Annotated in this window: 67 protein-coding genes (1 of these 67 running past the window's edge); 37 read left to right on the top strand and 30 right to left on the bottom strand. The window is 50.7% G+C overall.

Features of this window, described 5'->3' with window-relative positions:
* A protein-coding gene (locus GKC03_02730) for a hypothetical protein (GenBank protein NYT11451.1) crosses the window boundary here: on the bottom strand, positions 1–9 show its 5' portion. 351 nt of this gene lie to the left of the window's left edge; only the first 9 of its 360 coding nucleotides appear in the window; the start codon lies at positions 7–9; its stop codon lies beyond the left edge, outside the window.
* 269 nt (positions 10–278) lie between these two features.
* Here GKC03_02730 and GKC03_02725 point away from each other — a divergent pair, with 269 nt between their 5' ends.
* A complete protein-coding gene (locus GKC03_02725; protein ID NYT11450.1) occupies positions 279–1,436 on the top strand; it encodes a hypothetical protein in 1,158 nt (385 codons plus the stop codon).
* 58 nt (positions 1,437–1,494) lie between these two features.
* Positions 1,495–2,745, top strand: coding sequence for a cell division protein FtsZ (ftsZ, locus tag GKC03_02720; GenBank protein NYT11449.1), 1,251 nt, complete (start codon positions 1,495–1,497; stop codon positions 2,743–2,745).
* 35 nt (positions 2,746–2,780) lie between these two features.
* Here ftsZ and GKC03_02715 read toward each other — a convergent pair whose 3' ends face one another.
* Complete coding sequence (locus tag GKC03_02715) at positions 2,781–4,679, bottom strand: phosphoadenosine phosphosulfate reductase family protein (protein NYT11448.1); 1,899 nt, start codon at positions 4,677–4,679, stop codon at positions 2,781–2,783.
* Positions 4,680–4,796: 117 nt separating this feature from the next.
* Between GKC03_02715 and GKC03_02710 the strand changes: the two genes are divergently transcribed.
* Both GKC03_02710 and GKC03_02705 read left to right on the top strand, forming a co-directional pair.
* Positions 4,797–5,993, top strand: coding sequence for an aminotransferase class I/II-fold pyridoxal phosphate-dependent enzyme (locus GKC03_02710; protein NYT11447.1), 1,197 nt, complete (start codon positions 4,797–4,799; stop codon positions 5,991–5,993).
* A 40-nt stretch (positions 5,994–6,033) separates the two neighbouring features.
* Entirely contained in the window at positions 6,034–6,270 is a 237-nt protein-coding gene (locus GKC03_02705) for a DUF3795 domain-containing protein (protein ID NYT11446.1), read from the top strand.
* Between the two features lie 31 nt (positions 6,271–6,301).
* Here GKC03_02705 and GKC03_02700 read toward each other — a convergent pair whose 3' ends face one another.
* The 4 genes from GKC03_02700 to ribB are packed head-to-tail and all read right to left on the bottom strand — an operon-like array spanning position 6,302 to position 8,345.
* The gene (locus tag GKC03_02700) at positions 6,302–6,712 is read right to left on the bottom strand and encodes a 6,7-dimethyl-8-ribityllumazine synthase (protein NYT11445.1); all 411 of its coding nucleotides are present in this window, start codon (positions 6,710–6,712) and stop codon (positions 6,302–6,304) included.
* Positions 6,705–7,187, bottom strand: a complete 483-nt coding sequence (locus GKC03_02695) for a riboflavin synthase (protein ID NYT11444.1) — start codon at positions 7,185–7,187, stop codon at positions 6,705–6,707. Before GKC03_02695 ends, GKC03_02700 begins: the two co-directional genes overlap by 8 nt.
* Positions 7,184–7,639, bottom strand: a complete 456-nt coding sequence (locus GKC03_02690) for an FAD synthase (protein NYT11443.1) — start codon at positions 7,637–7,639, stop codon at positions 7,184–7,186. The genes GKC03_02695 and GKC03_02690 overlap by 4 nt, the downstream gene beginning before the upstream one ends.
* A gap of 1 nt (position 7,640) precedes the next feature.
* On the bottom strand, positions 7,641–8,345 hold the full coding sequence (ribB, locus tag GKC03_02685) for a 3,4-dihydroxy-2-butanone-4-phosphate synthase (GenBank protein NYT11442.1): 705 nt from the start codon (positions 8,343–8,345) through the stop codon (positions 7,641–7,643).
* A 176-nt stretch (positions 8,346–8,521) separates the two neighbouring features.
* Between ribB and GKC03_02680 the strand changes: the two genes are divergently transcribed.
* Entirely contained in the window at positions 8,522–9,568 is a 1,047-nt protein-coding gene (locus GKC03_02680) for a bifunctional phosphoglucose/phosphomannose isomerase (protein NYT11441.1), read from the top strand.
* A gap of 106 nt (positions 9,569–9,674) precedes the next feature.
* Positions 9,675–10,949 carry a serine hydroxymethyltransferase gene (locus tag GKC03_02675; protein NYT11440.1) on the top strand — a complete coding sequence of 425 codons (1,275 nt, stop codon included), beginning with the start codon at positions 9,675–9,677 and terminating at the stop codon, positions 10,947–10,949.
* Here the strand turns inward: GKC03_02675 and GKC03_02670 are convergent.
* Positions 10,934–11,863, bottom strand: coding sequence for a TIGR00269 family protein (locus GKC03_02670; protein NYT11439.1), 930 nt, complete (start codon positions 11,861–11,863; stop codon positions 10,934–10,936). The two genes, GKC03_02675 and GKC03_02670, sit on opposite strands and share 16 nt — an antisense overlap.
* A gap of 151 nt (positions 11,864–12,014) precedes the next feature.
* Between GKC03_02670 and GKC03_02665 the strand changes: the two genes are divergently transcribed.
* The 7 genes from GKC03_02665 (at position 12,015) to GKC03_02635 (ending at position 17,917) form a co-directional block, all read left to right on the top strand.
* The gene (locus GKC03_02665; protein NYT11438.1) at positions 12,015–12,980 is read left to right on the top strand and encodes a replication factor C small subunit; all 966 of its coding nucleotides are present in this window, start codon (positions 12,015–12,017) and stop codon (positions 12,978–12,980) included.
* 61 nt (positions 12,981–13,041) lie between these two features.
* Entirely contained in the window at positions 13,042–13,191 is a 150-nt protein-coding gene (locus GKC03_02660; GenBank protein NYT11437.1) for a 50S ribosomal protein L40e, read from the top strand.
* A gap of 141 nt (positions 13,192–13,332) precedes the next feature.
* A complete protein-coding gene (locus GKC03_02655; protein NYT11436.1) occupies positions 13,333–14,334 on the top strand; it encodes a DUF835 domain-containing protein in 1,002 nt (333 codons plus the stop codon).
* Between the two features lie 31 nt (positions 14,335–14,365).
* A complete protein-coding gene (gene eno / locus GKC03_02650) occupies positions 14,366–15,655 on the top strand; it encodes a phosphopyruvate hydratase (protein ID NYT11435.1) in 1,290 nt (429 codons plus the stop codon).
* Positions 15,656–15,732: 77 nt separating this feature from the next.
* Entirely contained in the window at positions 15,733–16,263 is a 531-nt protein-coding gene (locus GKC03_02645; GenBank protein NYT11434.1) for a cysteine hydrolase, read from the top strand.
* On the top strand, positions 16,260–17,450 hold the full coding sequence (locus GKC03_02640) for a nicotinate phosphoribosyltransferase (GenBank protein ID NYT11433.1): 1,191 nt from the start codon (positions 16,260–16,262) through the stop codon (positions 17,448–17,450). Before GKC03_02645 ends, GKC03_02640 begins: the two co-directional genes overlap by 4 nt.
* Positions 17,451–17,479: 29 nt before the next feature.
* Positions 17,480–17,917: an OsmC family protein gene (locus GKC03_02635; GenBank protein NYT11432.1), complete on the top strand. Its 438-nt coding sequence runs from the start codon at positions 17,480–17,482 to the stop codon at positions 17,915–17,917.
* Here the strand turns inward: GKC03_02635 and GKC03_02630 are convergent.
* On the bottom strand, positions 17,889–18,344 hold the full coding sequence (locus GKC03_02630; protein NYT11431.1) for a hypothetical protein: 456 nt from the start codon (positions 18,342–18,344) through the stop codon (positions 17,889–17,891). The genes GKC03_02635 and GKC03_02630 overlap by 29 nt on opposite strands.
* Positions 18,345–18,469: 125 nt before the next feature.
* Here GKC03_02630 and GKC03_02625 point away from each other — a divergent pair, with 125 nt between their 5' ends.
* Positions 18,470–18,913 carry an Lrp/AsnC family transcriptional regulator gene (locus GKC03_02625; protein ID NYT11430.1) on the top strand — a complete coding sequence of 148 codons (444 nt, stop codon included), beginning with the start codon at positions 18,470–18,472 and terminating at the stop codon, positions 18,911–18,913.
* A gap of 1 nt (position 18,914) precedes the next feature.
* Here the strand turns inward: GKC03_02625 and GKC03_02620 are convergent, their stop codons facing one another.
* Entirely contained in the window at positions 18,915–20,261 is a 1,347-nt protein-coding gene (locus tag GKC03_02620; protein NYT11429.1) for an MATE family efflux transporter, read from the bottom strand.
* Between the two features lie 393 nt (positions 20,262–20,654).
* Between GKC03_02620 and GKC03_02615 the strand changes: the two genes are divergently transcribed.
* A complete protein-coding gene (locus tag GKC03_02615) occupies positions 20,655–20,957 on the top strand; it encodes a hypothetical protein (protein ID NYT11428.1) in 303 nt (100 codons plus the stop codon).
* A 113-nt stretch (positions 20,958–21,070) separates the two neighbouring features.
* The gene (locus tag GKC03_02610; protein ID NYT11427.1) at positions 21,071–21,670 is read left to right on the top strand and encodes a GTP-binding protein; all 600 of its coding nucleotides are present in this window, start codon (positions 21,071–21,073) and stop codon (positions 21,668–21,670) included.
* 185 nt (positions 21,671–21,855) lie between these two features.
* Here GKC03_02610 and GKC03_02605 read toward each other — a convergent pair whose 3' ends face one another.
* Positions 21,856–22,233 carry a hypothetical protein gene (locus GKC03_02605; protein NYT11426.1) on the bottom strand — a complete coding sequence of 126 codons (378 nt, stop codon included), beginning with the start codon at positions 22,231–22,233 and terminating at the stop codon, positions 21,856–21,858.
* A 249-nt stretch (positions 22,234–22,482) separates the two neighbouring features.
* Between GKC03_02605 and GKC03_02600 the strand changes: the two genes are divergently transcribed.
* Positions 22,483–23,931 carry a radical SAM protein gene (locus GKC03_02600; GenBank protein NYT11425.1) on the top strand — a complete coding sequence of 483 codons (1,449 nt, stop codon included), beginning with the start codon at positions 22,483–22,485 and terminating at the stop codon, positions 23,929–23,931.
* Here the strand turns inward: GKC03_02600 and GKC03_02595 are convergent.
* The 3 genes from GKC03_02595 to GKC03_02585 all read right to left on the bottom strand — a co-directional run bounded on the left by GKC03_02595 (position 23,925) and on the right by GKC03_02585 (position 28,182).
* Positions 23,925–26,201 (bottom strand): DNA topoisomerase I, encoded by a 2,277-nt coding sequence (locus GKC03_02595; protein NYT11424.1) that lies wholly within the window; start codon positions 26,199–26,201, stop codon positions 23,925–23,927. The genes GKC03_02600 and GKC03_02595 overlap by 7 nt on opposite strands.
* An 84-nt stretch (positions 26,202–26,285) precedes the next feature.
* The gene (gene nikR / locus GKC03_02590) at positions 26,286–26,735 is read right to left on the bottom strand and encodes a nickel-responsive transcriptional regulator NikR (protein NYT11423.1); all 450 of its coding nucleotides are present in this window, start codon (positions 26,733–26,735) and stop codon (positions 26,286–26,288) included.
* A 49-nt stretch (positions 26,736–26,784) separates the two neighbouring features.
* Positions 26,785–28,182 carry a CoA-binding protein gene (locus tag GKC03_02585; protein NYT11422.1) on the bottom strand — a complete coding sequence of 466 codons (1,398 nt, stop codon included), beginning with the start codon at positions 28,180–28,182 and terminating at the stop codon, positions 26,785–26,787.
* Positions 28,183–28,301: 119 nt separating this feature from the next.
* On the opposite strand from GKC03_02585, the gene GKC03_02580 reads away from it, so the two are divergent.
* Genes GKC03_02580 through GKC03_02570 form a run of 3 tightly spaced genes read left to right on the top strand, consistent with a single transcriptional unit; the run spans position 28,302 to position 31,073 of the window.
* The gene (locus tag GKC03_02580; GenBank protein ID NYT11421.1) at positions 28,302–29,105 is read left to right on the top strand and encodes a hypothetical protein; all 804 of its coding nucleotides are present in this window, start codon (positions 28,302–28,304) and stop codon (positions 29,103–29,105) included.
* 26 nt (positions 29,106–29,131) lie between these two features.
* The gene (locus GKC03_02575; GenBank protein NYT11420.1) at positions 29,132–30,415 is read left to right on the top strand and encodes a bifunctional folylpolyglutamate synthase/dihydrofolate synthase; all 1,284 of its coding nucleotides are present in this window, start codon (positions 29,132–29,134) and stop codon (positions 30,413–30,415) included.
* Positions 30,396–31,073 carry an endonuclease III gene (locus GKC03_02570; protein ID NYT11419.1) on the top strand — a complete coding sequence of 226 codons (678 nt, stop codon included), beginning with the start codon at positions 30,396–30,398 and terminating at the stop codon, positions 31,071–31,073. Before GKC03_02575 ends, GKC03_02570 begins: the two co-directional genes overlap by 20 nt.
* On the opposite strand, the gene GKC03_02565 is transcribed toward GKC03_02570, so the two are convergent.
* Positions 31,063–31,320 (bottom strand): hypothetical protein, encoded by a 258-nt coding sequence (locus tag GKC03_02565; GenBank protein NYT11418.1) that lies wholly within the window; start codon positions 31,318–31,320, stop codon positions 31,063–31,065. The genes GKC03_02570 and GKC03_02565 overlap by 11 nt on opposite strands.
* A 200-nt stretch (positions 31,321–31,520) precedes the next feature.
* On the opposite strand from GKC03_02565, the gene hypA reads away from it, so the two are divergent.
* Both hypA and hypD read left to right on the top strand, forming a co-directional pair.
* On the top strand, positions 31,521–31,895 hold the full coding sequence (gene hypA, locus GKC03_02560; protein NYT11417.1) for a hydrogenase maturation nickel metallochaperone HypA: 375 nt from the start codon (positions 31,521–31,523) through the stop codon (positions 31,893–31,895).
* Complete coding sequence (gene hypD / locus GKC03_02555; GenBank protein ID NYT11416.1) at positions 31,892–32,965, top strand: hydrogenase formation protein HypD; 1,074 nt, start codon at positions 31,892–31,894, stop codon at positions 32,963–32,965. The genes hypA and hypD overlap by 4 nt, the downstream gene beginning before the upstream one ends.
* Before the next feature lie 11 nt (positions 32,966–32,976).
* On the opposite strand, the gene GKC03_02550 is transcribed toward hypD, so the two are convergent.
* Positions 32,977–33,576, bottom strand: a complete 600-nt coding sequence (locus GKC03_02550; protein ID NYT11415.1) for a DUF998 domain-containing protein — start codon at positions 33,574–33,576, stop codon at positions 32,977–32,979.
* 98 nt (positions 33,577–33,674) lie between these two features.
* Here GKC03_02550 and GKC03_02545 point away from each other — a divergent pair, with 98 nt between their 5' ends.
* The 3 genes from GKC03_02545 to GKC03_02535 all read left to right on the top strand — a co-directional run bounded on the left by GKC03_02545 (position 33,675) and on the right by GKC03_02535 (position 34,928).
* Positions 33,675–34,157: a hypothetical protein gene (locus GKC03_02545; GenBank protein ID NYT11414.1), complete on the top strand. Its 483-nt coding sequence runs from the start codon at positions 33,675–33,677 to the stop codon at positions 34,155–34,157.
* A gap of 72 nt (positions 34,158–34,229) precedes the next feature.
* Positions 34,230–34,436 carry a hypothetical protein gene (locus GKC03_02540; GenBank protein ID NYT11413.1) on the top strand — a complete coding sequence of 69 codons (207 nt, stop codon included), beginning with the start codon at positions 34,230–34,232 and terminating at the stop codon, positions 34,434–34,436.
* Positions 34,437–34,505: 69 nt separating this feature from the next.
* Complete coding sequence (locus GKC03_02535; protein NYT11412.1) at positions 34,506–34,928, top strand: hypothetical protein; 423 nt, start codon at positions 34,506–34,508, stop codon at positions 34,926–34,928.
* Positions 34,929–34,936: 8 nt separating this feature from the next.
* On the opposite strand, the gene GKC03_02530 is transcribed toward GKC03_02535, so the two are convergent.
* The 3 genes from GKC03_02530 to GKC03_02520 form a co-directional block, all read right to left on the bottom strand.
* Positions 34,937–35,569 (bottom strand): DUF1211 domain-containing protein, encoded by a 633-nt coding sequence (locus GKC03_02530; protein NYT11411.1) that lies wholly within the window; start codon positions 35,567–35,569, stop codon positions 34,937–34,939.
* Between the two features lie 109 nt (positions 35,570–35,678).
* The gene (locus GKC03_02525; GenBank protein ID NYT11410.1) at positions 35,679–35,888 is read right to left on the bottom strand and encodes a hypothetical protein; all 210 of its coding nucleotides are present in this window, start codon (positions 35,886–35,888) and stop codon (positions 35,679–35,681) included.
* A gap of 108 nt (positions 35,889–35,996) precedes the next feature.
* A complete protein-coding gene (locus tag GKC03_02520; GenBank protein ID NYT11409.1) occupies positions 35,997–36,380 on the bottom strand; it encodes a winged helix-turn-helix transcriptional regulator in 384 nt (127 codons plus the stop codon).
* Positions 36,381–36,505: 125 nt separating this feature from the next.
* On the opposite strand from GKC03_02520, the gene GKC03_02515 reads away from it, so the two are divergent.
* From GKC03_02515 to GKC03_02500, 4 genes are read left to right on the top strand one after another with little or no spacing between them, the layout of a single operon-like run.
* Positions 36,506–37,579, top strand: coding sequence for a permease (locus GKC03_02515; GenBank protein ID NYT11408.1), 1,074 nt, complete (start codon positions 36,506–36,508; stop codon positions 37,577–37,579).
* Between the two features lie 4 nt (positions 37,580–37,583).
* Positions 37,584–37,838 carry a hypothetical protein gene (locus GKC03_02510; GenBank protein NYT11407.1) on the top strand — a complete coding sequence of 85 codons (255 nt, stop codon included), beginning with the start codon at positions 37,584–37,586 and terminating at the stop codon, positions 37,836–37,838.
* Positions 37,835–38,074, top strand: coding sequence for a thioredoxin family protein (locus tag GKC03_02505; protein ID NYT11406.1), 240 nt, complete (start codon positions 37,835–37,837; stop codon positions 38,072–38,074). Before GKC03_02510 ends, GKC03_02505 begins: the two co-directional genes overlap by 4 nt.
* Positions 38,075–38,095: 21 nt before the next feature.
* Positions 38,096–38,425, top strand: coding sequence for a hypothetical protein (locus GKC03_02500; GenBank protein NYT11405.1), 330 nt, complete (start codon positions 38,096–38,098; stop codon positions 38,423–38,425).
* 103 nt (positions 38,426–38,528) lie between these two features.
* On the opposite strand, the gene GKC03_02495 is transcribed toward GKC03_02500, so the two are convergent.
* Complete coding sequence (locus GKC03_02495; GenBank protein NYT11404.1) at positions 38,529–38,759, bottom strand: hypothetical protein; 231 nt, start codon at positions 38,757–38,759, stop codon at positions 38,529–38,531.
* A 17-nt stretch (positions 38,760–38,776) separates the two neighbouring features.
* Entirely contained in the window at positions 38,777–39,655 is an 879-nt protein-coding gene (locus GKC03_02490) for a hypothetical protein (protein ID NYT11403.1), read from the bottom strand.
* 305 nt (positions 39,656–39,960) lie between these two features.
* Between GKC03_02490 and GKC03_02485 the strand changes: the two genes are divergently transcribed.
* The 4 genes from GKC03_02485 (at position 39,961) to GKC03_02470 (ending at position 41,748) form a co-directional block, all read left to right on the top strand.
* Positions 39,961–40,422 (top strand): AraC family transcriptional regulator, encoded by a 462-nt coding sequence (locus tag GKC03_02485; GenBank protein NYT11402.1) that lies wholly within the window; start codon positions 39,961–39,963, stop codon positions 40,420–40,422.
* 26 nt (positions 40,423–40,448) lie between these two features.
* The gene (locus GKC03_02480; protein NYT11401.1) at positions 40,449–41,261 is read left to right on the top strand and encodes an alpha/beta hydrolase; all 813 of its coding nucleotides are present in this window, start codon (positions 40,449–40,451) and stop codon (positions 41,259–41,261) included.
* A gap of 90 nt (positions 41,262–41,351) precedes the next feature.
* Positions 41,352–41,540 carry a hypothetical protein gene (locus GKC03_02475; protein ID NYT11400.1) on the top strand — a complete coding sequence of 63 codons (189 nt, stop codon included), beginning with the start codon at positions 41,352–41,354 and terminating at the stop codon, positions 41,538–41,540.
* Positions 41,541–41,544: 4 nt separating this feature from the next.
* Positions 41,545–41,748 (top strand): hypothetical protein, encoded by a 204-nt coding sequence (locus tag GKC03_02470; GenBank protein NYT11399.1) that lies wholly within the window; start codon positions 41,545–41,547, stop codon positions 41,746–41,748.
* Here GKC03_02470 and GKC03_02465 read toward each other — a convergent pair.
* From GKC03_02465 to GKC03_02430, 8 genes are all read right to left on the bottom strand, one after another.
* A complete protein-coding gene (locus GKC03_02465) occupies positions 41,736–43,682 on the bottom strand; it encodes a hypothetical protein (GenBank protein NYT11398.1) in 1,947 nt (648 codons plus the stop codon). The two genes, GKC03_02470 and GKC03_02465, sit on opposite strands and share 13 nt — an antisense overlap.
* Positions 43,679–46,162 carry a hydrogenase iron-sulfur subunit gene (locus tag GKC03_02460; protein ID NYT11397.1) on the bottom strand — a complete coding sequence of 828 codons (2,484 nt, stop codon included), beginning with the start codon at positions 46,160–46,162 and terminating at the stop codon, positions 43,679–43,681. Before GKC03_02460 ends, GKC03_02465 begins: the two co-directional genes overlap by 4 nt.
* 69 nt (positions 46,163–46,231) lie before the next feature.
* Positions 46,232–47,887, bottom strand: coding sequence for an FAD-binding protein (locus GKC03_02455; GenBank protein ID NYT11396.1), 1,656 nt, complete (start codon positions 47,885–47,887; stop codon positions 46,232–46,234).
* Complete coding sequence (locus GKC03_02450) at positions 47,887–48,570, bottom strand: 4Fe-4S dicluster domain-containing protein (GenBank protein NYT11395.1); 684 nt, start codon at positions 48,568–48,570, stop codon at positions 47,887–47,889. The genes GKC03_02455 and GKC03_02450 overlap by 1 nt, the downstream gene beginning before the upstream one ends.
* A complete protein-coding gene (locus GKC03_02445) occupies positions 48,557–49,438 on the bottom strand; it encodes a heterodisulfide reductase, subunit B (protein ID NYT11394.1) in 882 nt (293 codons plus the stop codon). Before GKC03_02445 ends, GKC03_02450 begins: the two co-directional genes overlap by 14 nt.
* Positions 49,435–49,821: a 4Fe-4S dicluster domain-containing protein gene (locus tag GKC03_02440; GenBank protein ID NYT11393.1), complete on the bottom strand. Its 387-nt coding sequence runs from the start codon at positions 49,819–49,821 to the stop codon at positions 49,435–49,437. The genes GKC03_02445 and GKC03_02440 overlap by 4 nt, the downstream gene beginning before the upstream one ends.
* A 196-nt stretch (positions 49,822–50,017) precedes the next feature.
* Positions 50,018–50,266: a hypothetical protein gene (locus GKC03_02435; GenBank protein NYT11392.1), complete on the bottom strand. Its 249-nt coding sequence runs from the start codon at positions 50,264–50,266 to the stop codon at positions 50,018–50,020.
* A gap of 210 nt (positions 50,267–50,476) precedes the next feature.
* Complete coding sequence (locus GKC03_02430; protein NYT11391.1) at positions 50,477–51,661, bottom strand: MFS transporter; 1,185 nt, start codon at positions 51,659–51,661, stop codon at positions 50,477–50,479.
* Positions 51,662–51,874: 213 nt separating this feature from the next.
* On the opposite strand from GKC03_02430, the gene GKC03_02425 reads away from it, so the two are divergent.
* Positions 51,875–52,063 carry a hypothetical protein gene (locus GKC03_02425; GenBank protein ID NYT11390.1) on the top strand — a complete coding sequence of 63 codons (189 nt, stop codon included), beginning with the start codon at positions 51,875–51,877 and terminating at the stop codon, positions 52,061–52,063.
* 141 nt (positions 52,064–52,204) lie between these two features.
* The gene (locus GKC03_02420) at positions 52,205–53,008 is read left to right on the top strand and encodes an alpha/beta hydrolase (GenBank protein ID NYT11389.1); all 804 of its coding nucleotides are present in this window, start codon (positions 52,205–52,207) and stop codon (positions 53,006–53,008) included.
* 233 nt (positions 53,009–53,241) lie between these two features.
* Here the strand turns inward: GKC03_02420 and GKC03_02415 are convergent, their stop codons facing one another.
* Positions 53,242–53,559 (bottom strand): hypothetical protein, encoded by a 318-nt coding sequence (locus GKC03_02415; protein NYT11388.1) that lies wholly within the window; start codon positions 53,557–53,559, stop codon positions 53,242–53,244.
* 127 nt (positions 53,560–53,686) lie between these two features.
* Between GKC03_02415 and GKC03_02410 the strand changes: the two genes are divergently transcribed.
* A complete protein-coding gene (locus GKC03_02410) occupies positions 53,687–54,232 on the top strand; it encodes a DUF998 domain-containing protein (GenBank protein NYT11387.1) in 546 nt (181 codons plus the stop codon).
* 162 nt (positions 54,233–54,394) lie between these two features.
* On the opposite strand, the gene GKC03_02405 is transcribed toward GKC03_02410, so the two are convergent.
* A complete protein-coding gene (locus GKC03_02405) occupies positions 54,395–55,132 on the bottom strand; it encodes a hypothetical protein (protein ID NYT11386.1) in 738 nt (245 codons plus the stop codon).
* A gap of 167 nt (positions 55,133–55,299) precedes the next feature.
* On the opposite strand from GKC03_02405, the gene GKC03_02400 reads away from it, so the two are divergent.
* Entirely contained in the window at positions 55,300–55,533 is a 234-nt protein-coding gene (locus GKC03_02400) for a hypothetical protein (protein NYT11385.1), read from the top strand.
* Positions 55,534–55,687: the final 154 nt, after the last annotated feature.

Here is a 55,687-nt window from a genome sequence, read left to right as displayed (position 1 = left end):
TTCAACCATGTTAACCCACGCTCTCCTCAGAGGATTCTAAACATGATTGAACCAAGAGAATAAAAAGCTTTTCATATAAAAATACAACACTGGATATCATGGATGAGAGGCTGATGTTGAACGATCAAAGCCTAGTCTGAACCTAGGAAATGTAAGTCGTATTCGACCTTCGATACTGCAGTATAATGTCCCCGATCAAATCGATGTCCAGGTTTCTATTATTTTTTATTCTCAGGCGGTAAAATATTTGTACTCAGTTCGGTGTAGCTGATATTCAGATGGCGGAGAGGAAGTTAAAGAGCCTTATGGGAAGTAAGAAGCGCAAGAAGGAGGCTTCGCAGATAGAGAAAGAAATGCTTCTTTCATTCAGGTCACCCATTCCCGCTAATCGACTTACTATGCAGAAGAAGATGGTCGACTACGGGGAGAGCGACCCCGAATTAACCCTCCTGGTTCTATTCTCCCACTATAACCACAAAGATACCAAAGTGGCCGACAGCGTACGTGACACCCTTGTAGAAATAACCAAGCGGAAGGAGGCCATGGTGGCTCTCCTTGAACTCATAATGCACCCGGACAGGGACATCAGACGGAACGCTTTCAAGTTCCTAGGAGATACCAAGGGCTTCCACTCCACTACCTATGTCTCGTTCCTTGAACAAACCCTAATCCTCATGGCCCTGTCAAAGAAGAAAGGCATCCCAGTGAACGACATCTCGGCACTGGTTGAGGTTTCGAGGAATGCCTACTTAGATGGAAGGACTATGGAGGCGATCAAGGATATAGCCACCTGCCTGGACCTGATCAAGCACCGCATACGCAGCGTGGAGCATCTGAAGAACTATCTGGTCGATGTGCTCAGGATGGCTCCTGAACTCACCAGGATGGGTGTCTATCCTGGAAATATCGAGGAGCCGATCAAGAGGGCCATCAGGGCCAGCAAGACCCGCGATTACAACGAAACCGGGACGATAATTGAGGGAAGGTCAAGAGAGTCCTTGATAAGGAAAGAGTTAACGAACATCGGGAAGACGATCAATAAGGTCACTGACACCAGGCCAAGCATGGAGCCAGTGGACATATCGGGAACTGATGTCTGGCTCCTTACCGCACTCCAGGAACTAATGAATATGGTAACCTCCTACACGATAGCTGGGGAGAACTCAGAGGCCATGGATACCATGGTGAACTTCCTGGGAGAGGACCTCAAGGATTTCTACCACGAAGAGATAGCCGAGAGGATCAAAGAGGGGGACCAGTCAGCCATATTTGGCCTTTATACCGTTGGCATAGTCTGCCTCAAGCTCACTGCATCATTGATTCCAGATCCGATTGAGAAGATATATCAGGATTACTTCAGACGTTACGAGGACGATCCTAGCATTCACATTGTCTTGTGGCCTGAGATCATCATGAAGATACTTGACACCGATTGAATCTAGGTGCCTAAGAAGGTTTGAAATAACCTTTTCTGAAGTATGCTGGACACACGATATGTTTATATCCAAGATATCCTCTTTGTCACAAGGGAGGGATGCACCTTTGCCTAATTCATTAGTCAGAAATGCCTTGGCAGATTACGAGGAATCGAAAGCCAAGACTGAGGAGTACGTGCCGCCACAGGACTCCGCGAATTCTAAGATTGATGCAGAGCTACGCGCCATTGCGGATCAATTGGACGTTTGCATCAAGATCGTTGGATGTGGTGGCGGCGGTTCGAACACGATCAATAGGTGTGTTGACGGTGGCATCGACGGAGCTCAGCTCTGCGCGTTGAACACTGATGCAAAGCACCTGCTTACGGTTCGCGCACCAAGGAAGATACTTATTGGCAGGACTCTCACCAGAGGACTGGGAGCGGGAGCCATACCCCAGGTTGGTGAGCAGGCCGCCAGGGAGAACGACATGGAAATCAGGGATTTCCTGAACGGCGCGAACATTGTATTCATAACCGCTGGCATGGGCGGTGGGACCGGTACCGGTTCGGCTCACTACGTGGCGAGGATAGCCAAGGAGCAGTTCCAGGCGTTGACTCTTGGAGTGGTCACATTGCCCTTCAAGGCCGAAGGCGCCCTTAGAATGGAGAACGCTCTCATGGGACTCAACAGGCTCCGCATGCTTTGCGATACCACGATCGTTATTCCTAATGACAAGCTGCTTGAGTTGGTACCCAAGCTCCCGGTGGACGCCGCCTTCAAGGTGGCTGACGAAGTGCTTATGCAGACTCTGAAGGGCCTAACCGAGATCATAACAAAGCCTGGTCTGGTGAATCTGGACTACAGCGATATCCAGACCGTAATGAAGGAGGGCGGCGTTGCCTTCGTTGGCATTGGGGAGGCCAATGACAATGAGGATGACCGCGTGAGCGTCGCCGTCAACGAGGCCCTTTCGTCACCCCTGCTCGGGGAGATTGACCTGAAGGATGCCCAAGGTGCACTCATAAGAGTGGTGGGCGGCCCTGACATGACTGTGAGCGAGGCCGAGAAAGCTGCGGACATTGTTTCCAGCAAGATGAGCGACCGCGCCAGAATCATCTGGGGATGCTCGGTGGAGCCCGAACAGCAGGGGACCATCAAGGTGCTGCTGATCATCACTGGAGCGAAGTCAAAGTACCTGGTAGGCAGCGGATACGAGGATATCACGCAACCGCTGGACACGGTCAGCATGTCCAGGCAGAGCTCATACAATCAAACCTCATCCTATGCTCAGTCGGGAGATGATACTGGCATAGACTTCGTTCGATGAAGTCGCTATGAATCTTCCGTGGATGGTGGAGAAGCTTAGAACTCGAAGTCAACGTCGATGAAGCTGAGAGCCGGACAAGGTTCAATGCATTCCCCACAGTGTACGCAACGCTCCTCCACTATCCTGAGCCTTCCACCCTCGAGGTGGAGGGCTCCTTTCTTGCATTTTCCGAGACAAACACCGCAACCTACGCATCCGTCCGCCTTTCGGACGATCTTGACCAGTTTCTCCGACTTGGTTCGTATATCTCGCTTGTCCCTGCCCTTAATAATCACTAGGTTATCTTCGATGATTGTTCCATCGACGGTGAACCGATTTCCATCTCTGGTCACCTCTCCCATCAGAGTGAGGAAATTGGACATTGTTGCAGAGTCCAGGGGTAGATTGAATTTCCCCTCCGCCTGAAGGCTGATATCGTCACCTATCGCCTCATCCAACCTCAGCTCGATCACTTCACGGGTCACGTTGTGACAGCGAAGCGGTTCCACTCCAATCCTGGACAACTCCTGCTTGATGGAACCGGGGACACGTCTCCAGCGCCACAATGCGTAACTGGACCATTCAAGGGGCAACCCTCTCTTCTCTGCGAATCCCTCCAGGTCCTCCTTGTATTGCCTGAATTCCGGGCTGTGCTCCTCCACGAAGCACTGCTCCCCCAGATCCGCGGAGGGGCACACGTAGCAGCCAATACGATCCAGACCTTTCTCGTACCAGGGGTTGTACTTCGCATCCTTGGAGAAGATGTAGATCCAGACGTGCATCGATGTCCAGTTCTGAATGGGTGCAGCTCCCACCTGTCCTGGAACCCAGGGGTTCTTCCATATCCTGGGCTTCTCAGACCTGCTCTGTGACTCGTACCTCCTCTGTCCGATGAAAGAAAGGACGCCTTCAGGAAACTCTTCTAGGATGGTTCTCACAGTAGGACCAAGTTTGTTGGTCTTGCAGCACCACCTGAAATCCCTGCCCGGAGGTCCGAAACGCTCCACGCTCTCCATGAAAATGCTCTTTGAGGCCGATCCCCTTTTCAGCTCCAACCCTTTCTCCGAAGCGTACTCCTCAACATAGCTCACGGTCTCTGGGAACTCCAGAGTGGTGTCTATGAAAAGCAGAGGAAGTTTCAAGCCAGCATCCTCGATCACGAGGGCGCATGCCAGACTGTCCTTTCCGCCTGAGAATGAGACCACAGCGGGAAGAGGGTTCCTATCCATGGTCTTTCTAACGAACTTTACCGCTTCTTCCACCCGCCGATCGATGATCCTCTGGTTCGCCCTCACCACATCATCCCAGCTTTTGGTCCTTCCCGTCTCAATATAATCAGATGGTTCAGCCGTCCATCTGGTCTTGATGGCGACACCTCTTTGAGATTCCAACATTTCTCCTGAGGACATGCGGGCATTGCCGGTACCAATGGCCCTTCCATCGGGGTCCAGGATGAGCACTTCATCCCCCGGGACAACGCCCTCGTGAACATCGATGACTCCGGGGGCCAGTAGGTTGGCTCCACTCACAATTGGCTTCACAGCACCGATATCAGCGATCACGCACCCCTTCACCGCTTTTCCCTGGAGTGTCCGGGCGGAGTTCATCCTCATGATGAACCTCCAGCTGGAATCCAGATCGTATCGCAGGGCTCCGATGACCTCACCACCCACGATGACCTCGTCCATCCGGTCCAGGGCAGGAACCTTGTTAAGAAGCACTATTCTTCCATCGGGAATCGCTACAAGCCCGCATCCTTCCCCAAACTGGTCATCGATGACCTTTCTGATCACTTCGATATCACCAGGGAACGCTGGTCTCGGATCGCCTGGAGGGGTCATCTCGACCTTCTTCGGTTCCGAACCGCATATTCCGCACACATCCTCCTCGAGAAGGGGCAGATCACAATGATCGCACCATCTGAGGAGTATCTTTCCCAGCCGTACCGCGCCCATTCGGGAGGCGAGTGGAAAAGCATCTATTTATAGGTTGCACAGCCACGAATACCTGATCCCTGTTAGAACGAACAATCTCGAGGAAAATTAATAACATTACAATATTTATGGGCGGTCATCATGAAAGCGACACGGCGGGCGTTGGACATCAACTACGCTATCGCGGATATGGTCTTTCCTATGAGGGATCTAGAGGCACAAGGCCACGAGGTCCTGAAGCTTTACATCGGGGATCCGAACAAGTTTGACTTCGAGACCCCCCAGGTGATGAAGGACGCCCTTTGCAGGGCTGCCGAGACCTGTGACCATGGATACACCGAGACGGAGGGCGTCTGGGAGCTGAGGGAAGCGATAGCCGAGAGGGAGCACAGAAAGAACAAGCTCACGATCGGTCCAGAGGATGTCTACATAACCGCGGGCGTGACCGAGTCGCTCCAGATGACGATGGCAGCCCTCCTCAACAAGGGTGATGAGATACTACTTCCCGGGCCTGGTTATCCGCCCTATAACCTCTTCATTCGATTCTATGAAGGGGTCCCAGTACACTATCGCGCCGATGAGGAGAACGGATGGCAACCGGACCTTGACGACCTAAGGAAGAAGATCAACGAAAGAACGAGGGCAATAGTGGTCATCAATCCCAACAACCCCACTGGGGCTGTGTACGACCGTAAAACGCTGCAGGAGCTGGTCAATATCGCCGGAGAGCACGATGTCGTACTCATAACCGACGAGATATACGACATGATCACCTACGAGGGGGAGCATACTTCCCCCGCGACCTTCGCCAAGGACGTACCGGTGATGGTCTTCAACGGTTTCTCCAAGGTCTACCTGGTCCCTGGATGGAGGGTGGGATACATGGCCATGGTGGACGAGACCGGCGTCTTGAATGAAGTTAGGGATGGCATCGTCCGTCAGCTGGGGCTTCGAATCTCAGCTAACGCACCTGCCCAGGTCGCCGCCGCAGAGACGCTCAGAGGAGATCTTTCTTTCTTGGAGGGATACCGCAGAACGCTTCAGGAAAGGTCGAGATACGCCTGGAAACGTCTCAACCAGATGCCCGGTATCAGTGCGGTGAGGCCCAAGGCTGCTTTCTACATATTTCCCAAGATCGAATGCGACGTTTGGAAGGACGACAAGCAGTTTGTGATGGACGCCCTGAATGAAGCCCATGTCGTCCTTGTACCGGGTTCTGGATTCGATCCCGATCACGGAAAGGGACACTTCCGATCTGTGACCTTGCCGCCCCTGGAGATTCAGGAGAAAGCCTTCAACTGGCTTGAGGACTTCATGATCAAACATTGCCTGTAGACCGGAAAAGGATATTAGGGGTCTCTTGTCATAGAATAGAATGATGTGGATAAGCGGCTGCGGATATGCCTGTTCCGAGTGCGTCCTAAGAGAGTACAACAAATGCGAGGGCTGTTCTCCCGAGAACAAGCTTACCTCCCTATGTCCCATCTACAAGTGCATTGAGAGCAAGGGTTTCGATACATGCCTGCGATGCCTCGAACGCATGAAGTGCAGGACATATTCTAGAGCATTGAAGCAGTGCCCAATCCGTAGATCGATCTGCAGCAACTGGTGATAACTAAGGCTGATCGCGTTAATTGTGATTCTCAGGATAGCATCTTCAATAGTTTGACACAGGCTTCCATAGAATCCTTCGCCTTTTCCACTCTCTCCTCTGCCTGGAGCCTTGTCATTCCCGGTCCGCTTATACCGAGTGTAACGGGCTTTCCGTACTCCACGGAGAGATCAGTTATCTTCCTAGATGCGTGCTGGATAACGATCTGGTCGTGTTCGGTCTCCCCTTCAATAACGCATCCAAGAGTCACGACCCCGTCGATGTTCTTGTCCTCAAGCAGCTTCTTGATGGCCAAGGGCATATCGAAGACCCCCGGCACCTTGATCACTTTAGGCACCTCCACGTCCAAGAACTCTGCGTGTGCTAGTGCCCTCTCCAGCATCATTGAGGTGATGTCGAAGTTGAACTCCGAGACCACGATTCCCACCTTGTACTTAGCCATGCTTTCTTCCTCCCATTGCAGGTCCAACATCCTCGAAACCCTGCCTCAGTCCCATGCCCGCGTTCTTGATGAGATCCTGAGGTCTGAACAGTAGATCGTAGACGTTGCGGGCATGTTCCCTCGCTCTTCTATCCATCAGCCATGCGAGGGTCTTCTCGTCCTCGGCCTCGTCCTCGTGGACGAAGACCTCTATGATGTGCTTATTGGTCATCAGCTGGGCTTGGATGATGCCCTGCGAGGCCTCATGGGCGCACACCTTGTCCTTGTCGGCCTTCCCTGGCATACCAAGCGCCATTGCGATATCGCATTCCTCCTCTTCGAGGAGCTTCTTCGCTGCCACCGGCAGGTCTTTGATGCCTGGAACGGTCCTCCTGATGATCTTGAATCCAGTACCCAATCCTTTCAATTCCTTCGCAGCGGCGGAGCCCATGTCGTACCGGGCGAAGGTGGTGTCCACGATCCCAATTACCTTCATCGATCACCCTCCGTCTTTTGCATCTTCTTCTTGAACGTGTACCAGTCCACGATCTTCTGTATGATCTTCCTGGTACCGTTCAGGTCGTGATCGAATTCTGAGATGCGGACGATCTTAACATCAAGCCCTCTCGATTTAAGGTCCTTTGTAAGCTGTTCTTCCTCGAAGTGCTGATCATAGCCAAGGGCGATTATGTCGGGTTTGATATCCTTGACGATATCGAAGATATCGCCTTCCCTGCCCAGGTATGCGTGGTCCACTGGCTTGAGGCTACGGACGAGCTCCAGCCTCATTCCCTCCGAAGTGATGGGCTCGTGCTTCTTCTTCCTGACCGTACTGTCGGTGGCCACCACCACGAAAAGTTCATCGCCCAGGCTCTTAGCTTCCGTCAGGTAATGAATATGTCCAGTATGAAGAATATCGAACACACCCGAGGCCATTACCCGGACCATCTCACTCCCCCTCCCAGTTCCTCCAAGCCTCTATGATCTCCTTCCCCTCGAGGAACACTAAGTTGAAATCTCGAGCATACTCCTTAGCTTTTTCCTTTGAGAGGGCTCTTCCATCGTCTCCCATCATCTCACATATCGTTGCGGAAGGGATGAGGTCCGCCATCACCAACATTGCGGTCGACAGTTCGGTATGTCCCATTCGGGTGGAGAGCAACTCCTTGGAGGTGTTGAGCAGCATAACGTGTCCGGGGGCTCTGAAGTTCTTCCCCAGTTCCCTGGATGCCCAACCGTTGGTGTGGTCCATGGCCTTGCCTGCGAGCTTGGTGAATTCAGTTATGGTCAATGCCCTATCCGTGTCGGTTATGCCTGTGAAGGTCTTCCTGTGATTGATGGTTATGGAGAACGCGGACTTGGTGTCATATGGTATGTCGTTCGGAGCAAGCAGTTCCATGACCGGGTACTTGTCGGAAACCGATGAGAACACATCTGCGAGAAAAGGCAGCCCTATCCTGTTGCTGATTTCAGCGTGAAGAGTTGTGCAGATGAGACCTCCAGCATCGCTGCGGAGTGTCCTGATGGTGTCTGGTGTAACCTTCTCAGAGGCTATGACCATGTCGGTCTCCCCCTCACGGTCATCAGCGTCGTACACCAGGACGATCTTGCCCTTTCTAAGGTCCTCCAGGGCTTTTTCAAGTTTGGCTGTCATGTTCCTCGCCTATCTGGCAATAGTAACCCATATAAAGGGTTTTGTGCAAATACAGTTAAATTGGTATATATTGTATTGAAACATCACGAAATGAAAGGGTTTTATCGCCCCATTAATTTCCCGTTCTCGAAAAAATTTGTGAAACAGATTTAATACCTGGGGACCTTTTCTCTTGCATGAGTTCTATCCTGGACAATCTCGAATGGATGTCCGAACTCGATCGTGAGAGAATGATCGATCAGATCAATGGTTTCCCTGATCACCTGTCCTCCTCCCTTTGCACCGAGGTTGATGTCGAGTTTACAGGAAAGGGCATCTGCCTCTGTGGAATGGGCGGATCTGCCATCAGCGGGGACATCCTTGCCGATTGTGTCATTCGTGAGTCTGAATATCATATGTCCGTGCTCAGAGGGATGGAACTACCGGGATGGGTTGATAAAGAGACCCTCCTGATAGCTGTCAGCTACTCGGGAAACACCAAGGAAGTACTGACTGTTCTGGACACTGCCCAAAGTAAGGGATTGAACATCGTCGCGGTAACCTCTGGGGGAAGGCTCATGGAAATCTGTGAGGAAGAAGGTATACCCTACGCCATGGTTCCCACTGGATTTCAACCCAGGGCGGCTTTGGGATACCTTCTAGGATCGACAGCATGCATCCTTGAGACTGCGGGAGTGATCCCCATCGCGAGCAACCTGACTCATTTGGTGGATCCTCTGAAGAAGTTTCAAGAAATATTGGTTCCAGAGGTTCCTATTGAAGAGAATTTGGCCAAGAGGACCGCTTTGGATCTGGAGGGCGTCGTTCCTGTCGTATACTCCGCTAGTGAGTTGAGTCCGGCTGCCCTGAGATGGCATACACAGATCAACGAGAACTCTAAAATGATGGCGTTTACCGGAGAAGTACCTGAGTGCAACCACAACCACATCGTGGGATGGATGGAGGGTAGCATGGATACCTTCTGCCGTCCGGTATTTCTAAGATCGAGAACGGACAATCCTTCGATCAAAGAGATAATGTCGGTCACAATCGATGTCTTGAAGGAAGGGGGAAAATCCCCTGTCGTACTGGATTTCAACGAGGAGACGAAGATCCACAACCTCATGGCGGCCATAATGGTTGGCGACTTCGTATCTTACTACCTGGCAATGCTGAATGGTGTGGACCCCCTTCCCGTGGAATCCATCCAGGATCTCAAGCGAAGGATGTCCAGTTCCATCTGATTGAATGAAACCCACTGTCAAATGACATCGAAGCTCCCAGTTGAACTCGGTCTCTCAATCCCAACAACTTTTATAATCAGATTGATAATGTCGTGCCCGATAACCCATGAAGGAAGACGCTTTCTGGATAAGGGAACAGGTGAAAGCCCACAATAAGTGGTTCGAGGAGTCGCTCCCCATGATCGCCTCCGAGAACGTAATGAGTCCCCTGGCCAAGGAGATGATGGTATCCGATTTCCACGACAGGTACGCGGAGGGATTGCCAGGAAAGCGCTACTACATGGGAAATGTCTACGTTGACAAGGTGGAGCTAAAGTGCTTGGAGCTTGCCCGAAAGATTTTTGATTGTCAGTTTGCCGACGTCAGACCGACTTCAGGCACAGTTGCCAATATCGCAGTTCTCTTTGCCCTAGTCAAGCCCGGTGATCTCGTTTCATGCTCAGCCCTGGCTCAAGGTGCTCATATCTCTACAGCGAAGTTCGGGGCCTTTGGAATAAGGGGGGTTCAGTCTATCAACTACCCCTTCAACGAGGAGGACATGAACATCGACATCGACGGGACCATCAAAGTACTGCTAGAGTACCGACCTAAGGTCTGCCAGTTCGGTCTGTCGGTATTCCTTTTCCCGACTCCACTCAAAGAGCTGGAGGAGACTTTCCAGGAGATCGATGCCTCGGTATGGTACGACGGCGCCCATGTCCTAGGACTCATTGCCGGAAAGAGGTTCCAGGACCCGTTCAGGGAAGGGTGCAACGTCATCTCGGCGAGCACTCACAAGACCTTCCCAGGACCCAACCACGGCATACTATTGGCCAACAATATTGATGATGAGATTGAGAAGAACCTGCAGAGAGCCGCCTTCCCAGGCGTAACCAGCAGCCACCATCTACATGCCATGGCGGCGCTCGCGATCACTCTTGCTGAGCAGGAGGTGTTCGCCGAGCAGTACGCCGATCAGGTCATCAGAAACGCTAAGGCCCTTGGCGAGGAGCTCTTCGAGCTCGGCATGGGGGTTCTCTGCCCCCACAAGGGTTTCACTGAATCTCATACTATTGCAGTCGATGTTTCAGAGCATGGTGGCGGCGAGATCGCATCCAAGGATCTTGAGGATTCGAACATCATCACGAACAAGAACCTTCTCCCCGGAGACATTAGCGCGGTCAAGCCCTCAGGTATCCGGTTGGGAAGTCAGGAACTGACCCGCGTGGGCATGAAGGAGAGTGAGATGAAGGAGGTCGCCAACCTGATCTACAGGGTGGTGGCGAAGAAAGAGGACCCCAAGGTGGTAAGAGAGGGTGTCAAGGCCCTCAAGAAAGACTTCACCACAGTGAAGTACTGCTTCACCGAGGGGGAAGCCTACGAATATCACGACTTCGTCTGATCCATTCCTCTCAGTTCGTCAAGCAGCTCGCACGCCTTGCATCTTGTTCCCAGAGATGGTTCGCCGCATTGGCACGTATTGAGCTTTGCTGGTGGATAGCTCTCTCTCAATAAGGGGGCGATGGCATCGTAGCTTGCCAATATGGAGAATCTCGAGCCTGGGCTTCGGTTCTCCAGTGAATCGATGATGTCTCTGTAATCGTTTCTCAAAGCTGGGTCAGAATAAGGGCAGGTATCGTCGGAAAAACCTATGCCCTCAAGTATTGCGTAAAGATATGATTCCTTCTCCGGAATAGAGCGAAGCGGCTGAATTCTGGGTATTAACCCTGGCTGCACCTTCACATGCGGTCCAAGGCGGGCCAACCGTTCCACATCGCCCCGGGTGAAATTCATCATGATCGATTGCACTGTATCGTCCAGGTTGAGACCGGTCGCGATGACATTAGCACCGATTTCCATTGCCTTTTTATTGAGGCATTTTCGTCTAAGCACCCCGCAGAATGTACAGGGTGTCCTGAAACCTGAGCGGGGAGCGATCGCGTCCATGCTGGTACCGAACTCGTCTTGAAAATGGATGATGTGGTGCTGCACTCCTAATTCCTCCGTGAGCCCTGCCGCCTTCTTCAGGCTGGGAGGCCTGTAGCCCTCTATACCTTCGTCAACGGAGATGGCATGGATCTCCACATCCCTATGGTCCTCCAGTATCTTCTGGAGCATTACCAATGCAACGGAACTGTCCTTTCCCCCGGAGAGACCGACCGCGATCTTCATTGCGCCCTCTATCGAGAGCTGTTTCCTGATCTCCCTTTTGACCCTCTTCTCCACATATTCCACGAAATGCTGATGGCAAAGATGGGTGCCATTGTATCGGATGAAGGTCACGGCTCTAAGGCCGCACTTGTTGCACTTTACCACGCCATCACTAGGAAGATTGGCGTTATAATGATTTCCTGCTATCACCTGCATTGTAACAATAAGTCTCAGAGTCTTCTTAGCTGGTTGCAGTTTCTATACACCCATCCAAAAGATTCTTTACCACATAATCCATAAAGCGGAATGGGTTCAAATGAGGGAGATATGGATAGAGAAGTACAGACCTAAGAACCTCAAAGAGGTTGTTGGACAGAAGGATATCGTAGATCGCCTGAAGGCCTACGCCGAAACAGGCAATCTCCCTCATCTGCTTTTCTCAGGTCCGGCTGGAACGGGAAAGACCACATGCGCCTTGGCCATGTCAAAGGAGCTTTTTGGTGAGGGATGGAGGCAGAATTTCTTGGAACTGAATGCCTCTGACGAGAGAGGGATCGACGTGGTGAGGGGCAAGATCAAAGAGTTCGCTCGCACCTCTCCAATTGGAGGAACCGGATTCAAGATTATCTTCCTGGACGAGGCCGATGCCCTCACATCGGATGCTCAGGCAGCCCTCAGGCGAACTATGGAACGTTACAGTCATATCTGCAGGTTTGTGCTCTCCTGCAACTACTCCTCAAAGATCATTGATCCCATCCAGTCGAGGTGTGCGGTCTTCAGGTTCAGACCCCTGCCCAAAGAAGCTATAACGAGTTACCTTGCCATGATTGCTGAGAAAGAGGGTGCGAAAATCACGGATGAGGCTCTTGAAGCGTTGGTCCATGTTGCCCAGGGAGATATGAGGAAAGCTGTGAACTCTTTGCAGGTTGCCGCCTCTCTGGGAGAGGACATAACCATAGAGGTGGTCTACCAGACCTCGGGCACCGCAAGGCCGGAAGAGGTGAAGTCTCTCCTTGAGACCGCGCTATCAGGTGATTTCATCGAGGCCAGAACAATACTTGATGAGATCATGATAACCTATGGTTTGTCAGGTCAGGATATCATCAAGCAGATACACCGGACCTTCTTCGAACTTAGCATACCGGACATCGAGAAGGTGAAGCTCATCGATAAGACGGGAGAGGTAGAGTTCCGAATCGTCGAAGGAGGAAATGAGCGTATCCAGCTGGAGGCGCTGCTTGCTCATTTGGTGCTTGTCGGTGAGAACATCCACCTGGACTGATGACATTCCGCACCAACATATTTATACGAGTTTCCTGTTCAAGTGGGCTGAGAGTAGTACTATGGCACGTTTCAAAGAGGCTGATGAGAGGCTTCTAAACAAGAAGATCTGCATGAAGTGCAACGCTAGGAACCCTCCTAAAGCAACTCGTTGCCGTAAGTGCGGATATACTAACCTTAGGCCCAAGGCCAAAGAGAGCCGTAAGTCCTAGGTAAACCTCCTCGAATATTCTATTCACCCAATCTTGTCGATAGTTTCTCATTCTTTAGAGAAATCTACGGCATCTTTATGTTGAGCTGACCTATTTCAGTATCTGAGTGCTGACAGTCCAGAATGAATCGAAGTGAGCTTCATGAAGCGGGTTATGATCGTCGACGACAACGAGGATGTTCTTGAATTGGTATCGGAACTGGTGGCTAGCAGTGGCTACCAACCGGTTACCGCCACCGGTGGAAAGGAATGTCTGGACACCGTTGAGGAAAAACAACCCGACCTTATCCTGCTGGATATCAACATGCCTGACATCGACGGGTGGACTGTCCTCAGAAAGCTCAAGGAAAAGGGCCTCACGGAAGAAATCAAGGTCATGATGCTGACTGCGACCACGGACGTTGGAACAGACATTTTCGGCCTTCAGGATGTGGTCGCCGGCTACATCAGGAAGCCGTTCAGCAATCGCGAGCTCTCAGATAGGTTAAAAGGTGCGTTGGAGGAAGCGATTGAACAACCCGAGGTCGTGATGGTCGAGGAAAGCAAGCCCGGCTTCATTTCGAGAATGTTCGGGAAACCCAAGGCCAACGTGGAGACGCCTTCAGGAAAAGAACGCATGGACTCTTCTGCCATGAAGTATTCCGTTAGACGGGGTTTCGGATACATCGTGAAGGAGAAGAAACCAGTTAGATCCTTTCAGGTTTTCGTGGACCAGGTCACACACGACATTCAAGGGCTGTGTGTGACCAGACAGCACCCGGGTACCATCAGATCTAGGTGGGGGCTGGAGAAGACCCCGATCATCTGGTTGAGTAACAAAGTGGGCAAGGTCTACGTCAATCCCACGAACATCGGGATTCTCAGCGACACCATCATCAGGTTCGTGGAGAAGAGCGGTGAGAGCATAGTCCTCATCGACGGTCTTGAGTTCCTCATAGTCAACAACGATTTCGAGAAGGTGCTTCGAATGATCCACCATATCTCAGAAGCGGTGATGGAGTACAAGTCCAGACTGCTTATATCGGTGGATCCAAGAATCCTTGAGACCAGGGAGATGGCCCTGCTCGAGAGGAACATGGAGATGATCGATACCCGGGATTACATCGTGCAGCGAGAGGATCTTTCCGAACTTGGGCAGGACTGACACTCATATTCCAGTATGGGAGATATTCCAAATGGGAGATATCGAGATTATCAAGGTCTGGGCCAGACAGGTACTGGATTCCAGGGGTAACCCAACCGTAGAGGCGGAGGTTTTCACTAAGGATGTTATTGCCAGGGCCATAGCGCCATCGGGCGCTTCCACCGGCACCTACGAGGCTCTCGAGCTTCGGGATGGCGGTGATGCATTCATGGGAAAATCCGTGGAGAAAGCAGTGGCAAATGTCAGAGGCCCCATCGCCAAGATGCTGGTAGGCATGGATGTCACCGACCAGGAGGGTATTGACAGGGCCATGATCGAACTTGATGGCACTCCCAATAAATCGAAACTTGGGGGGAATGCTCTTACTGCGGTTTCAATGGCATGTGCACATGCCGGTGCGAATGTCAAATGCGTGGAGCTCCATGAACACCTTGGCCCAGGGAGCAGGGCATTACCGGTACCTATGCTGAACATCATCAACGGCGGCAAGCACGCCGGTAGCGATCTGAAGATTCAAGAATTCATGATCGCGCCGACCGGTGCAAGAAGCTTCACGGAAGCGATGAGAGTTGCTGCGGAAGTCTATCATGCCCTCAAGTCCATCCTGAAGAAGAATTACGGCAAGGGGGCGATCAACGTAGGGGATGAGGGAGGCTTCGCTCCCCCGTTGGACTCTGCACCAGAGGCTCTTGAGGTTATAAGTAATGCGATCGAGTCCGCAGGATACGAGCCCGGAAAGGATGTGTTGATGGCTTTGGACGCTGCCGCAAGTGAATTCTACTCCAAAGGGATCTACACCGTCGACGGGAGAGAACTAGATCCAGCTGGCATAGTGGACTATTATGATGACTTGGTGGACACCTTCCCCCTGGTGAGCCTGGAGGATCCAGTGGAGGAGGAGGCGTTCGACACCATGACGGACATGACCGTACGCATGGGAGACAAAGTGCAGATCGTTGGTGACGATCTCTTTGTCACCAATCCCCTGAGGGTGAAGAAGGCAATCTCTCAGGGAGCTGGGAATGCGCTTCTGCTCAAGGTCAACCAGATCGGCACCCTAACAGAGGCATTCGAGGCAGCCAATATTTCCTTCGCGGCTGGCTACAACGTGGTCGTTAGCCACAGATCCGGAGAGACGGAGGACACTACCATAGCCGATATAGTTGTGGCACTTCAGTCTGGTCAGCTAAAGACAGGGGCACCTGCCAGAGGGGAGAGGACCGCCAAATACAACCGCTTGATGAGGATCGAGGAGGCCCTGGGTCCCAGGGCCGTGTATCCCGGTAGGGATGCCTTCACCATGAAGCCCTATCGGCCGTGAGGCTCAGGTGGATGACCGGACCTAGCAATGGGAAAAAGGATTTAATCGCCGGGTTAGATTCCAATAGAGGAGATGGCATGGACAAGGCGGTTGTGGTCATAGACATGCTCAACGAGTTCGTATACGGAAAGCTGGGCGGAGAGAGGTCACGGTCGGTGATACCCTGCATCGAAAGGCTGCTGGACAAGGCCAGGGCCAAGGGGATCCCGGTAATCTATGTGACGGATGCCCATGAGGAGGATGATCTGGAGCTCGAGGTATGGGGGGAACACGCGATGAAGGGGACCGAGGACGCGGATATAATCCCGGAGCTGGAACCTCTACCAGGTGAGATAGTGCTCGAGAAGTCCACCTACTTCAGCTTCCATGATACGGGCCTGGACGAGATACTCACCGACATGGGGGTGAAGGAGGTAATCCTCTGCGGTCTCCTCACCGACATCTGCATCAAGCTCGCCGCGGCGGAGGCCTTCGTCAGGAATTACTCGATCGTGGTGCCAAAGGGGTGCGTGAACTCGATCTCACAGGAGGCCCACGAGGGCGCCCTCAAGGAGATGGCCGATCTATACCATGCGAAGATCATTGACCTTGAACAGGTGATCAACTGAAACGCTTCTTCGTTGCCACGGAGGAGGAGCTGATGGAAGGTCTGACCACCGACGTCTACTTCTCGAGGACCATGGAGATACTGAAGGCCAAGGGAATGCTAGAACAGCAAGCGCTCTCCGAATTCACGGTGAGCTCACTGCCCGGTAGCTGGCCCTGGGCGGTTCTCTGCGGGGCGGAGGAGGCAATGAATCTCCTGGAAGGAAGGAATGTCGACCTTTGGGGGTTGCCTGAGGGAACGGTATTCAGGGCTAGGGACATCAGAGGAAACAGGGTACCTGTGCTCACCATTAACGGATCTTACTCAGATTACTGCATATATGAAACCCCTTGCTTGGGTTTCATGTGCCATGAGTCGGGGGTGGCGACCATGGCCGCAAGGTGCAAGTGGGCTGCCGGCGATCGGAGGGTGATCGCCTTTGGGATAAGGAGAATGAATCCGTTCCTGGCCCCCGCCCTAGATAGGGCGTCCTTTATTGGAGGATGCGATGGTGTATCCTCCCTGATCGGGGCCGAGACCATTGATGAGAAACCCTCCGGAACGATGCCTCATTCACTCATGATAATGTTCGGAAATGAGGGGAATGCCTACAGGGCATTCGATGAGGTCGTGGACAGGGATGTTCCAAGAGTCGCCCTTATAGATACATACACAGACGAAAAGATCAACGCCATTTTGGCCTGCGAATCGATCAAGGATCTGAACGCGGTACGACTTGACACACCCGGCTCTCGAAGGGGTTCGTTTCCCGAGCTGATCAGGGAAGTTCGCTGGGAGATGGACATCCGTGGTTACGGGCATGTCGACATCATCGCTTCCGGGGGTCTCGATGAGAAGAAGATACTTTCTCTTTCTGATGTACCAGTTGACGGTTTCGGAGTGGGAACTAGCATCAGTAATGCCCCTACCGTGGACTTCGCTATGGATATTGTGGAGATGAAGGGAGTTCCAGTGGCGAAAAGAGGTAAGCTGGGAGGAAGGAAACTGGTCTTTAGATGTCCTGAATGCCTTGAGTTCTTAGTCCTGCCTTTCGGCGCGGAGGAGATCCCTGTCTGCGATCCCTGCGGAACTGAAATGGAGGCGGCGGAGAAGATGCTCATCAAGTCTGGAAAGAGGATCAGCGAGCCGCTCTCACCAGGGAAATTGAGAGATAATGTTCTCAAGCAACTCGCAAAGGTGGAGCTATAATTTTCTACCTTCAAGCTCTTCACCTATCGATGAAGGAGACTGAGTTCAGGGTAGAGGTGGAGCGCGTTTCGGGATATGACTTCATTGTAAGATTCAAGGATGGAATGGAATCTGTGATGATGTCAGAGCCCCGACCTCTGGGAAGTGGCGAGCATCCGCATGCAGGTCACATGCTTGCCGCCGCCATGGGACACTGCATGTCTGCCTCGCTATTGTACTGCTTTGAACGTTCCAGGGTTGAGGCGGGATCCATGAAGGCGGAGATACTCACCAAGGTGGAAAGGAATGATAACGGCAGACTCCGCCTCACGAAAATATGTCTCAAGTTGGAACCTGAAGTTGACGATCTGGAAAGAGCGAAAAGATGTATCGCGGTCTTCAAGGACTACTGCATCGTTACACAGAGCGTGAGAGAGGGAATCGACATCGAGGTCGAGGTCATTCCCTCAGCGAGAGGAAGTGACTGAAAAGCCTGCTCTTCCAATCCCTGTCTTCCGGTGTCCATATACTGAGCCAGATGTCCATCTCATATTCAAGGTCGTTTTGGAACGCCTCCAAGGTGGGGCAGATATTGAGGTCGATGCTTCTCTCGGAATTTTTCTTCAGACACCCCCTCAGGCGTGAAGGGGAAGTCCTGAGATCCCACATCATCCAACGTGTTTTTCCACTGCTATCCGTGTGCTCGTACATCTCTGCGGTCTTGTTTGAGTCGTAAAGAATGAGAATATCAATGTCATTGGGAACTTCCTCATCTTTGAGGAATGATCCGAAGAGGTAGACCTCACTTATGACCATTGGGAGGTCATCTTGTTCTATGCGGTTCATAATCCTCTCCAGCTTTGAGAGTAACCACCGCCTTCTGTCATCTGGTATAAGGTCTTTCAAGGATTTCATCGTGCAATTAATTATTCGTATCCGGTGATAATACCATTTTCTATCCGTTCATCGCAAATATCCATTCAATAAGGGTCTTTATGTCATGGAAAGTATTATTCTACAAGTAGAACATTAAGGGGATGATGGTGGACGAGAAGGACTTAGCCATACTGAGGGAATTAAAGTCTGATTCAAGGCGGAGTACCAACCAGATAGCGAATGCACTTGGTATACCTCGAGCGACAGTGCACGAACGAATTAAGAAGATGGGTCAAAAAGGGGTGATCAAGGGATTTACGGTCGTCTCGGATTACGCCCAACTAGGAATGCCCGTGACCGCATTCATACTGGTATCATTCCTCCCCACACATTCTGTCTCTCAGAGGGACCTAGCGAACAGGATTTCCAAGCTGGAAGGTGTTTTTGGGGTTCACTTGATATCGGGAGAGTATGATATCATGGTGAAGATGAGGGGAAAGAGCATGGAGAGCATCGGTTCTTTAGTCATCGATGAGATCCGTGGAATGGAAGGTGTCGGCGGAACGCTCACATGCGTTTCCTTCTCAACGGTGAAGGATGAGCTCTAGCTCAAACAGATATCTTCTTCCACTTCCCCTTTCTAAATCTATTTGTGATTATCGCTGCACGAACATAGTACTCAAGAGACATCGAGAGCCATACGCCTTGCACGCCCAGAGGCGTCATGAATCCTAAGAAGTATGCCAGGGGCAGCCTCACAATGTAAAGACCGATGAACGAGACGTAAAGAGGCCATCGGGTATCCCCTGCCCCTTGAAGGCCTCCAGCCATGGTGAAATGTATGCCAACGGCAGGGGTCGCCAGAGCCAACAGGGCAATCCAGTCATTTGAGAGGGCGAGAACAATGTTATCGGTAGTGAACAGTTTCGATATCGGATCTGCCAGGATGACCATCAGCAGCCCGGTTGAAGTCATAGTAATGAAGGAAAGTTTTGACCCCTCCCATCCGCTTTTCTCAGCTTTATCAGGTTCCTTTGAACCAAGGCTCTGACCCACCATGGTAGTAGTGGCAATCGCAAAACCGAATCCGGGCATAAATGCCAGGGACTGGATTCTAGCGCCGATATTGTGAGCGGCGAGGGCCTCCGTCCCGAAGGACACAATGAATGCAATATAAACTACGAATCCGAACTGTATCAGTGCCTGTTCAAGAGCCGAGGGGGTCCCAATGTGGAGGATCGATCGTATGGTATCTAGAGTAAAGTACGCCCCCTCTCTCTTGAGATGAATCCGACTGCTCTTCCTGCGCAGGAGTATTACGTAGACGAGTAATGAGATAGCAAAAGCTATTGTCGTCCCCAAGGCGGCTCCTCTGACGCCCAGCTGTGGAAAGCCGAAGTTACCAAAGATCAGACAGTAGTTCATAATGAAGTTGATGAGGTTGAGCAAAGCTGACACATACAATGGTGTCTTTGTATCTCCTACACCCCTGAGAGCTGAGGAAGCGATGAAGAAAACGAATATTGCGGGAGAGGCCAGGAATAGTAATGAAATATATTCGTATCCGAGGGAAACAACCTGTTCCTCCGCGCCGAAGACTGAGAGCATCTGGTAACCAAAAAAGGATCCAAGAAGTGCTACGGGAATGGATATCAGGACTCCAAGGACCACAGATTGCTTGAGGACGTTGTCCGCCCGGTTCGTGTCACCCTCCCCAGAACGCCTGGCCACGATAGCTATCGTTCCAGTGCTCAACCCCATCATGATAGCCCAGATGAAGAACAAGACCTGGCTGCCCAATCCTACCGCGGCCAGAGCCTCGTGCCCAAGCTGGCCTACCATGAGCAGATCCACGAACATGGTGACAGTCTGCAGGAGATTGCTAATTATGACTGGCCAGGCAAGGCTGAAAATCTCTTTGTCCAAAGCTAGCCGGAAGAACCTCCCGTTCGGCATACAGGGCAGAATGAGAGGACCGATATAAACGTGCACCCCTTCTCATTTTCCGAAACCCTTGATGAAGATACTAAAGCAGCGACTAGGGAAAGTAGATTACGAAATGCGGATACAAATCTTAGCCATTCGAAGCCTCTGAAAATCGACCTAGCCAGGCATTTTTCATAGTTGTTCTCACTATCCATATCGAGGATGATTCTTCAACGCCGATAACGAAATGTTTAAATTGTTTCTTCGGCTTACTTTTAGTATTCGGAAGGAAGCTTGTCGGACGTAATACCGAGCAAGGGATGCGTTGAGCTTCATAGCATGTCCTAGGTCTAACCGGGGGGGAGGGCCACGAACATTGATGAAGGTATAGCTAAAGCTATCGAGAGTGAAGGTCATATTGAGGTGAAAGGATCCGGCCTCATCTCAGAAAGCGACGCAGAGCTAGGGATCTCTAGTACCGAAGCTTTGTCGTATATCGCGTTTGAGAAGAAGGGAAGTTGGAATTTGCTTTACCGATCAAGCATGAACAAGGCATTCTGCACTTGTGGGGCAATCGCGGAATTGGATTCGACCACTGTCTCATTGAAGAGGAAACTCGGAAAAGATGTGGAATGCAGTTATTGCCGCAACCAGAGAATCTCGGAGGAATTGGAGGAAATGAGGATCCTGTACTCCGAGGAGGATGAAGGTTGGCTATACAGCTGATTGGATGAGTGTCCCATCATATTTCAACTTCAACCTGAGGTAAGGTATTTGACTTAGAGTTAAATAGGGTTCTCGAGTTTAAATCCCAAGCCATTGGCGTAGGTTGTGTACTCATGAAGGTGATCATTGTAGCGGGTTTCCTTGGATCAGGTAAGACCACTCTTATTCTCTCAACTATTGAGAGATTGAATGAAGTCACAGGACAGAAGACTGGCATCATCGTGAATGATTTCGGGAAGGTTAACATCGATGGAAAGATCATGGAGAAATATGGCCTCGATGTGAAGGAAGTGCAGGGAGGATGCATTTGCTGCTCCCTTGGATCCTTCCTTCTGGACACAGTTCAGAAACTTGCCGTCAACATGTCTCCTGATTTCATAGTGATAGAACCCAGTGGCATTGCACACCCTCAGCAGATCGTGGACACCTTGGACGCTTATCACGGACCTCCCTTGGAATATATTAGAAGCATAGTAGTAATGGATGTAGCGAGGTTTGAGAAGATCTCCAAGACCATGGGTGTTCCATTCGAGAAGCAGGTCACATCCGCAGATGCCATCGTTTTAAACAAGATCGATGAGATGAACGGCACTGACATCGACAGTATTGAGGCAAGGCTGAGAGAGATTGGTTTCAAGGGAAAGATTATTCGGGTCTCAGCCACGGAAAGAACCAATATCGATGATGTCATTGAAGTCATGGTGAATCAATGATCACAGAGGATTTCACTGGCTACGGCGCTAGAATAAGCGTTGATTTCGAAAACACGGTTTCCAAGGAACAGCTCAATGCCCTGATAACGGAATTCATGTCAAAGATTTCCTTGGATTGTGTTAAGGTAGGGGTAAAACTCATCGGGCACATCAAATCCATTTCAGAAGTCAAGGGGGACGGCTATCTAGCCTGTAGCGTCACTAACCATGATGGTAAGGTAAGAACTGATGGACAACTGGGCGATGCTAACGGTTTCGACATGGTTCTCAACGTCATGATATATGGACTCAATACAGATATTGTCAATACTATCGTTGAATTGAGGACTGAAGATTTCTTCTCTGGAAATGGTAGCAAAGTGATCGTAGAGTTGCTTGAAGGCGAAGAGATTGAGCATGAACATGACCATCACGAAGAACATGACCATCACGAAGAACATGACCATCACGAAGAACATGACCATCACGAAGAACATGACCATCACGAAGAACATGACCATCACGAAGAACATGACGATGAACATGACCACGATCATCATGAGCACAAAGAAGAGCACCGCCACTGAATAAATGGTCAACAGTCATTGAAAGATTCACCAAACCCTCTCGAGATCCAATGTCCTTAATCAGGTGAAATAAGGGAATCCATTTTAGGCCCTGGAATGTATTTTTGGTAAAAATAAAATATAAATATCGGCCAATATGTAGTATTAACCAAGCTTGGTGGGAAGAAAGAAATATCTTTCACACAAAGTATCTAACGGCCTCCTGATCATTCATAGGAGGGGTTCAGCATGAAAGCCGGGACGACCATTCAAGTGCTCAAGACTATGATAGGTAACCCTGTTACCCGTAAGGTTCTCTCAGGCATGAGCAACTATTGTGAAACTGATGGCAAGAACAGGCTGGAAGTTGCCCTGGAGCTGTATGTGGGAGAGAGGGATACAGCCTGCTATAAATGCAAGATGGCTCTGAAGCCTCTTTCTTCAGTGATCAAAAGGGGTGCAAAAGCCTTCGGTGTTAAGGAGGAGGAGATAAAGTCTGCCTTCACGAACTCTTATTATAGGAAGGCATTGAGTTCGGTTATCAGAGGAGTTGCTGACTTCGGGGTCAACCGACCATTCATTCCAGGTTCCCCCTTTCAAGTCGTATGGGATGTGACCTATGCCTGCAACCTCAATTGCAGGCATTGCTATGCTGAGGCTGGAAAGAAGAGGGAGGACGAGCTCAGCGATGCGGAAGCGCTTGAATTGGTGGACCGCCTCTCGGACATGGGCGTTACCATACTTGCGTTCTCTGGAGGGGAACCACTGGTTCGTGGGAACATAATGGAGATGGTCAAGAGGGCATCTGACAATGGGATGTATGTCTCATTCGCAACCAACGGGACCCTGTTGACAAAGGAGAGAGTAAGAGAAGCAAAGGAAGCTGGAGTGAAATATCTCCAAATAAGCCTTGATGGGGCAACAGCTGAAGTCCACGATGCCTTCAGAGGCGCATCGGGAGCTTTCGACAGGACAATTCAAGGCATCAAGAACTGCGTGGATGCGGACTTATTCGTCAATGTCGCAACAACCGCGACCAAGGCCAATTACAGCGAGATTCCGGCCATTATCGACCTGTGTGAGGAGCTTGGAGTCGAGTGGTTCATGTTATACAATTTCGTACCAACAGGAAGGGGCCGGGAGGTGATTGATATAGATCTCTCACCCGATGAGAGGGAGGAGATGCTCAACATGCTATTCTCCCGGATGGAGGATGTAGACTGCGAACTTCTCACAACGGCCCCTCAGTTCGCCAGAGTGGCGCTTCAGCATTGTTCGGGAACGGGAACCCTGGTCGTTCCTACTCACTTCAACAACACAAGGGTCGGCGAGGATCTGTTCAGCATAACTGAGTTCATTGGTGGATGCGGAGCTGGGAGATTCTATTTGGCCATCCGAGCCAATGGAGACATAGATCCCTGTGTCTTCTTTCCACTTACAGTTGGAAATGTGAGGGAGGACGACCTCATGGAGATCTGGAGGAACAATGATATCTTGGGAGATCTCAGGAACAAGGAGATACTTCAGGACAACTGCGGCTCATGTGAATACAGGTATCACTGTGGAGGCTGCCGGGCCCGCGCCTACAATTACTTCAACAACTACCTCGCACCAGATCCAGGATGCGTGAAAAATCAGCGCCACTACGACGCCATTCTGAAACGGATAGAGATAGAGGATGAAATCCCTATCGAGAGGATTGAGACCATTCACTGATCCATCTTGCCATTCTCATTGTTGTTCTTGGAACAGGCCGGATCTATGCACTTCCGAGTCATTCTTTTTCCGTTCTTCACATCAATGACAGGTGCACCACATTCATCGCATTCTTCACCACGGGGCACTATGGTGCCCCTCTGGAAAAGTGGATACGTCTGGTCGCAGTCTGGATATCCAGAACATCCCACGAACCTCTTTCCACTTCTTGAGTACAGAATACGGAGGTCGCCACCGCACTTGGGGCATTTTCCCAAATTGCCTCGATCCTTGTTGGTCTCGCACTTTGGATCGATGCATTGAATGGAGACTGGCTGTCCCTTGCGGATGACCTTGAGCTTTGGAAGCTCGCAGACATCGCATCTCTCCTCCGTTGTCTCCAATTTCGCTGATCTGGGAAGAGGAAATGCATTCTTGCATTCCGGGTAATTGGAACAACCTATGAACGGACCCTTCCTGGACCTGATAACTCGGAGGTCTCCGCCGCATTTTGGACATTTGCCTACGAATCGTTGCTCTTGAAGTGCCTGTCGGATCTCAAAGCCAATCTCGTCCTTGTGCTCCTGCATGACTTCGATAACGCCCAGAAGCATCTCTTGGGATTCCTTGACCACTTCCTCCAGGGTGATTTCGCCCTCCGCGATCCGTTCCATATCCTTCTCCAAGGTGGAGGTCATCTTACTCTCGGTTATGGTCCTTGCGTGCTTCTCCAAGCTCTTGACCACCGCAATGCCACTGGCTGTCGGGATGAGGTTCGCACCTTCAACATACTTACGGTCATAGAGTTTCTGGACGATGTCATGTCTAGTACTCTTGGTTCCTAATCCTAGCCTTTCCATCTGCTGAATGAGTGTCCCCTGAGTGTAGTGAGATGGAGGCTGGGTCATCCTTTCTTGGACATCCAATGAGAGGACTTCGACGTTCTCTCCTTTCTCCAGTTTGGGAAGTATGTTCTCTCTCACCCTCCAGTATGGGTAGTACTTTCTCCATCCCTCTTTTAGGATCCTGTATCCCTTGGAGGTGAATGCCTCTCCCTCAACATCTACCTCGCAATCGATTACTTCAGCCTTCGCGGCGGGTGCTACCGTCGCCAGGAAACGACGAGTAATCAGCTCATACAGCGTCCAGCGGTCTCCCTTAAGTTTCTTCTTCGTGGCCGGCGCTACCGGATGTATAGGAGGATGGTCAGTGGTCTGAACCTTACCCATGGAGGCTCTGATTCGATCCTGGGAAAGGATCTCTTCCGCCTCCTTCTTGAACTCAGATTCCTTGAGCCTCTCTAATATGAATTTGAGCGAAAGAGACTTGGGGTACACGGTGTTGTCCGTTCTGGGATAAGATATGAAACCATCGGTATAGAGGTCCTCGGCCACCTTCATGGCCTTGGAGGCCGGAAGCCCGATCTTATTCGCCTCCACCAGAAGCATGGTTGTGTTGAAGGGCGGCGGTGGAAGCTCATCCTTTTCCTTGACATCGAACCGCGAGACAGTACCCTGGCTGGCGTTCTCGATCTTATCCATTATGGCGTCGGCCACCTTCCGGTCACGGAAGGGGTTGTTCACATGTTCTCCCAAGAAATTCCGTACCTTGTTGAATTTCGCGCCGATTAACCAGAATGGTTCAGGTAAAAAGTTCTCAATTTCTATATGCTTATCAACGATCAAGCTCAGGGTGGGACTCTGCACTCTTCCAACCGATAGGAAGTTGTGGCCAGTCTGACCCGAAGCAAGTGAAATTAACCTGGTCAGAGATGCTCCCCAGGCCAAATCGATAAGCTGACGGGTCTCCGCAGAGTCCGCCAACTTTGCATCTGGAACTGTAAGATTGGAGAAAGCCTCTTCGATCTCTTGTTTGGTAAGAGCGCTGAACTTGGCCCTCCTTAAGATCTTGTCGTCAACGCCCAGCATTCTTACCGTCTCAAGACCGATCAGCTCACCCTCCCGGTCGTAATCGGTGGCCATTATGATCTGATTGCTGTAATGGGCGAGGTCTCTGAGAACAGTGATGAGTCTGCCCGCGGTCACCTTCTTCTCAGGTTCGGTCAAGGCCAGTTTCTTGGGGTCTGTCTTACCCCAGTCTCTCATCTCCTTTGGATAATCAAGGTGAACGATGTGACCTCTGAGACCTACCACGCTGTAATCTTCCCCATCACGATCGAATTCGAATACAGGAATACCCTGTACGTTTTGTTTCCTTTGCTTTCCATTCGAGAGGATGGTAGCGATCCTTGCGGCTGCATTTGACTTCTCAGAGATTATCAGACTACTCATCAGGTCGGAGCAAAGAGGATTAATTATAAAAAATATGGGATGCCGGTAGCCTAATCTCGATTTTATGTTCGAACGTATACTGGCTCAATGGAAGTGCCCTTGATCCTCTTCCCCTCCAAGCGAAAGCGAACGAACCGAGGTCATTGTCATCTTTCCGTGGAGAACGCCTCTCACCGAGGTCAGTTCATCTGCCAGCTGCTTCACTTCATTGGCCATTCCCCGAACCAGAAGGACCTCAAGGCACTTCTCCTGGTCCAGGTGAATGTGGAGGGCTGATGTGATCTTTGGATAGTGCTCATGCTGGATCTCCATAAGTCTCTCCTGAACCCCGCCTGAGTGGTGGTCGTAGGCAAGGGTGATCGTACCGATGATCTCCAGCCCCTCATGTTTCCATCCTTCCTCATTGAGCGCCCTTCGGATAAGGTCCCTTATCGCTTCAGACCGCGTAGTGTATCCTTTCTTCTCGACTATCTTGTCGAACTTCTTCAATAGTTCTGGCTCAAGCGACACCCCAATTCTAGTTACATTTTCCATCTCTACCCAGACATGAAGCAGATTACTCTACTATAAAATTTATCAGTCTTTATTTGATAACGCGAATTCTTCTCAAATAGATGCCCCTGTCACAGAGCCCCCTTAGTACCCAAATTGCCCTCTTGAGGGAATTGTATGCCGGTATGCATCTCTCCTCGAACCTCTTCAACACTTCCCAGGAGTAACTTCCCCCGATCGAACACACCACGATCGGCTTAATGCCCTCCCTACTCCACCTCTGAGCAATCCCCACCACGCTCTCCGTGGTTCCCGGTGCCTGGAGCTGAACAAGGAGGAGAATGGCATCCACACCGTCGTCCTCCTGTAAGGTTGCCAGTACGGCATCGTACATGCTGTCTGTGACCGCCCCTGTCAGATCGATAGGGTTGTCAGCTGTGGCGAAGTAAACCGACGAGTCGATGATTCGTTTCTTGGTCTCATCGCTCAACTCCGCCATTTTCATGTTAACTCCCCTCACCGACGATTCGATGTAGTCGGCAGCGATGATCCCAAAACCACCCGTCGAGGAGACCACGGCGATTCTTGGCCCTTTAATATGGTCGAGCCATGCCATGCCCTTCGCCATGTCTAGAAGCTCGGTGACATCATACGCCCGGGATATCCCGAATTGCCTGAAGATGCCATCAACAAGCACGTCAGATGAGCTGGCCAACGCTCCGGTGTGTGATTGTGCAGCCCGAATTCCTCTCTCGGTCCTTCCGGCTTTGATGGCGACCACCGGTTTGACGGGGGTGACCTTCCTTGCAAGGTCTATGAACTTTTTTCCATCCTCAAAAGACTCGAGGTACAGCGCAATGCATTTGGTACTTTCATCGCCCAACAGATACTCGAGAAAATCGTTCTCATTCAAGTCCACCTTGTTGCCCAGACCAACACATACCGAGACTCCTACGCCCTCATTCTCGGCCATTTCGAAGACGCCTGTCAAGACAGAGCCGCTCTGACTGATAACAGCTATCGAACCGTCATGGGGCCTTGGACTCTTATCGGTCGGAGTGAAGAACGTATCGATCTGGTTCCTCGGTACCAGGATGCCGAGGGTGTTTGGGCCCAATATTCTCGTCTTCGTCCCTTCTATGGCAATTGAGAGCTGCTTCTGCAGCTCCACCCCCTCTCCTCCGATCTCCGAGAAACCGCTGGCGACCGGAATGATGAAAGAGACCCCCTTCTCGGCACATTCTGCTGCGACCTCCACTGCGTACTTGGCAGGGATGGCGATGACCGCGAGATCGGGGGTTTCTGGGATGTCCATGACCGTGGGATAGCTCACCATGCCACCCACATAATCATCGTAGGGATTAACCGCGAATAACTTCGTACTGCTGGCCCTCAGGTTTTCCAGGATGACATTCCCCACCTTTCCCGGATGGTCAGAGGCACCGACCACAGCAATGCTCGATGGATTGAAGAGCAAACTAAGTGACATTACCGTCATCATTTCTGAGGGATTTCGAGATATATAGCCCCTTCCATTATCCAATTTCAACTTCAAACTCATCTAGCATGGGAAACTGTTTATACACAACCTACATAGCTGGATTGCCGATGAACAGGGGACAGATTTCCGAATACGCTCAGAAGGTGCTAGGAGCGCTTGAGCAGGCGACCGCAGAGGACGTAGGGAATGGAGACATTGCGGTCGCCTTCTCTGGCGGACTCGACAGCACCATAATTTCCACGTTATTGGCGAGTCATTCTAGACCTAAATTATATACCGTTGGCATAGATGGATCCTTTGACCTTGCAATAGGCGAGCAGACCGCTGAGATGCTTGGACTTCCGTGGGAGGGCATCGTGGTCGAAGAGCAGGATCTGATAGAAGCCATTTTCGAAATCGTGAAGGTAATTCCGACCACGAATCCGGTCACCATCTCATTCGAGATGCCCCTGTTCCTGGTAGCGTCCAGGATCAAAGAGTGCCATATATACAGCGGACAGGGAGCCGACGAGTTGTTCGCCGGGTATGCTAAATATGTGGAGATGAGCGATGAGGAGAGGGAGCAGACAATTCATGATGATCTGGTCAGATTATTGGAGCAGGGACTTATCTACGAGAAGGATCTGGTCAATCACCACGATAAGCAACTTCATTGTCCGTACGTTAACCCAGTGGTCTTGGAAGTTGTCCGGTCGATCCCGCTCACCGAGGAGTTTAGAGGAAGCGAGCGCAAGGCCGTTCTAAGAGACGTGGCAAGACTTCTAGATCTGGGAGAGATCGCAGATCGAAAGAAGAAGGCCGCCCAGTACGGTTCTGGTATTATGAAGACACTTAGGCACGCCGCCAAGAGAAACGGAATGACGGTGCGGGCTTTCATAAGGGTCCTGGCGCGCGAAGGGGAAATGCCATAGACTAGTTATGCGATTCCAAACCGTCGATGAACTACCGGGAAACATTGGATTGGCTCTTTGGCCTGGAAGCCAGAGGTATCAAGTTCGGTCTGGAGAACATTACCGAGCTCATGCACATGATGGGAAATCCGCAAGAAAGCTATCGCTCGATCCATGTGGGGGGGACCAATGGAAAAGGGTCGGTCTGTGCTCTCACCGCATCATCTCTCATGGAGGCTGGATATAGAGTAGGAATGTACACATCGCCCCATATCGTAGATTTCGGGGAGAGGATACAGATCGATGGGGTACCCCTCCCAGAAAAGGAAATGCTTCGTCTGGCTGAAGAGGTCAGAGACCTCTCTTGTACAATGGCCGAGGAATCTATAGAAAAGAGGATGACGTTCTTCGAGCTCACAACGGCCATGGCTTTCACCCGTTTCGCGGAGATGGAGGTCGACTGGGCAGTCATTGAGGTGGGAATGGGGGGTAGATTGGATGCCACCAACATCCTGAACCCGGAATGCGCGGTGATAACCAGGCTGGCAATCGAACATACAGAATACCTGGGGACCGACATAGATCAGATAGCCTACGAGAAGGCCGGGATCCTGAAGAGAAGAGTTCCATCGGTAACCGGAGCCTCCAATGGAATGGGGCTGGAGACCATCATGAATAGGGCAAAGGAGCTGGAAGCCCCCCTAAAGGTTCTCAATAATGACCTGAAGTACAGACTTATTGAAACATCGCTTGAAGGGACCGAGATGGAAATTCTTGATGGACCGAGACTCTTTTCAAAGCTTGCTGGTGGCTATCAGGCAGCGAACATGGCCCTAGCGTACATGGCACTGAATGAGCTGCGTCTTCCAGAACTGAGCGACGAGTTGGTCGTAAGAGGGATGAGAAGTGCCAAATGGCCAGGAAGGCTTGAGTCGATTCATCATTCACCGCGTGTAATACTCGATGCAACTCATACAGGAGATGGTGCCAGGGTAGTGGCCGCCGAGCTGAGCAACATGATAGAGGGGGATATGATCCTGGTTATGGGTGTACTTGGAGACAAGGACATTGGTGAGATGGCTAAAGCCTTTGGAAGTCTCTGTAAAAGGGCGATAGCGACCTCTCCAAGATCGAAGCGCTCTTTTTCGGCGGAAAAGGTCGAGGAGGCGCTTCGTCCTTATTGTCCCTTGGTGGAAAGAGTGGATGACGTAGGCAATGCGCTTCAACATGCGTTAGATATCTCTTGCCCAGAAGATACCATCCTGGTGACCGGTTCCCTCTATACCATAGGAGAAGCGAAGAGGTGGTGGGATGCCCAGCAAGGATGCTGAACAGATCCTCGAGAAGATAAGGGATGCTGGATATGGGGAGGCCTACCCCGGTAGGAACAGAGCAAGAAAGCCAGGATGGAACAGGGATCCATTTCACGTCCTCATTTCCACCGTTCTCTCCCAGAGGACCAAAGATGAAAACACCTACAACGCCTCGAAAATGCTCTTTTCCAAATATGACACTCCTTCGGAAGTCGCCTTGGCGCCATTGCAGGAATTGGAGGAACTGGTGCGACCTGCAGGATTTCCAAGTGCCAAGGCCTCCGCCATCAAGGAGATCGCCCGAATGGTTCACGAACTTCACTCGGATAAGGTACCCAAAGATATCGATATCTTGTTGACTTTTCCGATGGTCGGCAGAAAGACAGCGAATTGCGTACTGGCATATGCTTTCGGAGAGGACGCCATTTGTGTCGACACACATGTTCACCGCATTTCAAATCGCATGGGCCTGGTTTCGACCAAGGATCCGGAACACACGGAAATGGCTCTTCGAGAAGTCTTTCCCCGCCGATTGTGGAGGGATATCAACAAGCTCCTTGTGGTCTTCGGTCAGGAGATATGCCGTCCAAGGAATCCAAAGTGCGAGGAGTGCCCAGTCAGTTCCAAGTGCGAATACTATGTTTCTTTGAAAGCAGGCGATAGGCTCAGAGGTTGAGGCTCTCGTCAATGGTCTTCGACATCTCTTCCTCAAGCTCCAGCTCGACTTCCCACTGGTCCAGAGAATCCAATGTTTCCTTGAGCCCCCTCAGGCAGTTGATGCAGATCCACCGGTCACCGACCGATTTCATGGGAAGCTTCTTGTAACCCACCGAGCCGCAAATCCAACAGATGTGCATCTCTTTGGTCCTGTGCTCGACGTAGGCATCCATCTTCCTACCTTCCACAATCGCCTCCAGGGTCATATGCTTCTTAGAACGCTCCTTTTCATCTGGCATTTGGACCTGGGCTTCATATCTGGATATCCGTATAAGAAACTTATCCTGGCTCTCCCAGTGCTTCATGTGGGCTATAGTAAGTCCTGTTGTTCCATCATCGTCGAGCCTCAGCAAGAAGGAATCGTTTTCTACAAGAAAATAAATAATTGTATGGGATAGGAAGCCTAATGCACGAGGTCTCGGTCATGTCCAGCATATTGGAACAAGTCCTTAAGGAGCTGGACAAGCACGAAGTGAGGAAGGTGGAGGAGGTCGAGCTCGTAGTGGGAGAACTGACATTCCTAGGCCACGAACAGCTGATGTTCGCCTATGAGATCATGAGTAGGGACACCCCACTTGAGGGGGCGGAACTTAAGATAATGACCGAGAGCATAGAGGTGGAGTGTTCCTCTTGCGGCTACTCAGGGCCGACCGATTACCTCGATGGGGAAGAGTATCACATGTCAGTACCCCTTCTCCAATGTCCAAAATGCAGTGGGAAGGTCATTATCGTGAAGGGAAAGAGATGCGGGGTCACATCCATCAAGGTGATTGAAAAATGAACTTCAAGTACAGGAACGAATCCACTGCCCGGAAGATTCTCGCTTCACTGAGCAAGATGGACCTGCACCTTCGGTTCATGCATGTATGTGGAACACACCAGGACACATTGGTCAGATTTGGACTTGAAGAACCATTATTGAATGCAGGTGTAGAGATAAGACAGGGGCCGGGCTGCCCGGTTTGCGTCACAACCTCCCGAGAGATCGTTGACATGATGGCCCTGGCGGAAGCAGGGGTGACCCTCACTGTGTTCGGAGACATGCTCAAGGTTCCTACGCCATTGGGGTCTCTGGCGGAGGTGAAAGCCTCTGGAGCAGACGTCAGGATAGTCTACTCCATCGAGGACGCGGTAAGAATGGCTGAGAAGGTGGATAAGTTGGTCTTCATGGCAATTGGTTTTGAGACCACCATACCGACGACGGCCTTCCCCCTTCTTGATGGCGTTCCGGAGAACTTCTCCATATATAGCTGTCACAGGCAGATCCCTCCCGCCTTGAAGGCACTTTTTGATATGGGTGAGATACGCATCGATGGGTTCATCCAACCTGGGCACGTGGCCACCATAATAGGCCTTGAACCCTTCAGGCCGTTCTCCGAGAGCCATCAGATCCCGCAGGTGATATCTGGTTTCGAACCGCTCGACCTGATGATGTCAATCTATATGCTGGCTAAACAAATAAAGCAAGGCAGACATGAAGTCGAGAATGAATACTCGAGGGTGGTAAGGGATGAGGGCAATCCAAAAGCGATAGAGGCCATATCCCAGGTATTCAAGCCGGTTGACCGGGAGTGGAGAGGTTTCCCCGTCATTAGAGGAAGCGCCTTGGAACTGAGGGATGAATTCGACGCTCATAATGCCCGTCTGGTTCATGAAGAACTCCTTTCCGACCTTCCGCCGGTTGAAGAGGAGCTCAAGGGCTGCAGATGCGGAGAGGTTCTAAGGGGGATCATGGACTCGGAGGAATGTCCCGCTTTTGGGAAGGGGTGTTCACCAATTCATCCCATGGGCCCTTGCATGGTGTCCATGGAAGGAAGCTGTAACATCAAGTATAGATATGGCAGGAAGTGAATATTCTCTCATCAATTCCCAGCTCCAAATCCCTTTCTCCTCATAGGCAGTGTCAGAATTAAAGTGGAGATGGTCACGGTCCATATCAGAAGGCATATTACCGCAACAGCTTCAGTCAATGGAATGGAGCTTGTGAACAGGAAAACCAGTGAGACGGCAAGAGCTCCAACAGTCACAATCCCCCCTAATGGGCCAAGCCTGCACTCCCGCCATATCGGCAATGCCAGAAGAAACATCGTGACCAGCATCAGGCCAAAGAATGCGTAGGAGAAGAACGTGTGGTATTCGCCTGTGGTTATGGGGAATATCCCAACTCCGATCAGGGCAACAGCCCCCACGAACAATACTGAAGTGCCAATTCTACCGAGAAGATCCTCTTTGAGGATGAGGAACAGACCAACGGCGAATAGCAGCCCCATTATTCCCATCACAATGACGCCAGTATTGAAGTAGAGTCTCCCTGGCCGATCTCCACCAAGCTCGCTCAAGGTCTCCTCACCCAGTACCCAGTTTCCGTCGGCAATTACCGCTGAGGTCCATAACAGGGCGAAGAGTATGGCCCCTATCAGGCCAATGATTGCTGTGGTCCTCATCAGATTCTTCTTCTCCATGATATCGATGTTTCAAGGGCATGTGGATTATTAAATAAGACGGAACGAATGGTGTAATCATTATCATGATCCGATTTCAATAGTGGTTCGGTGATCGATTGGTCGCGATTAATTCGGGTGACGAGCTGGCAGACATTCTGAACAAGGCGCTACAGATCGAAATGGGATTCGAATCCACTTCCATCTGGGAAGGATATATCGAGATGAAGACAACAGAGATGCGAGATCTGCTGTTCACCCTCAGCTCAGAATCCCACGAGCACACCAAGTTGATCGAGGATATATTAGAGATGATCAAGATCGAATCAGGAAGGAAATCCCTCCCGCTCCAGGACAGGAATTTCCACTTCTCTAACATGAAGGACCAGGAGATCCTGAACGAGCTTCTCAAGTATGACAGGCTTGCCCTCGATATCTACAACGGAATCAAGGAGGCTATCGAGGAATCCGGCTCCTCAACCCTTCTCAAGGAGGGACATCAGGACGAGTTCTTCTCCATACTTGATCACCTAATTTCTGATGAGAAGAAGCATGTGGCGCTCATAGAAAGATACGTAGGTAATATCGAGAGGATACGGTGAGCTGAAAGGCATGTTTCAACAAGATGGCTTTCCAGCAGAGAATTTATCTCCAATACTGCCAATTTAGTCTGCATGGAGAGGGAACCCTGGACCAGGCGTCACTTCTTATATGGCATGTTCACCGGCACCTGCTTAGGCGCTATACTAGCAATGGGTTTCTACACATTGACGCTGGACCAGATATATGTCATGCTGATCCCGTTGGGATTCGCTATTGGGATAGGAATTGGGGCTGTAAGAACTTTGATTGATAACAGTAGGAACTCCAAGAATGAGTAGGTGCCCGGTCCTGATCCCGTTTCTTCAGACGAATAAGAATATTTACCTTGCTTTCGGATTCCGTGGTTGATGATGGAAGGCAAGAGACACGATGCTGGGGGCAGGGCAATAGGCCTTCGAGCCTCCTCGATCGTGGTGACCGATCTAGACAAGGCCATTGATTTCTATACAGGCGTACTAGGAATGGTGGTTAGGGTCGACGAAAGGCGGTACAATTGGGTGGAGTTGGGCCCGGAGGAATCTCTTGGGAGGCTGGCACTTGTTCAGAAGAAGGATGGAATAAGAGAGCCAGGGGGGCCAACTGGAATAATGCTCCTGGTCGATGATATCTATTCACTAATCGATAAGGCAAAGGAGAAGGGGGCGAAATTCACACTTCCCCCACAGAGGCGCCCCTGGAGAGGAATAATCGCCAAAATCGAGGATCCAGATGGCAATGAGATCACCTTACTTGACTGTGAGATGGTAAGCCAATGGATGATGGGCGCATGATCAATACGTTATGGGACCGAAGGGCTTGACCCCCGGAAATAAGGAAGATAGAGGATGATGGGTATCAGTAAATATGATATCGAGGAGTAATCTGTTATTAAGAAAGCCAGTACAAATGATACAAGAGAAACGATCGGGATCACCAATGATTTCCTACCCACCAGTTCTATCTTTTCTTGAGGCATATTCGGATCGATGAGGCGATGCTGTCCTGATGCGTACCTCCAGTTCACGTAGAAGAGCAGGCCTAGGATAAACAAGTTCATATCGAAAAAGGCCTTGGCCAGAGGCTCGGATGGATAATCTCCCACTATGGATGTCGAAAAGGGCATAAGGGCGACGAACATCAAGATGATGATATTGATCCATAGAAGGACCCTGTCGGTCCTCTCTATTCTATGAAACTGGTAATGATGAATTATCCAGAATACAGCCAGAAGAAGAAAACTCAGAACATAAGCGAGGAAGACATGGACTTGGCCGTAAAGGAGGTCATGAAAGCTCTCCTGGCTGGTTATCTCGGGAAGATTCAGACTGAGAACGAGAAGTGTCATGGCAATTGCGAAAACACCGTCGGTAAGAGCCTCTATCCGATGGGTCGTGAGACCTAGGAATTCTCCCTTATCGATATTTCCAACCATATACTGGCCTCAATTTCGTTGGGTTTGAACTGGAAATGGTATCCCCAATAGCCGATGACGTTTTCATCAAGTCCGATATGAGGAGCCTAATAAATCACGGCCAGCTGCCCTAATCGTTTCCCTCGATGGATTTTCGAATCCCCTCAGCAACCGCTTCGAAGGTGGTGAACGGCGGCACTGTGATCAGGGTAAGGACTATCTCGTCTCCCTCCCGGTAGTAATTGCCCGCAAGTCCCATTCCCCCGAAGGATCCAGTACCGTCTGGATTGCATGTGAATCTTATTCCTTTTGGCCCCATGTTGTCGCGTATCTTCTTCAACTTATCACTTGGCCCCTCACCAACTTTGAATCTATAAGTCACAGCCATGCTATCGCCGGGTTATGGTGCAATCCAAATAAAAAGTTGACCTTGATTGCTTCAGTCTAGCTAAAGAACAGAAGACCCCCTCTCAGTAAGGGAGTAGATCCTCCAGTTCTTCTCCTTTCTGCTGGCAATGTAACCTGCACTCTCAAGGATATTCAGATGATATGAGAGCTTTGAATCAGAGAGGTCCAGTATCTCCTTGAGAATGCAAGGACAGAGATCGCTAAGGGAGAGTGACCATAGAACCTTGATACGGATGGGATCTGCCAGAGCCTTGTAGGAGTGAGCCATTTTCTCTATTTCATCATCTAGGGGTAGCTTTGATCTCAGAGAATCCAATCCACCCAAGATTTCTACGTTCTCAACAACCTCTCCAGGTGCTAAAACGTTCACTTCACCCAAGCAGATGCTTCGTTCAGATTTCCTTTCCCCGTTCACAAATCTCATATTGCCAATATAATATTTCAACCCTAGTCAAATTGTATGATATTTCAAATATTTTTGAATCCGTAACCTTTATATCCTTACTGGATATTACCATTCAAGAAAATTTGAAATAGGTAGGGAGAGCATTGCTTGAGGCTATAATAGCAGCATTCGTCAGCGGTATCGATAGCGTTCTAGAGTACCTCTCCGCGCATGTTTTGACCTGCCTGGTTCCCGCTTTCTTTATTGCGGGCGCGATAGGCGCTTTCATCAAGAAGGATATAATACTGAAGTACTTCGGGCCGATCACAAAGCGATGGATCTCATTTGGATTGGCGTCCATCTCGGGTTCCGTTCTAGCCGTGTGCAGCTGCACGATCATACCGCTCTTTGCTGGTATATACAAGAAGGGAAGCGGCATAGGACCCGCGACGACCTTTCTCTTTGCAGGACCCGCCATCAATGTTCTTGCGATCATCTACACTGCCCAGGTACTGGGATACGAACTGGGTCTAGCCAGGGCTGTGGCCGCAATCTTCAGTGCCATACTTCTTGGGCTGATCATGTCGATGATCTTCAAGAAGCACGATCGAGACCTGGTGGAAAAGGAGAAAATGAACCTTCTGGGGGTGCCGACACAACCAAGGGAAAGACCCAAGTGGGTTGTAGTATTCTTCTTCATACTGCTAATATGCATATTGATATTCGGGGCCTCGGGCCTAGATCCCGTCATCAAGCTGATGATAATCTACGCCCTGACCGTGGCTCTAGCCCTCCTTCTTATATATTTCTTCAAGAAGGACGAGGTCACAGATTGGGGTTACGAGACATGGGATCTTACCAAGAAGATCCTCCCCATACTGATCATCGGAACATTCATCGTCGGTGTCATAGCCTACTTCTTGCCCCCTGAGACCTTCCAGCCCTATCTTGGCGACAATTCTCTGCCCTCTGTCTTCCTAGCCTCATTACTGGGAGTAATCCTTTACATGCCAACGCTTCTCGAGGTCCCCATCATCGGTACCACCTTTGGTTTCACATCGGGCATCATGGCCAACGGTCCCGCCTTAGCCCTGCTTCTTTCTGGTCCGACGATAAGTCTTCCCAGCATCATAGTCCTTAACCGAATAATGGGTGGGAGAAAGACGCTGGTCTATGTTCTCCTGACCCTCCTTCTCGCGACAATCTCTGGAATGATCTATGGGGGTTTAACGGGGTGAAGTGATGAAAGATGAATCATGTCCTTGCGAGTTAGATAAGGCGTATAAGATAAGGAGAATGACAGTGGGCGAGACAAGTGTGGGAATTGCTCAGCTCGATCAGATCATGGAAGAGGTGAATTCGATGGGGTTGGAGCGGAATGAGATCGGAAGGGAATTGATACGGAGAGTCAAGATTTTCAACTACGTACCTCCGAGCGCAAGTTCGGAGTATGAGAAAGCCCTTATCCAGGAGTACGAGTGGAGGTATGGTGAATGAGAATCGAGGTGTTCGGCTCCGGATGCGCCAAGTGTAAGAGGCTGGAGAAGAATGTGAATAAGGCTGTCTTCGAGACAGGTATTGAGGCGCAAGTGGTCAAGGTCCAGGACATTCAGGAAATCATCGACAGGGGGGTCATGATCACTCCGGCCCTCTTCATCGACGGGGAGCCAAAGGCAATGGGGCGGGTTCCAAGCATCGATGAGATAACTGAAATGCTGAGAGAACTAAGATAATAGCTCACTGAAGGTGATAACATGGTGTCTCGTGTTAAGGTCAAGATGAACATTTGTGGAAAGGAGCACATCATTATTGTCGATACCATTGGAAAGAACAACTTCAGCCTGGTTGTCGAGTCGGACTGTCCGAACGTACTGGCCTTTATGAAGGGTTTGAATCGAATCACCATGGACGATCTTGTCGAGAAGTACACGAGCAGGATCTTTGACAGAATGAGGAACTCCCAGATGAGCGCAACCTGCTTGGTTCCTCACGGGATTCTTTCGGCAGGTTGGATGGAAGCAGGTCTCTGGTCCAAGAACCTGGCCATGAGTCAGGAGAGGAACACCATAGAGTTCGAGGAATGAGGCTCCAGCCCTTTCATGAGTCGAATTCAATGTTCAAACGACCGCGTATTCTAGGATTCTTTAGAAAAACGAATGACTTTTCTTGGGTCACAGGGGCCATTGCTTACTGATTCATGACCGTGCCAGAGTAGGTGAATGAACCCTGTTTCATCTTAATCCATTTGCCTTCGTCCACCCCTATCTGGTTGCCACAATGGCAGAGTACCTTCTCACCATCTCTGATGCTGTCATCCCGTTCTATCCTGTCCTTCCAGCAGTGAAGAACCTTAACTTTCTTCATCTTGGCATAACGGAAAATCCTTCGTTTGCACTTCGCGCACCTGATGGTGATCATTGTGATCGATAATCGCCTCAATCGGATTTGAATCCTTGTTGCCCTTCCATCTCCCTAGATGGTAACTCACTTGTGGCTTCCGAACGGATCGTGATCAACCTATCCTCGCTGACGGACTTCTCCAGGTCAAAAAGACGGGTGGAATTGCGAACCTCCCAGAACCAGGGCAGCATCTTCTGAACCCTCTGCCTCGGTTTTAGAGTTGCTGTTCCAGCATCATAGCACCTCTTGATTCCCCAGTGTCCATTGGAGGATCTTCCACGATGTTGGTGACCATAAAGGATCGCGTCGATGGATGTGCCCTCCACTATGGTGGACTCCAATATCTCGCCAAATTGTATCGAATCCTTGAGCTGATGTAGTGGCTGCCAGTCAAATGGATGGTGATGCAGATAGATCACCCTCCTGCCACATTGCCTTACCTCATCCAGTTGAAGGAGTGATCGGAGTCTTTTCAACTGACTTGTACCGATTTCCCCTTCGGCCCAAAGGCGATCGTACCAATTGAGCTCCTCCGCCATGGTGTCGAGACCGATGAAGGCTATATCATCAACAAAATCCAGGATGGGGTATGTCCTTTTCTTACCGTAGAAGACCTCCTTGAATATTGGTACGTAGATCTTGTTACCCCTGCTTCCACTTCCATAATCATGATTTCCCGGTACGACCAGGATTCTTTGGTATCCTGATGAAGTGAGTGCTTTCAGCTCATCTCTGACGACCTTGAGGTCCTTTCTACCGCTGACCTTATTGACTAGGTCACCAGTGATGACAACCACGATCTTCTCTGGCTCAAGTTGAGGATTGGTGGAAAGCCCTCTCACCATTCGCCTGAAACGATCGAGGGTACCCGGGTAGCCGATGTGGAGGTCACTCATGTGCAGGATCCAGGTCATGGAAATCACTTATATACAATGCATTACAGAAATGTGAACGCATTGTCCAGTATTGAATTATATCCTAGGGTCTCGTTGCTCCTGTATAAGGGGAAGATTCAAATCGCAGGAGCTCTGAAATGAAAAACGATCAATATGATCGGAGCGCAGTACGGTCTCCTCGCGCAGTACCGGTTGGCAAAGAAACTCGAGGATGATGCTCGGAAGCGCCGTGAGGAGGAGAAGGCCTCGGAGGCTGAAGATACAAAAGAGGAATGAACTCCTTATCACAGTTCTTCTATAGTAGCTAGAACCTATTATTTTGGATGAGCCTAGAAATTGGAGTTGTGGCGATCAAGGAACAGGATTACATGGGGATTCGGGCAGTCGTTGAGGTCTCAGCCATACCAGCCAAGATGGGAGAGCTGTTTGGGGAGCTTTTCGGTTTCGTTGGAAGGAATGGAATCCAGCTAGTCGGTCCTCCGTTCGCATACTACCATTCGTTCTCTCCAGAGAAGATCGACATGGAGTGCGGTGTGCCGGTCTCGTTACCGATTGAAGGAGAGGGGCGTGTTCAAGCGGGCAAGCTCCCATCGGGAAATGCACTTCGCGCGGTGCACATTGGCCCCTATGATAGATTGGAAGAGACCTACAACGCTATGATGGCCTACGCCAAAGAAATGGATATCAACCTCGAGGAAGCCATGTGGGAGTATTACCTCACGGATCCCAACAGTGAACCCGATCCTTCCAAATGGGTGACCGAGATATTCGTTTTGGTGAGATAATCATTCACCGCATAGGGGATTCGTCCATGAGAATCACTATTGAAGGGGCCGAGATAGATTTCGAGGAGGTAGGAGAGGGTATACCAGTCATCATGCTGCATGGATTTCCGCTTGACAAGGAGGTAATGAAGGGATGCATGGAGCCGATATTTTGTCGAAGACCGGGGTACCGGCGCATATATCTCGACATGCCAGGAATGGGTAATTCCATCCCTGGTGACCGGGTACGCAATTCGGATGACATGCTGGATGTGATCGAGCGCTTCATCGAAATGAGAATCTCAGAAGATAGATACCTTCTGATAGGCTATTCTTACGGATGCTACATCGGAAGGGGCCTGGTCAAGCACCAGGCGGATAGGATCATCGGAGCGGCATTCATATGTCCTCTCATCATAGCCCGGGACGATCTCAGGAACCTTCCTTCCAGTGATGAGCTGGATTCTCCTCCCGTGCCTTTCAACGAGCTCGAAGACGATTCGCAGGTACTCTCGACTATCTCTCAGAAAGTGAAAGATAGGGTGATAGAGAGGTACAATAAGGAGATCAAGACCGCACTTGAAACACAGAGTGATTTCATCCAGAAATTCAGGAGGGACTCATACTCTTTTTCGTTCGACGTTGATGAACTGGAAGAACCATTTCAGGGGCCGGTTCTATTCCTTACCGGAAGGCAGGATCGCATGGTAGGTTTCAAGGACGCCTGGGATATATTGGATAATTATCCGAGGGCGACCTTCGCCGTGCTGGATGGAGCCGGGCACTATCTTCAGGTCGATAAGGAGGATCTATTCGAAGACCTCCTGAATGAATTCCTGGACGGGTTCGAATGTATATAGAGGGGAGAGAGGATGATTTATCGCCCACCCGTCCACTCACCATAGTTAACATTATCATTGCAATCCGCATTAAGCTCGATGGGAATCCACATGTTCCTAATGGTGCGCTTCATTGAGAAGGACGAGGGATCTCCAGGTGTGATGGAGATCCTCGAGAGGAAGACCATCACATGCATGGTCCGCTTGGGAATGATAGAATATGACAATCAGAACGAGAAGGAGTTCTTCCTGGACGCGCTCAAGAGAGGAGGGGCCAGTGTAATGGTCCTGCCGAGGTGATGGTATGGCACTCAAGGTCAGGCTCATCAAGGACGCTAACAGCGAGGGCGGCGTCATTCAGATCGTGAAGGTCAAATCCCAGACCCAGGAGCCCATCAAAGGGTTCATCTACGCCGCCGACAGCGAGAAGCTTGATTTCTTATTGGGAGTTCTCCGCAAGAGCGGGAGTTTCGACATGGAATGCGATTCCACTCATTACTCCGATTGAAGAGACCTGACCAGAAGCTCGGTGATGTCCAGAACCTCGATATCCGTCACCGCCTGAAGATTGAGCTTGCAGAACGGACAGGCGGAGACCACTGCATCCACGCCCTGCTCCTCCGCTTCACTCATCCTTACTCTGGCGAGCTCAGCGGCCTTCTCGGGATTCCAAGATCTTAGTCCGCCTCCGCCTCCACAGCATCTGCTGTTCTCCCTGTTCTCGGAGAATTCGATGAGCTCCACTCCGGGAATCGCTTTGATAACCTCTCGAGGCTCATCGTAGATGCCGAACTCTCTTCCCAGATGGCATGGATCGTGATAGGCAACCTTCATATTCAGAGGCTTGAGGGCCATCTCTTTCGCCTTTCTAGCAAGGAGTTCGATAATGTGCTCAACTTCCACCCCTTCGTAGTCGTTGGCGAGAGCAGCGTAGCAACCTGCGCATGATACCAGCACCTTCCGATCCAGCAATTCGGTATTCCTGGTCCTCACTTCCTCGGCGTCGTATCCCACCCTCATGAGTGGTGAGCCACAACAAATCAACCCTTCCGGTATGGAATAACTCACTCCCATCTCCTCAAGAATCTTCTTTGTACCGTCGAATATCCCCTTCATTCGGTAGACTCCGGTGCAGCCAGGGAAGTAGATGAACTCCGCATCGTCCTTGACCTGAGAGTACCCTTCCTCTTCACCGAAAGGGTTGCCAGTGGAATCAATACTGGATAGCATTTTCCTGTGTTTCTCTGGATTCATCTCCTTCGAGATGAAGAATGATCTGAGCTCTTCCATAAGATGTGGGGTGAGGTGACCGGTCTCGCAGACCTCCACGCACTGGAAACAGGTGGAACAGTTGAATAGATCGCTTGTCAATTCGTCGTCGATGTGGTCGATCGGGTCTTTGTTGACCTTCTCGAGCACAATTGGCCCTTCTGGTTTGTTCCTTGTTCGAAAATGACCTTCTCCCATCTCCTCGATGGAGTGGATCCCGGCGGAGATTGCCAACAGCTCCGAGAAATCGATGATGTTGGGGTCATCCCTCTCCCTTCCTTCCTCGCCTTCCTCGAAGTAGAGGCAGTCGAGGTGCATGGCGCACTTCGGGCAGGAGACAACCAGATAATCTGCACCGGAATCCTCAAATTCCTTTATCTTGCGCTCACGCTGCTCCTTTGAGACACGATTGCAGTTGATCCAACTGGAGACTCCGCAACACACCGCTTCCTCCCGGTTTCTGCTGAACTCCGAGAGATCGGCCGCCAGGGAAATCAGATCCCTTGGATCATCATATATTCCGGAGACCCTTCCCAGACGACAGGGATCGTGGTACATGACCTTCAACCCTGTTCTCTTGAGTTGAAGGTCATCAGCTCTCTCGGCCAGTAACTCTGAAATATGGACTGCAGGGAGGCCATGCACATCGACAAGCATGTGTCTGCATTCCGCGCATGGTGTGACTATCATCTTTGCATTGCCAATTGCTTCCTTCAATCTGGAAGATTGGACATCCACCTCATCCAGCATACCGGCGTAGTACTGGTCATGGCCACAGCAGACTGTCACCATTCTGGGTCTGATCTCAATCTTGTTCAGGAGCTTCAAACCGGCAAGGCCGATCTGGGAGTACTTCCTCTCCCTTCCCATGGCAGAGTAGTTGCCGTAGGGCTGTTCCTCCACCGTCTTGAACGCAACATCGTACAACGGCGTGCAGCCGGGGAAGTAGACTATGTCTGATTCTTCAGATGTCTCACCCTCATCGTATTCCCAAGATGAGTCGCTGGAGAGAAGCCCCATTGTCAGGAACATTGATCCATGACTACCCCTCTTTTTCTCGATGTATCTATTGAGCCTGACCAAGCGATCGAGCTTGATCTCGGTGGGGCATTTCGATTCGCATAGTCGGCACGAGGTACAATCAGCCTCCTGGTTGCCGATGCGCTTCTTCATTGGCATCTCCCCTCCATCTCGTTGACACACTCGATCCACCTTCCTCCCATCGAGGAAGACATATTGAACATCTCCACCCTCTCACCGCTGATGCCCATCAGCTCAAGCATCTCCCTGATCTTCTTGACCTTCTCCTTTGCCGCGTAGTTACCGTCCACGTAATGACAGTCATCCTCCATGCAGCCTGCCACCATCACCCCTGAAGCGCCGTTGACAAAGGCAGTGAGAATATGATTCATGGAGATCCTGCCAGTGCAAGGTGTCCTGATGATCTTCACCTTGGAAGTGTACTTGCGCTTAGCCAGCCCAGCGAGATCGGCTGCGTTGTAGCTGCAGTGCTGACAGCAGAGCGCCACGATGGAACCTGGAGCCTGTTCAAGAATTCCCTTGATCTGAGCCTCGATCTGGTCATCGGTCAAACCCCTCAGCTGGAGGGCACCGCTGGGGCAAGAGGAAACGCATTTACCACATGATTTACAGCTTATCTCACCAACAGTGAACTTATCCTCTTCTTTCATGACAGCGGAGTAGTTGCAGCCTTCTTTGCAGACTTCGCAGCCAATGCACACCAAAGGATCTATGCAGGCTGTGGTCAGGTCCACCTCCATCTCGTCATTGTGCAGGAATGTGCTTGCCCTGCTGGCCACGGCGTTCGCTTCCGCAATGGACTCCTGGATGGGCTTGGGACCGGAGCATGTCCCCGCTATGAAGATGCCGTCAAGCACGGTGTCTACCGGCTCGATCTTGGGGTGCAACGGATTGAGGAACGAGTCCTCTCCCATCTTGGCACCTAGGATCTTGGCGATGTCCAATGTCCCTTTCGAAGGATTCATGGACACGCTCAGCACAACCAGATCGGATTCGATCAGCTGGATCTTTCTTTCAAGGTCGAGGGTATCCTCCACCCTGACTATGTTGTTCTCCTCATTGTCAAGGACGTCGGCCGCGTTCCCGCGTATGAAAGTGACGCCCATCTCTCTGACCGTCTTGTAGTACTCCTCGTACCACCTTCCCGCTGCCCTGAGATCCATGTAGCATATGTTCACATCGACCTGAGGCCATCTCTGCTTGATGAGACGGGCCTGCTTAATGGCGTACATACAGCAAATCTTAGAGCAGTAGGGATTGTACCTCAGGTCCCGGCTTCCAACGCACTGTATGAAGGTCACCGTCGTCGGCAGCAGTCCGTTGCTCGGTCTCCTGAGCTCTCCCCCAGTCGGACCGGAAGCGTTCAGAAGGCGCTCAAGCTGCAGCCCTGTTATGACATCAGGATGGGCGAGATTGTACTCCGTTCCCGACATGTCCTTGAGCTCGTATCCCGTTGCCACAATTATAGCTCCAACCGTGACCTCCACGAAGGACTCCTCGTCCTCGTGGACTATGGCGTCAGCCGGGCAGATGGTCTCGCACCCCACGCAGTCGGGCATGGTGCCATTTAGTCTGAGGCAATTGACTGGATCCCTGGTCCTGGTGGCTGGGAGGGCTTGAGCGAATGGGACATATATTGCTGCCCTGGAACCGATGCCGTGGTCAAACTCCGAGCTGACCCTCACCGGGCAGGCATTAATGATGGTGATAGCGTCCTTGGGGCATTTCTCCACGCATTTGAAGCAACCCACGCAATGGCTGCTATCATAGGATGGAAGATCCTCCCCCTTTTTCATCGCCTCATGTCCAGCTTTCGCGCATATCTTGGCACAAGCCCCGCAGTTGGTGCACAACTCCCGGTCGATCGATAGCCTGTCCACTATCTCTATTCCATTAGGGACGACGAGCTTCTCATATGAGGTCTGATCGCATGCACCGCAGCCCGTACACCTCTTTTCGTCCACGAATCTGGGTTTCCTTCTTATTTTGACGTGATATTCACCTGGTCTCCCTGAGACCTCTTCCACCTCGGAGTAGGTGAGAAGTTCGACATTCTTTCTCCTTGCGACATCGCTCAGCTTTGGGGAGATGGTGCACATTGAGCAGTCCTCGGTGGGAAAGGTCTTGTCCAGCTTGACCATGTTCCCCCCGATGCTTGGTTCCTTCTCTATCAGGTACACTCTATGTTCTTTGGAATCCAACTCGATAGCGGCTTGGATTCCTGCGATACCTCCTCCCACTACTAAGATGTCCTTACTCACCGGAACCTTGACCGTCCCAATGGGATCGAGGAGCCTGGTCTTCTCGACACCGCCCTTGATGAGTGCCAGTGCCTTTTCGGTGGCCTCTTTCCCCTTGTGTACCCAGCTGCACTGCTCCCTGATGTTGACGAACTCCCACAGGAAGGGATTGATCCTTTCCCCTATGCAGTCCCGGAAGACATGGTAATGGTGACCCGGGCTACAAGCGGCTATCACGACCTTATCCAGCCCCTGCTCGTCAATGGATCTCCTTATCTTTTCCTGACCACTTTCGGAGCACAGGAAGAGCTCGTCGTCCACGTAGACGTCCTCCCACCGGGCAACATCATTGCTAAGGGCATCAATGTCCACCTCACCAGCGATGTTGTTGCCGCAGTGACAGATGAAGACTCCGATTCTATCGCCCGTTCTGACGCCCCCTCAGATAGAGATATTGAGGGCCCTCGCGATAGCCCTCTCTCCCCTGTAATCGGGAAGCAACATTGGAGATCTCCTCTCGGTATCGATCCCGGCCTCGTCAAGCAGTGAATTGAATCTGATCACATGGTCGAAGGTGATCTTCCCAGGTGATGCTTTCTTCGCATGCCTAGCGGCGGAAATACCCGACCTTCTACCGAACACATTGTAATCCAGCAAACTGTTACCCATGAGTCTATTCTTTCCGTGAACGCCTCCAGCCACTTCGCCTCCTGCGTACAGGCCGGGCACACCGGTCCAGCCGTCAACATCGATCTCCACCCCTCCGTTCTGGTAGTGCAGGGTGGGGTATACCAGTATGGGGTCCTGAGACATGTCGATCCCGAACTGATGCTCCATACGCCACATGGCGATGAGCTCCTTCTTTATTGTCCCGGGACCGTGAATCTCCTCGATCATTGGGCTATCAAGCCACACCCCGAGCATTCCTGTTGGTGTCTCAATGCCTTTTCCCCTGGTCTTACACTCCCTAATGAACGAGGCGCTTTCCACATCCCTTGGCTCCAGCGGGTAGACAAAAGCCTCTCCGTCAATGTTGACGGGCATCGCGCCCATCCCCCTGACCTTCTCGGTGATGAGCTGACCCAATATGGGTTCTGGGTAAGCTGCTCCCGTTGGATGGTACTGCGCGCTGTCCATGTCTGTGATCCTGGCTCCGACATGGTAGGCGAGAACCAGACCGTCCGCTGTTGCCCCGTAATGATTGGTAGTGGGATATCCCTGAATATGAAGTCTCCCGAAACCGCCGGTAGTCAGTATGACCGATTTGGCCCTTATTATGCTGTACTCACGGGTTTCAAGATCCATGAGTATCGCTCCGGTTACTGTATCGCCGTCGGTGAGCAGTTCGACCGCTGGGGAGAACTCCTCAACCTCAAGTCCAAGATTGCGGGCCTCGTCCCGAATGACCCTCATTATTTCCATGCCAGTGTAATCCTTTGCGCTGTGGAGCCGAGGTCTACTCGTACCTCCACCCGGCCTCTCTACGAAATGGCCATCATCCTCCCTTTCGTACATGACACCTAGCCTTTGATGCCAATCGATGATCCTCGGGGCGTCCATTACCAGCGCCTTGACCAGGTCTGGTTTGTTGGCGAAGTGTCCTCCACCTATCGCATCGAGGAAATGGATGGAGGGATCGTCATCCAGACCGTCCGCCGCTTGAATGCCCCCCTGGGCCATCATGCTGTTGGCATCTCCATGCCTCAGCTTGGTGGTTATGAGTATATCCTCTGGAAGAATTCCTTCGTAGACCGCGTGAAGTGCAGCGACGGTTCCAGCTCCCCCGCCCCCTATAATGAGGATGTCGACATCACGGTTGATGCAGCCGAGATCGATTTCATCGGGATTCACCTGCGGCCTCGCCTCGAGAATATTGGCGGTCTCATGATGGACCATCTCACCTTTACTTGCCCCCACCTTCAGAGAACGTTTTCCCCCTTTCACATAGTCGGGGTGATATGTTGAGAGAACCTCCTCCCGTTCCTCGGCAGACATGGGCTCCATATCCAACGAGATCCTCTTCTCACGGGTGGCCTCGACCTTCTTTATCGATTGTCTCATATATTCTGGGTAGCCGTCAATGAATTTCATGTCCATCACTCCGAGACCTTGATCTCCCTTTCGAAGTACCTCTTCCTGAGATCCTCGGGTTTCAGTTCGATCATCTCGTCTATCTCGTTCTCAAAGCACCCTTCTTCTAGCTCACTGATCCTTTTCGAGAGTGGCTCTGATTTTATTGCCAGGTATCTACCGTGAAGCCTTCGAGCCAATTGAGCAACATGGTATTGCTTTATCTCGGCAGGGCATCGGGCGGTACACAGTCCACACTGGAGGCAGTTGAACGAGAGATCCGCGGCCCTGGTGATATCGCCCCTTTTGACCGCCTGAATGTAATCCATAACTTGAATGTCCTGGGGACAAGCCTTGGTGCAGGTGTTGCATGCAACGCATCTTGCCACCTCGGGATAGATTGACAGTATTGTGTTGGGCCCAGCCCGGATCTTCTCGAGATCATACTCGGACTTGTTGGCCGGAATGAACGGAAGCTGGGTGAGATACATGCCGTTCTCCGCCGTGGTCTGGCAGGCCAGCGCGGTGTACAGTTTGTAATCACCTTTCTTCCGGTAGATCGTGGCACAGGCTCCGCAGAACCCCGCTCTACAGCCGCACCCCCTTATCAATCGGTATCCTGCGTACTCCAGTGCCTTCATGATGGTCAAACCTTCAGGCACCCGATGCTCCTTTCCCATGATGTAGACGCTGATCTTATTCTTGCCCATTGGATCCCCCCAACAACCCCTTCTCCCTCAGAAGGGGACGTGGATCAACGTAATGTTCGTCAAAATCGCAGCTGTCCTCCAGTCCAAAGGCTAAGGCTAGCAGCTCTGTGAAGTACAGGACAGGCATTCCGTTGTCACTCAGAAGACGCTGTCTATCGTCAAGATTGAACTCGCAAAGAGGACAAGCAAGAGCGATCATTTCTGCCCCCTTTTTCCTTGCAGATGATATGATCTCGAACGCCCTGCGGGCCACGGCCTCCTTCTTGTCAACGGTGTGGTACGATCCGCAGCACTGCGAGATATATGAGCCCTTGATAGATTGGACGCCCACCGCTTCTAGGATATCACAGATGATCGTGGGGTCCTCCATGCTGTCGATGGAGACCTCCTCCGGGCGGAGCAAGAGGCACCCATAATAAGGCATCACCTTGAGCCCTTTCAATGGTCGCCTGACTTTGCTGGATATCTTCTCAAATCCCACCTCGTCCCTCAGGAACTGGCTGAGGTGGAACACGTCAACCACTCCGTGGTAATCCGGCTCGTCATCCATGAACCTGTTCAACGCTTCGAGGGCCACCTTATCCTTTCTCACAAGGAGATTAGCCCTCCCAAGGGTGTTGTAGCACATGGCGCACATGGTTACGAGCTTGTCATCACCCGCATTCTCCACGCGTGCCAGGTTCCTGATGGGGGCCACTTGATGGAACAGATCATCTTCGCTCAATCCAAAGACCGTTCCGCAGCATATCCATTCTGGCATTTCCTCAAGTTGGTAACCGAGGGTTTCCAGAACGGCCTTTCCGCTGGATTCCATATTGCGCCCGTTTGTATGGTGGGTGCAACCCGGAAAGTAGGTGATACTCTTCATCCAGTCATCTTCCTGAAGCATCCGATAAGGGCGATCTGTGGCAACCCTTCGAGTTCATCCAAGGGAATTCTTGAAGGATGGAACCTGTCGTACTTCTCCCTCAGCCTGATCTGCCTCACGGCCTCCATCACCCCGGCGATATCGATCTCGTTGGGACATCTTACCGTGCACGAGAAGCAAGATGCGCAAACCCATGGTGTCTCACTTAAGAGAACCTGCTCCTTCCCTTCTAGAATCTGTTTGATAACATCTCGTGGGAATAGGTCCATGAAGTCAGTCATTGGGCAGGAGGCCGAGCACTTCCCGCACTGATAGCACGACCTGAGGTTCTCTCCGCTCAGTTCCGTGATCCTGATGAGCAACTCACTGTCTGCCAATTCCATCCCTCGCGTTCCGCAGATTCCGAGCCTGAGTTCAGTATCGGACTCGTCAAGAACCATTCAGCAGTTTAGGCAGTTTAATACTTTTGAAACGACAGCAGAATCTGCATAGCGAAATAACGAATTCTCCTTCCTATTGTCAGGAATCGATGAAATTCGACAATTGCTCTAATCAAAACCGTTCGGAGATCTTTCTAAATCAATAATAATGATATGAAATCTGCGTATCCTTGGCTATGCTGTAGGCATCGTATCCTTGCCAGAGCCAGATGAAGAAACCGATGATAAGAATGACCAAACCGCAGATGATGCTGAGGATCATGATGAAGGCAAGGAATATCCCCAGTCCAAGAAGCAGGATGCCTTTACCGAATTCCCCTACGTAAAAGTGACCGATACCCCATATTCCAAAGAGACCCGGTACGAGTGCGAGAAGCAGGGCGATCATCGGATCCTTTTTTCTTCCAATATAGACTGGCGTCTGTGATACTTCAAGCAATCCCCTTAGATACTGACCGCATTTCTGACAATAAGCCCAGTTGCTCTCTACATATGCACCGCAATAAGGGCAGTAACTCAATTTCCCCACCTTCCAAGATTACATATTATCATGAGAAATATAATTTTGCTGATTCAAACGATATTCTTCTTTCCAAGTCTATGACTGATCGGAAGACACTACACCCTTCCATCTCAGTATGACCAGAAGGATGAGTGCCAATCCCATGAAGCAGGCCATTGCGGGAAAGATGTATGAGAGGTTGCCTGTCTCATCAGCAATGAATCCTGCAAGGGACGTCCCGAAGGCGCCTACTCCAAAGTTCGCCATGAAGGCTAGACCATAGGCGAAACCTCTCACCTGAGCGGAGGACTGTTCGGCAAGCAGGGTTCCGGTTCCGGGTTGGGAAGAGAATATCAGGAAACCAGCGGCAAATCCTATCAAGACTGCAAGCGCTCCTGGCACAATCGCCATGATGACCAAGACAATTCCCAGCAGCGCGAAAACCATACTTAGGAACTTGATCGTACCACTCCTGTCTGTAAGCATACCCCCCACGAGCTGACCGGGAGCCCCCATCGCCAACGTGATCGTGCTGGCAAGTATTCCACCAAGAACTATCCCCCCAACCTCCGTAAGAAATGCTGGAAGGAAACCCACCACTCCCTGGAAGCAGAGGCCGTAACATGCGTAAATGCCGAGTGTTATTATGAAGGCACGGGTGAACAGGGTGCGGAATGCTGGTAAGGATCTCTTTATCCTGGTTATCTCCTCGCCCAACTTGGTGGCAACCGTCACGAGTCCCAGGATTATCCCCGGTATGGCAATGACGATGAATGAAGCTCTCCAGCCCCATTCAAGTGCAATAGGAACCCCGATTAGCGGCGCAATTGCGAGGCCAATGCTCCCACCAACACCATGGACGCCGAAAGCCTTGCCCCTCGCTGCGGTAGCTTTGGAGATGAGACTGAAGCTCGCTGGATGATACAGGCTTGCTGACAGCCCAAGCAAGAAAAGCGTAACGACGAGACCTTCAAGACTAGATGTCATTCCTACCAGCAGGGAAGAGAAGCCCATTCCCAAAGCACAGGCAACGATGAGTTTCTTAGATCCTATCTTGTCAGCAAGGAACCCGGCTCCTATGGCCCCAAATCCGAAGGCGATGTTGGAGACGGTGTATATCGCGCCTACTACAAGGTAGTCCACGCCGAACTCCTCTACCACGAACGGAATCAGGACAGGGAAAATGACCATATAGGTATGCACCAAGAGATGGGCGAAGAAACTGATGGCAATTATCGCCCTGATATTGTAGTTGCATTCCGCGGTTTCGCCTTCTTCCATTCGCAGGGTGATTGACTGGTTCCTTATAATTGATTCCGATTTCCTACGCATTCGAATTTAAGCAATGTGCATTTCCCTATCAATATTACGAGTAATAGTAAAATTGTAACGATATAATTTATATTTATCGTAATTAATGCGAATATTATCTTATAAGTAAAGGGTATACATAGATTTATCTTCTTTAAATTACAATATATTCCCGGGATTACCATGGGAAGAAAGGGTCATAGAACCAACCATGTGCCTCACAGACCTGGAACGGACTCCGATGGCGACATCCTGTTTGATTTTGAGGGCGGGATGATCGTGGATAAGCATTCCAAGTATTGGAAGAAGACCATGAAAGAGTTGCGCCAAAGGTGCACCGATGACAGTGCCCGAAAGACCCTAAGATACTGATCCCGGTTGAACGGGGTTCCAAACCCCTTTCTCTTCAATTTTTCTTTTCAGTGCAACAATCCATGGTGAATTTGAACTAGTACCAGTTTCCATTCTATCCATTAGGAAGAAAATTACCGCAAATGACTCTTTGGAGGGAAAATGAAGAAGGCTGGCAATCTCATGCAGCTGCCTGATGGCAGCACTCTTGGAAAAGGGGGTGACTTCGCGGAGATCAATGGGGCCAATATCTATTACGAAGAACATGGAGACGGCGAACCATTGATACTTCTCCACGGCGCATGGTCCTCTGTGGAGTCCTTTCTCAATCAGGCTGGGGACTTCTGTGCCCGATACAGAATAATCATCCCTGAGAGAAGAGGACATGGTCGAAGTGCGGACACTCCTGGGCCCTATAGCTACGCACAAGGCGCCAAGGATATGTTCTCCCTAATTCACGAGCTTGGGATAGAACGGGCCCATCTCTTAGGGTGGAGCGCTGGCGCAATCGTGGGTCTGATGATGGCCATGGAGGATCCGGGACTATTTTCGAGTTTTATCCCTATCAGCGGGACATTCCATAGGAAAGGGTACCACGAACACTTCCTAAGATGGTTTGATAGTTCGACTCCCAAGTCATTGGGAAAGGTCATGATCGAGATCTACAGGCGCAACTCACCTGATGGTGCTGACCATTTCCCTGAGTTCTTCGAGAAGGTCAAAGCACAGGCAACTACACATCCAGATTATGCCAAGGAGGATCTCAAGAAATTGAAGGTACCCACCCTCATCATCGCCGCTGACAAAGACATCATCAAGCTGGACCACCTCGTGGATTATTTCTTTAATGTTCCCGAGGGAGAGTTGAGCATCGTTCCAGGCACGACCCACATGCTTCCTGTAGAGAAGCCCGAATTGCTCAATATGCAGATCCTTGAATTCCTTCAGGAAAATTCATTTCGATGATATCTTCCGTTAGCACGAGAAAACGGGAAGGATTCTACTCATAAAGCCCATCGACCCCTCAACGAACAATATGTCATTTGAATCGCTTCCCCGATCTGTGCTGTCACTTCGCACCTCTTTCCATCCTTCAAATACAACCTGGCTCTTTTCGTCAAGGGCCTTATCCTGATGAAAGCTACAAGAACGGGATCAAGCAGAACTCCTGGATCTTCTACCACGATCATACTGACCTTCTACACTTCATCCCAGGATATCTGGCCCCGCTTACCCGATCGGAAATAGATATCGATCGATCTCCTGCTCAGACATATGTGGGACGGTCGTTCAGGGAACCATTCCAACCATAGTATTATCGATATTGCAGAGGTAAGAAGTAACGCGAATGCCAGGCACATCCAACCAGGTTCCATTGTCCAGAAGAGTAGCAATCCTACAAGTATCCCAATGAACAAGATCAGCGACCAAGTCAAAGCCTCGTTGATCAGGTCTATGCTGTTTGTGAATACACGATCTCCGAACTCCCCCTCCATACCGCTGTTCAACTCTGCCACTGATGTATATTAACCTGTTGCAGCCACGAAGCGACAGAGCTATACAATAATTGACAATGGAAAGGGAGAGCCTTTATGCAGGACCGGTCTTGACGGATACATGCGATGGTATCGCAGTCCTGGATTGATGATGTTCATAGCGAGCACTCAACTCATCATTTGTTTGATGCTGGCGGAAGCGACTTACCCTGGTTACAGCATCTCCGAGAATTATATTAGCGACCTGGGAGTGGGTCCCTCACCAGCTTACTGGATATTCAACATCTCCGTGTTCATCTTTGGCCTTTTGGCCCTTTACTCCGCTTATCTAGTTGACACCTTATTTGGAAAGCGGTTGAACGCGATTCTACTGGCTATAGCTGGCATCGGAGCGGCGGGTGTAGGCCTATTCCATGAGGACCTGGGGGCAATCCATGTCTTAATGGCGTTCCTTGCGTTCTTCTTTGGAGGGCTATCTGCCATATTCACATTCAAGATAGTGAAGGGCCCTTTCGCCCTGCTTTCGTTTGCCCTCGGGACTATCAGCATTATCGCACTGATACTGCAGGGAGCCGGTGTCTATCTTGGAATCGGCGTGGGCGGCATGGAGCGAATGATCTTCTATCCGGTCATGCTTTGGGCAGCGGCCTTTGGCGGATATCTAATGGGCAACGAGGATGGTCTCGTCAAGTAATCATTGGCCCCTGGAGCCCTTTCTAATGGAGTGGACCTATCTAAAGCTCTTTCCCATCTTGAAATTGACCATCTTTCATAAGGAACATGACGAATCTAACTTGTCCATGTTAGAAAATCCATCTTCAATGAAAATCCCCTCATTCTTTCCATCGAAGAAGAATCAGAGGCCCTCAGGTAGGATTATTCGGAATTTACACACGTCATCCCCTCTGAGGACCGATTCCATGAGCTCAACCCTAACGGGTCTTCCAATGACTCGCTCCCAGTTGGACTTGTAGAATCCCCCTCCGCAGTAGCAGTAAGTGGGGGATATTTCATTTTCATCGCTCAAGACAACCGATCGTATCCTTGGGCAGTGACAGTAGTGGTACCTTTTCTCCCTGGGATCATCTGATTCAAAGTAACCCTTCATATTGGAAGGGATCTTAGTCGCAACTACCACGTTGTCCTCTTTTCGACCTGCCTCTCCCCAGTAGTTCTCGATGATGACCTCTTTCCACTCGTTGGGAATATCACCAGCCCATTTTTCGAGATTGTCAAGAAAACGCCGTTGCCAGTAACGGTGGAGGTCATCAACACTCTCCGTCTCCTTCCACACTCTACGGAGATCGTCAAGGAATTCATCAGGGATCTGATGCGCGCATCTCGTTAGTATTTCTATTCTATCAACTTCCTCCAAGCATTCATCCAGCCTTTCCATTGCTTCCGCTGTCCATTCGATATTCTCTTCCTCGGAATACTCTTCGTCAGGATCGAAATTCGGGACGAGATCCTCGAGTGCGTCTTCTCCCATTACGATATGGATGTTCTCGGAGAGAAGGATCCGCCAGTGATCTCTGGCCTTATCTCCCCACTCAACGTTGTCCGATGGCACTCGGTGCTTCTTTTCAGCAGTCATTAAGGCCCCTGACACAAGAGTATGGTCAATACGCTATTTAGGAAATCTGAATTCAATATTGAAAGAAAATTTACGATGATCGATAGGAAAATCGTGTCGGGTAGGCATCCAGATAGCTATATATTCAAATATTTTGGGAGGCAATAATTACTGAGAGTAGGGTGAACATGACAGAATGGGAAGATGATGTGGTAGAATCCGAAGAGGACCTGAGGAACGATGAATGGTTCAAGGAGAATCTACTCGTCCTTATGGAAGAGCACTCCAAGGAGTGGATAGCGGTCATCGATTGCGAGATAATAGCGACCGGAACGACCCTGGCCGAGGTTGAGGAGAATGCCTTGGAGGTCTCTGGAGACAGGGAATTTTCAGTGTATTTTGTTCCGGCGACTCCATTTTGAAGTCATTCTTTGAATGAAGAAGGCCTTCCTAGAGACTTGCATATGATGGGTTGTATCCAGAGATACTTCAAGCAATCAGTATTAACCACATATTTCGATCATTTATCCTAAATGTGGCGATAGCTTCATGCTAGATACTTTCCCACTTCAATTA

This window comes from Methanomassiliicoccales archaeon, from assembly GCA_013415695.1.
Taxonomy (GTDB): Archaea; Thermoplasmatota; Thermoplasmata; order Methanomassiliicoccales; family JAAEEP01; genus JAAEEP01.
Note: the sequence above shows the minus strand (reverse complement) of the source record. Positions and strands in the feature narration are given on the sequence as shown.

Coding starts and splice junctions, on each gene's coding strand:
- GKC03_02725 (NYT11450.1), top strand. CDS start 279: ATGGCGGAGAGGAAGTTAAAGAGCCTTATGGGAAGTAAGAAGCGCAAG.
- ftsZ (NYT11449.1), top strand. CDS start 1,495: ATGTTTATATCCAAGATATCCTCTTTGTCACAAGGGAGGGATGCACCT.
- GKC03_02715 (NYT11448.1), bottom strand. CDS start 4,679: ATGGGCGCGGTACGGCTGGGAAAGATACTCCTCAGATGGTGCGATCAT.
- GKC03_02705 (NYT11446.1), top strand. CDS start 6,034: ATGATGTGGATAAGCGGCTGCGGATATGCCTGTTCCGAGTGCGTCCTA.
- GKC03_02700 (NYT11445.1), bottom strand. CDS start 6,712: ATGGCTAAGTACAAGGTGGGAATCGTGGTCTCGGAGTTCAACTTCGAC.
- GKC03_02695 (NYT11444.1), bottom strand. CDS start 7,187: ATGAAGGTAATTGGGATCGTGGACACCACCTTCGCCCGGTACGACATG.
- GKC03_02690 (NYT11443.1), bottom strand. CDS start 7,639: ATGGTCCGGGTAATGGCCTCGGGTGTGTTCGATATTCTTCATACTGGA.
- ribB (NYT11442.1), bottom strand. CDS start 8,345: ATGACAGCCAAACTTGAAAAAGCCCTGGAGGACCTTAGAAAGGGCAAG.
- GKC03_02680 (NYT11441.1), top strand. CDS start 8,522: ATGAGTTCTATCCTGGACAATCTCGAATGGATGTCCGAACTCGATCGT.
- GKC03_02675 (NYT11440.1), top strand. CDS start 9,675: ATGAAGGAAGACGCTTTCTGGATAAGGGAACAGGTGAAAGCCCACAAT.
- GKC03_02665 (NYT11438.1), top strand. CDS start 12,015: ATGAGGGAGATATGGATAGAGAAGTACAGACCTAAGAACCTCAAAGAG.
- GKC03_02660 (NYT11437.1), top strand. CDS start 13,042: ATGGCACGTTTCAAAGAGGCTGATGAGAGGCTTCTAAACAAGAAGATC.
- GKC03_02655 (NYT11436.1), top strand. CDS start 13,333: ATGAAGCGGGTTATGATCGTCGACGACAACGAGGATGTTCTTGAATTG.
- eno (NYT11435.1), top strand. CDS start 14,366: ATGGGAGATATCGAGATTATCAAGGTCTGGGCCAGACAGGTACTGGAT.
- GKC03_02645 (NYT11434.1), top strand. CDS start 15,733: ATGGACAAGGCGGTTGTGGTCATAGACATGCTCAACGAGTTCGTATAC.
- GKC03_02635 (NYT11432.1), top strand. CDS start 17,480: ATGAAGGAGACTGAGTTCAGGGTAGAGGTGGAGCGCGTTTCGGGATAT.
- GKC03_02630 (NYT11431.1), bottom strand. CDS start 18,344: ATGAAATCCTTGAAAGACCTTATACCAGATGACAGAAGGCGGTGGTTA.
- GKC03_02625 (NYT11430.1), top strand. CDS start 18,470: ATGGTGGACGAGAAGGACTTAGCCATACTGAGGGAATTAAAGTCTGAT.
- GKC03_02620 (NYT11429.1), bottom strand. CDS start 20,261: ATGCCGAACGGGAGGTTCTTCCGGCTAGCTTTGGACAAAGAGATTTTC.
- GKC03_02610 (NYT11427.1), top strand. CDS start 21,071: ATGAAGGTGATCATTGTAGCGGGTTTCCTTGGATCAGGTAAGACCACT.
- GKC03_02595 (NYT11424.1), bottom strand. CDS start 26,201: ATGAGTAGTCTGATAATCTCTGAGAAGTCAAATGCAGCCGCAAGGATC.
- nikR (NYT11423.1), bottom strand. CDS start 26,735: ATGGAAAATGTAACTAGAATTGGGGTGTCGCTTGAGCCAGAACTATTG.
- GKC03_02585 (NYT11422.1), bottom strand. CDS start 28,182: ATGTCACTTAGTTTGCTCTTCAATCCATCGAGCATTGCTGTGGTCGGT.
- GKC03_02580 (NYT11421.1), top strand. CDS start 28,302: ATGAACAGGGGACAGATTTCCGAATACGCTCAGAAGGTGCTAGGAGCG.
- GKC03_02575 (NYT11420.1), top strand. CDS start 29,132: ATGAACTACCGGGAAACATTGGATTGGCTCTTTGGCCTGGAAGCCAGA.
- GKC03_02570 (NYT11419.1), top strand. CDS start 30,396: ATGCCCAGCAAGGATGCTGAACAGATCCTCGAGAAGATAAGGGATGCT.
- GKC03_02565 (NYT11418.1), bottom strand. CDS start 31,320: ATGACCCTGGAGGCGATTGTGGAAGGTAGGAAGATGGATGCCTACGTC.
- hypA (NYT11417.1), top strand. CDS start 31,521: ATGCACGAGGTCTCGGTCATGTCCAGCATATTGGAACAAGTCCTTAAG.
- hypD (NYT11416.1), top strand. CDS start 31,892: ATGAACTTCAAGTACAGGAACGAATCCACTGCCCGGAAGATTCTCGCT.
- GKC03_02550 (NYT11415.1), bottom strand. CDS start 33,576: ATGGAGAAGAAGAATCTGATGAGGACCACAGCAATCATTGGCCTGATA.
- GKC03_02540 (NYT11413.1), top strand. CDS start 34,230: ATGGAGAGGGAACCCTGGACCAGGCGTCACTTCTTATATGGCATGTTC.
- GKC03_02535 (NYT11412.1), top strand. CDS start 34,506: ATGATGGAAGGCAAGAGACACGATGCTGGGGGCAGGGCAATAGGCCTT.
- GKC03_02530 (NYT11411.1), bottom strand. CDS start 35,569: ATGGTTGGAAATATCGATAAGGGAGAATTCCTAGGTCTCACGACCCAT.
- GKC03_02520 (NYT11409.1), bottom strand. CDS start 36,380: ATGAGATTTGTGAACGGGGAAAGGAAATCTGAACGAAGCATCTGCTTG.
- GKC03_02510 (NYT11407.1), top strand. CDS start 37,584: ATGAAAGATGAATCATGTCCTTGCGAGTTAGATAAGGCGTATAAGATA.
- GKC03_02505 (NYT11406.1), top strand. CDS start 37,835: ATGAGAATCGAGGTGTTCGGCTCCGGATGCGCCAAGTGTAAGAGGCTG.
- GKC03_02500 (NYT11405.1), top strand. CDS start 38,096: ATGGTGTCTCGTGTTAAGGTCAAGATGAACATTTGTGGAAAGGAGCAC.
- GKC03_02495 (NYT11404.1), bottom strand. CDS start 38,759: ATGATCACCATCAGGTGCGCGAAGTGCAAACGAAGGATTTTCCGTTAT.
- GKC03_02490 (NYT11403.1), bottom strand. CDS start 39,655: ATGACCTGGATCCTGCACATGAGTGACCTCCACATCGGCTACCCGGGT.
- GKC03_02485 (NYT11402.1), top strand. CDS start 39,961: ATGAGCCTAGAAATTGGAGTTGTGGCGATCAAGGAACAGGATTACATG.
- GKC03_02480 (NYT11401.1), top strand. CDS start 40,449: ATGAGAATCACTATTGAAGGGGCCGAGATAGATTTCGAGGAGGTAGGA.
- GKC03_02475 (NYT11400.1), top strand. CDS start 41,352: ATGTTCCTAATGGTGCGCTTCATTGAGAAGGACGAGGGATCTCCAGGT.
- GKC03_02470 (NYT11399.1), top strand. CDS start 41,545: ATGGCACTCAAGGTCAGGCTCATCAAGGACGCTAACAGCGAGGGCGGC.
- GKC03_02465 (NYT11398.1), bottom strand. CDS start 43,682: ATGAAGAAGCGCATCGGCAACCAGGAGGCTGATTGTACCTCGTGCCGA.
- GKC03_02455 (NYT11396.1), bottom strand. CDS start 47,887: ATGGACATGAAATTCATTGACGGCTACCCAGAATATATGAGACAATCG.
- GKC03_02450 (NYT11395.1), bottom strand. CDS start 48,570: ATGGGCAAGAATAAGATCAGCGTCTACATCATGGGAAAGGAGCATCGG.
- GKC03_02445 (NYT11394.1), bottom strand. CDS start 49,438: ATGAAGAGTATCACCTACTTTCCGGGTTGCACCCACCATACAAACGGG.
- GKC03_02440 (NYT11393.1), bottom strand. CDS start 49,821: ATGGAATTGGCAGACAGTGAGTTGCTCATCAGGATCACGGAACTGAGC.
- GKC03_02435 (NYT11392.1), bottom strand. CDS start 50,266: ATGATCGCCCTGCTTCTCGCACTCGTACCGGGTCTCTTTGGAATATGG.
- GKC03_02430 (NYT11391.1), bottom strand. CDS start 51,661: ATGGAAGAAGGCGAAACCGCGGAATGCAACTACAATATCAGGGCGATA.
- GKC03_02425 (NYT11390.1), top strand. CDS start 51,875: ATGGGAAGAAAGGGTCATAGAACCAACCATGTGCCTCACAGACCTGGA.
- GKC03_02420 (NYT11389.1), top strand. CDS start 52,205: ATGAAGAAGGCTGGCAATCTCATGCAGCTGCCTGATGGCAGCACTCTT.
- GKC03_02410 (NYT11387.1), top strand. CDS start 53,687: ATGATGTTCATAGCGAGCACTCAACTCATCATTTGTTTGATGCTGGCG.
- GKC03_02405 (NYT11386.1), bottom strand. CDS start 55,132: ATGACTGCTGAAAAGAAGCACCGAGTGCCATCGGACAACGTTGAGTGG.
- GKC03_02400 (NYT11385.1), top strand. CDS start 55,300: ATGACAGAATGGGAAGATGATGTGGTAGAATCCGAAGAGGACCTGAGG.